The 55,024-nt window shown below is 51.9% G+C and carries 62 protein-coding genes and 4 tRNA genes (1 of these 66 cut by a window edge); 53 read left to right on the top strand and 13 right to left on the bottom strand.

Features of this window, described 5'->3' with window-relative positions:
- From JUE67_RS05070 to JUE67_RS05035, 8 genes are all read left to right on the top strand, one after another.
- A protein-coding gene (locus JUE67_RS05070) for a DUF1642 domain-containing protein (protein ID WP_203637020.1) crosses the window boundary here: on the top strand, positions 1-337 show its 3' portion. The gene continues 62 nt to the left of window position 1, outside the view; only the last 337 of its 399 coding nucleotides appear in the window; the start codon falls outside the window, past its left edge; it ends in the stop codon at positions 335-337.
- On the top strand, positions 324-878 hold the full coding sequence (locus tag JUE67_RS05065; protein WP_203637019.1) for a hypothetical protein: 555 nt from the start codon (positions 324-326) through the stop codon (positions 876-878). The genes JUE67_RS05070 and JUE67_RS05065 overlap by 14 nt, the downstream gene beginning before the upstream one ends.
- Positions 879-984: 106 nt before the next feature.
- Positions 985-1,542, top strand: coding sequence for an ArpU family phage packaging/lysis transcriptional regulator (locus tag JUE67_RS05060; RefSeq protein WP_203628339.1), 558 nt, complete (start codon positions 985-987; stop codon positions 1,540-1,542).
- A gap of 262 nt (positions 1,543-1,804) precedes the next feature.
- Positions 1,805-1,864 (top strand) — tRNA-OTHER (locus JUE67_RS05055).
- 61 nt (positions 1,865-1,925) lie between these two features.
- A tRNA-OTHER gene (locus JUE67_RS05050) sits at positions 1,926-1,998 on the top strand.
- Positions 1,999-2,071 (top strand) — tRNA-Ile (locus JUE67_RS05045).
- A 26-nt stretch (positions 2,072-2,097) separates the two neighbouring features.
- Complete coding sequence (locus JUE67_RS05040; protein ID WP_236002622.1) at positions 2,098-2,499, top strand: hypothetical protein; 402 nt, start codon at positions 2,098-2,100, stop codon at positions 2,497-2,499.
- Positions 2,480-2,797, top strand: a complete 318-nt coding sequence (locus JUE67_RS05035; protein WP_203628338.1) for a hypothetical protein — start codon at positions 2,480-2,482, stop codon at positions 2,795-2,797. Before JUE67_RS05040 ends, JUE67_RS05035 begins: the two co-directional genes overlap by 20 nt.
- Positions 2,798-2,845: 48 nt before the next feature.
- On the opposite strand, the gene JUE67_RS05030 is transcribed toward JUE67_RS05035, so the two are convergent.
- Entirely contained in the window at positions 2,846-3,055 is a 210-nt protein-coding gene (locus tag JUE67_RS05030; RefSeq protein ID WP_203628337.1) for a CsbD family protein, read from the bottom strand.
- An 80-nt stretch (positions 3,056-3,135) separates the two neighbouring features.
- On the opposite strand from JUE67_RS05030, the gene JUE67_RS05025 reads away from it, so the two are divergent.
- The 28 genes from JUE67_RS05025 (at position 3,136) to JUE67_RS04890 (ending at position 24,335) form a co-directional block, all read left to right on the top strand.
- Positions 3,136-4,284, top strand: a complete 1,149-nt coding sequence (locus JUE67_RS05025; RefSeq protein ID WP_203637018.1) for a hypothetical protein — start codon at positions 3,136-3,138, stop codon at positions 4,282-4,284.
- 12 nt (positions 4,285-4,296) lie between these two features.
- Positions 4,297-4,827: an NUMOD4 domain-containing protein gene (locus JUE67_RS05020; RefSeq protein WP_203628335.1), complete on the top strand. Its 531-nt coding sequence runs from the start codon at positions 4,297-4,299 to the stop codon at positions 4,825-4,827.
- A gap of 3 nt (positions 4,828-4,830) precedes the next feature.
- A complete protein-coding gene (locus JUE67_RS05015) occupies positions 4,831-5,154 on the top strand; it encodes a thioredoxin domain-containing protein (RefSeq protein WP_203637017.1) in 324 nt (107 codons plus the stop codon).
- A gap of 1 nt (position 5,155) precedes the next feature.
- Positions 5,156-5,320 carry a hypothetical protein gene (locus JUE67_RS05010; RefSeq protein ID WP_203637016.1) on the top strand — a complete coding sequence of 55 codons (165 nt, stop codon included), beginning with the start codon at positions 5,156-5,158 and terminating at the stop codon, positions 5,318-5,320.
- Positions 5,321-5,329: 9 nt separating this feature from the next.
- Positions 5,330-5,503, top strand: coding sequence for a hypothetical protein (locus JUE67_RS05005; RefSeq protein ID WP_203637015.1), 174 nt, complete (start codon positions 5,330-5,332; stop codon positions 5,501-5,503).
- 3 nt (positions 5,504-5,506) lie between these two features.
- Entirely contained in the window at positions 5,507-6,001 is a 495-nt protein-coding gene (locus tag JUE67_RS12855; protein ID WP_203637014.1) for an HNH endonuclease, read from the top strand.
- Positions 6,002-6,136: 135 nt separating this feature from the next.
- Complete coding sequence (locus JUE67_RS04995) at positions 6,137-6,604, top strand: phage terminase small subunit P27 family (RefSeq protein WP_203637013.1); 468 nt, start codon at positions 6,137-6,139, stop codon at positions 6,602-6,604.
- Positions 6,591-8,480 carry a terminase TerL endonuclease subunit gene (locus JUE67_RS04990; protein WP_203637012.1) on the top strand — a complete coding sequence of 630 codons (1,890 nt, stop codon included), beginning with the start codon at positions 6,591-6,593 and terminating at the stop codon, positions 8,478-8,480. The genes JUE67_RS04995 and JUE67_RS04990 overlap by 14 nt, the downstream gene beginning before the upstream one ends.
- A complete protein-coding gene (locus JUE67_RS04985) occupies positions 8,480-8,653 on the top strand; it encodes a hypothetical protein (protein WP_203637011.1) in 174 nt (57 codons plus the stop codon). Before JUE67_RS04990 ends, JUE67_RS04985 begins: the two co-directional genes overlap by 1 nt.
- Positions 8,654-8,659: 6 nt before the next feature.
- The gene (locus tag JUE67_RS04980; protein ID WP_203637010.1) at positions 8,660-9,811 is read left to right on the top strand and encodes a phage portal protein; all 1,152 of its coding nucleotides are present in this window, start codon (positions 8,660-8,662) and stop codon (positions 9,809-9,811) included.
- Positions 9,808-10,494 (top strand): head maturation protease, ClpP-related, encoded by a 687-nt coding sequence (locus JUE67_RS04975; protein ID WP_203637009.1) that lies wholly within the window; start codon positions 9,808-9,810, stop codon positions 10,492-10,494. The genes JUE67_RS04980 and JUE67_RS04975 overlap by 4 nt, the downstream gene beginning before the upstream one ends.
- Positions 10,494-11,672 (top strand): phage major capsid protein, encoded by a 1,179-nt coding sequence (locus tag JUE67_RS04970; protein ID WP_203637008.1) that lies wholly within the window; start codon positions 10,494-10,496, stop codon positions 11,670-11,672. Before JUE67_RS04975 ends, JUE67_RS04970 begins: the two co-directional genes overlap by 1 nt.
- Before the next feature lie 71 nt (positions 11,673-11,743).
- Positions 11,744-12,082, top strand: a complete 339-nt coding sequence (locus tag JUE67_RS04965) for a head-tail connector protein (RefSeq protein WP_203637007.1) — start codon at positions 11,744-11,746, stop codon at positions 12,080-12,082.
- Complete coding sequence (locus JUE67_RS04960) at positions 12,069-12,410, top strand: phage head closure protein (RefSeq protein ID WP_203637006.1); 342 nt, start codon at positions 12,069-12,071, stop codon at positions 12,408-12,410. The genes JUE67_RS04965 and JUE67_RS04960 overlap by 14 nt, the downstream gene beginning before the upstream one ends.
- A gap of 2 nt (positions 12,411-12,412) precedes the next feature.
- Positions 12,413-12,826: an HK97-gp10 family putative phage morphogenesis protein gene (locus JUE67_RS04955; protein ID WP_203637005.1), complete on the top strand. Its 414-nt coding sequence runs from the start codon at positions 12,413-12,415 to the stop codon at positions 12,824-12,826.
- On the top strand, positions 12,826-13,206 hold the full coding sequence (locus JUE67_RS04950) for a DUF806 family protein (RefSeq protein WP_203637004.1): 381 nt from the start codon (positions 12,826-12,828) through the stop codon (positions 13,204-13,206). The genes JUE67_RS04955 and JUE67_RS04950 overlap by 1 nt, the downstream gene beginning before the upstream one ends.
- Positions 13,207-13,827, top strand: coding sequence for a phage tail protein (locus tag JUE67_RS04945; protein WP_203637003.1), 621 nt, complete (start codon positions 13,207-13,209; stop codon positions 13,825-13,827).
- Between the two features lie 99 nt (positions 13,828-13,926).
- Positions 13,927-14,298, top strand: coding sequence for a phage tail tube assembly chaperone (locus tag JUE67_RS04940; RefSeq protein ID WP_203637002.1), 372 nt, complete (start codon positions 13,927-13,929; stop codon positions 14,296-14,298).
- Positions 14,299-14,302: 4 nt separating this feature from the next.
- Entirely contained in the window at positions 14,303-14,494 is a 192-nt protein-coding gene (locus JUE67_RS04935; protein ID WP_203637001.1) for a hypothetical protein, read from the top strand.
- Between the two features lie 73 nt (positions 14,495-14,567).
- Positions 14,568-17,756, top strand: a complete 3,189-nt coding sequence (locus JUE67_RS04930) for a tape measure protein (RefSeq protein ID WP_203637000.1) — start codon at positions 14,568-14,570, stop codon at positions 17,754-17,756.
- A gap of 24 nt (positions 17,757-17,780) precedes the next feature.
- Positions 17,781-19,271: a distal tail protein Dit gene (locus JUE67_RS04925; RefSeq protein WP_203636999.1), complete on the top strand. Its 1,491-nt coding sequence runs from the start codon at positions 17,781-17,783 to the stop codon at positions 19,269-19,271.
- Positions 19,271-21,565: a phage tail spike protein gene (locus tag JUE67_RS04920; protein ID WP_203636998.1), complete on the top strand. Its 2,295-nt coding sequence runs from the start codon at positions 19,271-19,273 to the stop codon at positions 21,563-21,565. Before JUE67_RS04925 ends, JUE67_RS04920 begins: the two co-directional genes overlap by 1 nt.
- Positions 21,559-21,816, top strand: a complete 258-nt coding sequence (locus tag JUE67_RS04915; RefSeq protein WP_203636997.1) for a hypothetical protein — start codon at positions 21,559-21,561, stop codon at positions 21,814-21,816. The genes JUE67_RS04920 and JUE67_RS04915 overlap by 7 nt, the downstream gene beginning before the upstream one ends.
- Positions 21,813-21,944, top strand: a complete 132-nt coding sequence (locus tag JUE67_RS04910) for an XkdX family protein (protein ID WP_203636996.1) — start codon at positions 21,813-21,815, stop codon at positions 21,942-21,944. Before JUE67_RS04915 ends, JUE67_RS04910 begins: the two co-directional genes overlap by 4 nt.
- Positions 21,945-21,999: 55 nt before the next feature.
- Complete coding sequence (locus tag JUE67_RS04905) at positions 22,000-22,290, top strand: hypothetical protein (RefSeq protein ID WP_025013871.1); 291 nt, start codon at positions 22,000-22,002, stop codon at positions 22,288-22,290.
- Entirely contained in the window at positions 22,283-22,729 is a 447-nt protein-coding gene (locus JUE67_RS04900) for a phage holin (RefSeq protein WP_203636995.1), read from the top strand. The genes JUE67_RS04905 and JUE67_RS04900 overlap by 8 nt, the downstream gene beginning before the upstream one ends.
- Before the next feature lie 14 nt (positions 22,730-22,743).
- On the top strand, positions 22,744-23,016 hold the full coding sequence (locus tag JUE67_RS04895) for a DUF6275 family protein (protein WP_203636994.1): 273 nt from the start codon (positions 22,744-22,746) through the stop codon (positions 23,014-23,016).
- Between the two features lie 11 nt (positions 23,017-23,027).
- Entirely contained in the window at positions 23,028-24,335 is a 1,308-nt protein-coding gene (locus tag JUE67_RS04890; protein WP_203636993.1) for a LysM peptidoglycan-binding domain-containing protein, read from the top strand.
- Positions 24,336-24,758: 423 nt separating this feature from the next.
- Here the strand turns inward: JUE67_RS04890 and JUE67_RS04885 are convergent.
- Positions 24,759-24,830, bottom strand: a tRNA-Arg gene (locus tag JUE67_RS04885).
- Positions 24,831-25,204: 374 nt separating this feature from the next.
- On the opposite strand from JUE67_RS04885, the gene JUE67_RS04880 reads away from it, so the two are divergent.
- The 10 genes from JUE67_RS04880 to smpB all read left to right on the top strand — a co-directional run bounded on the left by JUE67_RS04880 (position 25,205) and on the right by smpB (position 36,409).
- Positions 25,205-26,242, top strand: coding sequence for a sugar-binding transcriptional regulator (locus tag JUE67_RS04880; protein ID WP_203628310.1), 1,038 nt, complete (start codon positions 25,205-25,207; stop codon positions 26,240-26,242).
- 37 nt (positions 26,243-26,279) lie between these two features.
- Positions 26,280-27,302: a type I glyceraldehyde-3-phosphate dehydrogenase gene (gap, locus tag JUE67_RS04875; protein WP_125697041.1), complete on the top strand. Its 1,023-nt coding sequence runs from the start codon at positions 26,280-26,282 to the stop codon at positions 27,300-27,302.
- A gap of 126 nt (positions 27,303-27,428) precedes the next feature.
- The gene (locus tag JUE67_RS04870; RefSeq protein ID WP_125697040.1) at positions 27,429-28,619 is read left to right on the top strand and encodes a phosphoglycerate kinase; all 1,191 of its coding nucleotides are present in this window, start codon (positions 27,429-27,431) and stop codon (positions 28,617-28,619) included.
- A gap of 26 nt (positions 28,620-28,645) precedes the next feature.
- A complete protein-coding gene (gene tpiA / locus JUE67_RS04865; protein ID WP_125697039.1) occupies positions 28,646-29,401 on the top strand; it encodes a triose-phosphate isomerase in 756 nt (251 codons plus the stop codon).
- A 33-nt stretch (positions 29,402-29,434) separates the two neighbouring features.
- Positions 29,435-30,739: a phosphopyruvate hydratase gene (gene eno / locus JUE67_RS04860; RefSeq protein ID WP_203628309.1), complete on the top strand. Its 1,305-nt coding sequence runs from the start codon at positions 29,435-29,437 to the stop codon at positions 30,737-30,739.
- 179 nt (positions 30,740-30,918) lie between these two features.
- Positions 30,919-32,475: a ClC family H(+)/Cl(-) exchange transporter gene (locus JUE67_RS04855; RefSeq protein ID WP_203628308.1), complete on the top strand. Its 1,557-nt coding sequence runs from the start codon at positions 30,919-30,921 to the stop codon at positions 32,473-32,475.
- Between the two features lie 53 nt (positions 32,476-32,528).
- The gene (secG, locus tag JUE67_RS04850) at positions 32,529-32,765 is read left to right on the top strand and encodes a preprotein translocase subunit SecG (RefSeq protein ID WP_125697036.1); all 237 of its coding nucleotides are present in this window, start codon (positions 32,529-32,531) and stop codon (positions 32,763-32,765) included.
- Positions 32,766-32,801: 36 nt separating this feature from the next.
- On the top strand, positions 32,802-33,542 hold the full coding sequence (locus JUE67_RS04845; protein ID WP_203628341.1) for an alpha/beta hydrolase: 741 nt from the start codon (positions 32,802-32,804) through the stop codon (positions 33,540-33,542).
- On the top strand, positions 33,542-35,917 hold the full coding sequence (gene rnr, locus JUE67_RS04840) for a ribonuclease R (protein ID WP_203628307.1): 2,376 nt from the start codon (positions 33,542-33,544) through the stop codon (positions 35,915-35,917). Before JUE67_RS04845 ends, rnr begins: the two co-directional genes overlap by 1 nt.
- Positions 35,918-35,944: 27 nt before the next feature.
- On the top strand, positions 35,945-36,409 hold the full coding sequence (smpB, locus tag JUE67_RS04835) for an SsrA-binding protein SmpB (RefSeq protein ID WP_125697060.1): 465 nt from the start codon (positions 35,945-35,947) through the stop codon (positions 36,407-36,409).
- Between the two features lie 92 nt (positions 36,410-36,501).
- On the opposite strand, the gene JUE67_RS04830 is transcribed toward smpB, so the two are convergent.
- Positions 36,502-36,918: an HIRAN domain-containing protein gene (locus tag JUE67_RS04830; protein ID WP_203628306.1), complete on the bottom strand. Its 417-nt coding sequence runs from the start codon at positions 36,916-36,918 to the stop codon at positions 36,502-36,504.
- On the bottom strand, positions 36,905-37,774 hold the full coding sequence (locus JUE67_RS04825; protein WP_203628305.1) for a hypothetical protein: 870 nt from the start codon (positions 37,772-37,774) through the stop codon (positions 36,905-36,907). Before JUE67_RS04825 ends, JUE67_RS04830 begins: the two co-directional genes overlap by 14 nt.
- A 130-nt stretch (positions 37,775-37,904) precedes the next feature.
- On the opposite strand from JUE67_RS04825, the gene JUE67_RS04820 reads away from it, so the two are divergent.
- The gene (locus tag JUE67_RS04820; protein WP_203628304.1) at positions 37,905-39,266 is read left to right on the top strand and encodes an MATE family efflux transporter; all 1,362 of its coding nucleotides are present in this window, start codon (positions 37,905-37,907) and stop codon (positions 39,264-39,266) included.
- A gap of 136 nt (positions 39,267-39,402) precedes the next feature.
- On the opposite strand, the gene JUE67_RS04815 is transcribed toward JUE67_RS04820, so the two are convergent.
- From JUE67_RS04815 to JUE67_RS04795, 5 genes are all read right to left on the bottom strand, one after another.
- A complete protein-coding gene (locus tag JUE67_RS04815) occupies positions 39,403-40,641 on the bottom strand; it encodes an MBL fold metallo-hydrolase (protein ID WP_203628303.1) in 1,239 nt (412 codons plus the stop codon).
- A 284-nt stretch (positions 40,642-40,925) separates the two neighbouring features.
- Positions 40,926-42,224: an ABC transporter substrate-binding protein gene (locus tag JUE67_RS04810; protein WP_203628302.1), complete on the bottom strand. Its 1,299-nt coding sequence runs from the start codon at positions 42,222-42,224 to the stop codon at positions 40,926-40,928.
- A gap of 9 nt (positions 42,225-42,233) precedes the next feature.
- Positions 42,234-43,055, bottom strand: a complete 822-nt coding sequence (locus tag JUE67_RS04805) for a carbohydrate ABC transporter permease (RefSeq protein ID WP_125697029.1) — start codon at positions 43,053-43,055, stop codon at positions 42,234-42,236.
- A gap of 9 nt (positions 43,056-43,064) precedes the next feature.
- Positions 43,065-43,958: a carbohydrate ABC transporter permease gene (locus JUE67_RS04800; RefSeq protein ID WP_125697028.1), complete on the bottom strand. Its 894-nt coding sequence runs from the start codon at positions 43,956-43,958 to the stop codon at positions 43,065-43,067.
- Positions 43,948-45,009, bottom strand: coding sequence for an ABC transporter ATP-binding protein (locus JUE67_RS04795; protein WP_203628301.1), 1,062 nt, complete (start codon positions 45,007-45,009; stop codon positions 43,948-43,950). Before JUE67_RS04795 ends, JUE67_RS04800 begins: the two co-directional genes overlap by 11 nt.
- Positions 45,010-45,514: 505 nt before the next feature.
- On the opposite strand from JUE67_RS04795, the gene JUE67_RS04790 reads away from it, so the two are divergent.
- A complete protein-coding gene (locus tag JUE67_RS04790) occupies positions 45,515-46,084 on the top strand; it encodes a GNAT family N-acetyltransferase (protein ID WP_203628300.1) in 570 nt (189 codons plus the stop codon).
- A 105-nt stretch (positions 46,085-46,189) separates the two neighbouring features.
- Here the strand turns inward: JUE67_RS04790 and JUE67_RS04785 are convergent, their stop codons facing one another.
- Together JUE67_RS04785 and JUE67_RS04780 are read right to left on the bottom strand one after the other, a co-directional pair.
- A complete protein-coding gene (locus tag JUE67_RS04785) occupies positions 46,190-46,705 on the bottom strand; it encodes an LURP-one-related/scramblase family protein (protein ID WP_203628299.1) in 516 nt (171 codons plus the stop codon).
- Positions 46,706-47,581 (bottom strand): Cof-type HAD-IIB family hydrolase, encoded by an 876-nt coding sequence (locus tag JUE67_RS04780; protein ID WP_203636992.1) that lies wholly within the window; start codon positions 47,579-47,581, stop codon positions 46,706-46,708.
- A gap of 212 nt (positions 47,582-47,793) precedes the next feature.
- Here JUE67_RS04780 and JUE67_RS04775 point away from each other — a divergent pair, with 212 nt between their 5' ends.
- Genes JUE67_RS04775 through tsaE form a run of 3 tightly spaced genes read left to right on the top strand, consistent with a single transcriptional unit; the run spans position 47,794 to position 49,976 of the window.
- The gene (locus JUE67_RS04775) at positions 47,794-48,477 is read left to right on the top strand and encodes a uracil-DNA glycosylase (protein ID WP_203628297.1); all 684 of its coding nucleotides are present in this window, start codon (positions 47,794-47,796) and stop codon (positions 48,475-48,477) included.
- A 60-nt stretch (positions 48,478-48,537) separates the two neighbouring features.
- Positions 48,538-49,515 carry a phosphate acetyltransferase gene (gene pta / locus JUE67_RS04770; protein WP_203628296.1) on the top strand — a complete coding sequence of 326 codons (978 nt, stop codon included), beginning with the start codon at positions 48,538-48,540 and terminating at the stop codon, positions 49,513-49,515.
- Positions 49,512-49,976, top strand: a complete 465-nt coding sequence (tsaE, locus tag JUE67_RS04765) for a tRNA (adenosine(37)-N6)-threonylcarbamoyltransferase complex ATPase subunit type 1 TsaE (RefSeq protein WP_203628295.1) — start codon at positions 49,512-49,514, stop codon at positions 49,974-49,976. The genes pta and tsaE overlap by 4 nt, the downstream gene beginning before the upstream one ends.
- Before the next feature lie 109 nt (positions 49,977-50,085).
- Here the strand turns inward: tsaE and JUE67_RS04760 are convergent, their stop codons facing one another.
- Positions 50,086-50,619 carry a 3'-5' exonuclease gene (locus JUE67_RS04760; protein WP_203628294.1) on the bottom strand — a complete coding sequence of 178 codons (534 nt, stop codon included), beginning with the start codon at positions 50,617-50,619 and terminating at the stop codon, positions 50,086-50,088.
- Positions 50,619-51,392, bottom strand: a complete 774-nt coding sequence (locus JUE67_RS04755; RefSeq protein ID WP_203628293.1) for an exodeoxyribonuclease III — start codon at positions 51,390-51,392, stop codon at positions 50,619-50,621. The genes JUE67_RS04760 and JUE67_RS04755 overlap by 1 nt, the downstream gene beginning before the upstream one ends.
- 113 nt (positions 51,393-51,505) lie before the next feature.
- On the opposite strand from JUE67_RS04755, the gene murB reads away from it, so the two are divergent.
- A complete protein-coding gene (murB, locus tag JUE67_RS04750; RefSeq protein ID WP_203628292.1) occupies positions 51,506-52,408 on the top strand; it encodes a UDP-N-acetylmuramate dehydrogenase in 903 nt (300 codons plus the stop codon).
- Between the two features lie 85 nt (positions 52,409-52,493).
- On the top strand, positions 52,494-54,575 hold the full coding sequence (locus tag JUE67_RS04745; RefSeq protein WP_203628291.1) for a cation:proton antiporter: 2,082 nt from the start codon (positions 52,494-52,496) through the stop codon (positions 54,573-54,575).
- The last annotated feature ends 449 nt before the right edge of the window (positions 54,576-55,024 follow it).

Genomic DNA, 55,024 nt, shown 5'->3' with positions numbered 1-55,024 from the left:
GGAATATGACCCAGTTAACGACGATGAGGCTGGCGACCTACGTAGCTACCTATCTGCCCGTTATGACGCCGCGTTTCCAGATGATCTGCCGGTGATTCCGAAAGAGGTAGGAGAGTATCTAAAGAGATACAAACTGATGTTCACATTATTCGGTTTCCTGAGAGATGCCGTCAGTCGCATTGATACGCCGCTAGATGACCTAAACCAGACGAAGTATCACTGGATCGCTAACAATCAGAACACATTCGCTCGTGCTTGGTTGCTAGGTGTCTGGCGCGTTGATGAAACAGGCGAAATCGTGAAACTGGAGGCGGATGTGCGAGATGAGACAGATTAAGTTTCGAGCGTGGGAGGAAAAGGCAAGGGCGCGGTTTGACAACGCAACCGCCGTGTATAGGCATATGCCCGTTGGAATGTTGACAAACTTGTTCCAAAAGCTGTCTAGCCGAAACAAGCTGAAAGGATACGGAACGCTTCCTTTCACCCTCGGTGAATTTCAGACGTGGGCTATGAGTAGCGATGAGTTTTTGAGACTATTTAACCTTTGGGTGACCGACGATTACTCTAAAAAATCTAAGCCTTCCGTGGATCGGATCAACCCGTACAGAGGATATGAGTTTCGCAATATGCAGTGGCTTTCGTGGAATGAGAACTATCTCAAAGGCATTGCTGAGGTGTGTGAAAAGAAGTACAAGCCAGTTGCTATGTTTAAAGATGGCATTGAGGTCGGAAAGTTTAAATCTGTCAAGGATGCACAATACTTCCTGGGATTGAAGTCAAACGGCGACATTACGATGGCACTTCAAGGTAAACGAAATACCGTGAAAGGCTACACGTTCGTCTACGAAAATCCGGAGCTACTGGAGGCGGAGAAATGAGCTTATATGATTATATCGGAATCAAGTTCTGGTTCGAGGTCGTTGCTACAATCATTGGCCTCACCGCGCTTGCTGTCTTGATAATTTACAACTGGTGGCATGACCGTTGATTGCCGTCATGCTGTTCACAGCCTGGGTGGGCGTGTGGTTCTGGGCAAACTGGGAAAGGAGTGACGCGCTGGTGAGAAAGACAACAGCTAATGCTGTGAGCCCGTGGGACTATGAGGCGTCCGTACTTGCCGCTGACACAGTGCTAGAAGATTATCGCAGACGCAAGCAGCGGGCACGTGTGAAGGCCTCGATCAAGTCGCCATCGCTTGATGGCATGCCAAGGTCGCCATCGATTGGCAACGTCGTTGAGATCAGGATTACGGATCACATTGACGATGAGACGTACATAGAGGCTTGTGACAAGACAATCGGCTGCATTGAGGACGACGCTCACCGCAACATACTGAAGGACTACTACATCAAGCGGCCAATTGCTGTAGAGCTGTTGATTGCGGATTCTGGATATGGGAAAACGGGCTACTATGACGTACTGAAAGATGCACTATATACATTTGCCGGATTGTGGCCAGCTGGCGATCATGGATTGCTGGTCCGAACAAACAGCGAACGAACACCGAACAAAGTGCGAACAAAGAGCGAACATCTACCCTGAAATGGCGTGCTAATATTGTATTGTGCCAAAGGTGAGAGCCGGCGGTGCTTCCTTCTTTCATTTTGTGATGTTCCAACCCGATTCGCGGTGATCATGCCTCCGTGGATAGGTAGCTCCGATGTGGAAGCCACGCATGGCTGCCGGTTCGATTCCGGCACGGAGCAGTTCGGGCCCAAAAGGTTACCCAGAACCTAATGTGCTGTATCGCTTGTTACGGCTAGAAGCCACTCAGTCTGTTGAGGGAGCGATAAACAGGCGCACAGAGGCCGGTAGCTCAGTAGGTAGAGCCGTGAGTCACGGGTTCGAGTCCCGTCTGGCCTCATTGCCCGGTTTAGTGACCGGATATAGCCTGCGACGATCCCGTCTGACGGGGGAGCGAGCGTGTGAGAGTAGCTAAGTGGAAAAGCGCCCCGTCATCAGGCGGGCAATATGCGGGTTCGATTCCCACCTCTCACAGTAGATGTAGCTCAATCGGTAGAGCGCGCAACTTATAATTGCGTGGGTGCAGGTTCAAACCCTGCCGTCTACATTCACCTCAATGTAGTATTCCAGTTCATGCTGGAGTACTATTTTTTTGAGGTGAGTAAAATGGAACCGATTAACTTTAGAAAGAGCAAGCCAACGATCAAAGAACTGTCAGATAGGATTGACGCTTATAACCGGCGTGCGAGTGAATTAATGAAAAGGAATCGACCATTAACGCGGGAAGATATGACAGATGTTCGTGAGCTAAGGAAAAGTCTTGACAGCGAATATCACGAATACAATTTGGCTAGAAACAATTTTCTTCATGCTGGCCCAGGGCCATATCACAGATACTATAAATGGGTTCAGGATACCGTACAGTATACGTCAGGGAGATTGACTAGCGACTCAGCTGTTAGTTTTCTGTCGGATGTAGGGTCAGCCACAATTATGTGGGAGGTGGATAACCGTTTTGAAGAAAGAAAAAAATGACACCATTTTTGATAACCTACTGTTGTGTGCGGATAAGCAACAGGCACAAATATACCAAGAACAGTGCCCAGAAATGCAGTGCCTTTCAATTAACTTAATAGCAAAAATGGATAGCCTAAAGGTCCTGCATTTTGGCGTTTCTCCTGGCTTATACACTCAGTGTCAATATGATGCAGCCCTAATGAAAAAGCTAAAGACCGTAACTCGTATTCTGAACAGTGTCGTGAGAGCCACGAGGAAATCCATAGAAGACGCTTCGGCGTCTGTTTATTTACCCGAGCACTCCGCCAAACGGTGAGGTGCTATTTTTGTGCAAACAAATAGCCGGCAAATGCCGGCCAAGAGATTAATCTTTATTGAACTTTTCTTTTACATCATCAACGGTATCTTTAACGGCATCTTTGGCATCGTCTAATTTTTCTTTTACTTTGCCAATCACGCCTTCAGCCTTGCCTTGTGCTTCACGGGCCTTATCACCAGTAACCTTACCTTCAACTTCTTTAGCTTTACCGGAGATTTTGTCCTTAGTGCTGTCAATTTTACCATCTAAGCTCATAGATATTACCTCCTTTTGGTGTACCGTCATTGTCCTATATTTGAGCTTGTGTTGCAAGCGTTTTTTCGGAGGCGAATTAATTGCAGTGGAAAGATGAACAGATCGGAACGATGCGCAAGCTCGCCTCCGCTGGATATACGCGGCGCGAAGTCGCAGATAAGATGGGACTTAGCTATAACGCTATAAAGGCGAAGTCACACAGGCTCGGAATTGAATTTCAGCCACCCATGACGAACGAGTACGATTCAGACGGTACACAGTCTAGTGAGACAATTCTAAAAGTCGTCAGGGGCCACAAAATGACGCCTAGAGAGGTGCTAGAAGCCCACGGGTATGACTACACCAAGTGGGAACTGGTGCGTGCTACCAGCAATTTCTGGAAGCAGACGCCCGAAGCAACACTGTACCAGAGCAAGATACAAATTAGGCCATTGGTCGAGGCTGAACAATATGAATCCCTGATGAACGATATCATCACACACAAGGAGCCCTACAAATCCAAGGCTCCTATTTTTGTACCATCAGAACGATATCTTGTCGTTCCCGCATTTGACACGCACTTCAACGGGCATACGTTCGACATCTATGCTGAATCTCTTAAGCGGCAGCTGGATATCATTCAACGTGGCCATTATGCAAAGATATTGCTCATTCTGGGTGGTGACTTAGCCCACGTGGACAATATCAACTCGACCACAGCAAAGGGCACACAGCTCGAAACAACCGACCTAGGCGAGACTGTGAATGAAATGGAGCAATATTTCGAGACACTGATTGAGGCGATTATCAAGAACGCCAATGAGTGTGAGGTCATGTATTGCGCCGGGAATCATGATCCGTCAGTTGGTTATATGTTTGCCCGGTTATTGAAACGCGCCTACAGCAACCAAACAAACATAACTTGGGACATATCACTGAAGCATTACAAGGGAGCGATGTTAGGCCACAACTTCATTGGTGCAACACACGGGGATAAAGGCAAGGCAAGCTACCTAGCCAAGTATCTTGATGAGTTCGGCTTCATGTTAGGCACAGCACAGAACCGCGAGCTGTTTTCTGGCCACATGCATAGCGAAATGTCTCGTGACCTTGGTGGGTTCATTCAACGGCAAGTTTCAACGAGGAAACCGACAGACCGCTGGACAGATGACTTGGGCGTTGTTGCTCATAAGACATTTGAATTGGTTGAGTATTCAGACCACGAGACAACTGCAATTTACTACGTTTGAGAGGTAATTATCATGAGCGAAAAGGAAATTTGGAAAGACATTGAAGGATATGAAGGAGCATTTCAGGTAAGCTCTTTTGGAAGAGTTCGGTCATTGCCGCGCATCGATGCACTTGGACATCATAGAAAGGGCATTTTAAGGAAACAAGGAAACGTTCATGATGGATATTTGCAGGTAGCGTTAGAACACAATGGCAATAAGGCTGTATATTTGGTTCACCGTCTTGTAGCTGCTGCGTTCATACCAAACCCAAATGGATATGCGACTGTCAATCACAAAGATGAGAACCCAAGCAATAACCGAGCAGAAAACCTTGAATGGTGCACGATGCTTTACAACAACATGTACAATGGCCGCAACAAGCGTGTAGCAAAAGCGCTTGAACGTCCGATTAATGTAATAACTAGTTCGGGACATCATTATTTCTTTAGCAGCCAAAAGAAGGCCTCAGAAATTCTTGGACTAAACGATGGCCACGTATCTGCGTGCCTTCATGGCAAGCTCAAACATCACCACGGTTTTTCCTTCGAGTTTGCGGTGTAGGTCATGTCTGAAATGAAACGAGTCGGATACGGTTACGTATGCAGTACAGAGCGATCAATAATTGAAGAGTTGTCGAGAGAAGAGAAACACATGCACGCAATCATTTATACCAAACCAAACTGTGCCAAGTGTCGCATGACATCCAACCTGCTGTCTCGTGCCATGCCAGTCCAAACAATCATGGCTGACGAACAAGACTATGCACGTTTCCGAAAGCAAGGCTACAAGTCTATGCCAGTCGTTACCGTGTACAAGCCAGATGGCACGCGCGATCAATGGTGCGACATGAGGACAGACAAGATCAACCAATACAAGGAGGCCGACTAGCATGTACTACTTCGTATTACTGCTTACACTTATCTTCGTGCTGGCCAAACTATTCGGCTTGATTGCATGGAGTTGGTTACTGGTATTCGTGCCGTTGATTGCTTGGATTATCTGGATAGTATTCTGGATCGGACTGGTTGTCGTCATCGGATTGCATGAGGAGTGATTGATTGATATGGGCAAGTTTATTTACATTGAGCGACATGACTTACTGTTGATTATCGTTCCAGGCTTTATTAGTTGCGAGCAAGCAGATAGAGCAGAGGAAGAACTCACTGGCAAAACAGGCATAAAGACGGTGATACTAAGCGGTGAGGACTTCACCTTTGTACCAGAAGGCAAGGAATAGCGCATGCGTGTGAAGGTATGTCGCAAGACTGGATGCAACAACACCATACCTTATGGTCAAGCCAACCCATACTGTGCCATGCACGCCAAGCTGTACAAGCCCATTGACATCAAGCCCATCCAGCGTGCCAGCCGAAGCACGTCCTACTATGACAGATACAAGCGCGACAAAGAGTCAACTGCATTCTATCATTCCAAGATATGGGAACATACAGCACACATGCTAAAGGCTCAGGCCTTCTTCACTTGTGCAGTGTGTGGACGAACCTATGATCGCTCTGGCTATCTGATTGTCGACCACATCGTGCCATTGAGAATAGACAGACGGAAGTGCCTAGACAAGGCCAACCTATGGGTGTTGTGCAAAGGCTGCCACTATTGGAAGACGCAGCTTGAGGAAAAAATATACACATCACAGTCCAGAATTGAAAATCTTGACGTTTCAACCAAGTGGACACGCAGCAAAATCTCTGAATGGGTACTCGCTCATAAAAAATAGGGGGGCCCTATGTTGTTTAAGGGGAACCTCACACACCAGTGTCCAGTCAGCACGAGGCCATTTTTTGAAAATTTCGACTTTTTAGACTTAAATCCCTAAACGATGGCATTTCAGCACAGAAAGGAGGCGCGTTTTTTGCCAGAAAATCATCCAAATTTAACAATTTTACATGCTGGTTCCTCTGATGATCAGCCCAACAGTGACGACGACATGAAGGACATCCAGAACACGCCTCCCGTTCACCTAGATGATGAAGCTAGCCGTTTGTGGAAGACATTAGTTCCGGAAATCAAGAAGCTCGGTTACCTGAAAAAAATTGACCAGCCCAGCCTCGAGCTATACTGCCGTTATTACTCGCTTTACATTAAGTCTGAGCAGCTAATCGAAAAACAAGGGCTGTGGATTTATGACAACGATGATGTTGCGGTGAAGCGTTCCCCTGGAGCTGTGCAAATGGACTCTTGTGTGAAGAATATGAAGTCGTTAGGGCATGATTTAGGACTTACGTTTGACTCTGGATTACGTCAGATAACTGTCGAAGAGCCAGAAAAGCCTAAGCGAAATAGTCCATTGAAGGAGGTTGGGTTTGGTGCGGACGTTTGATTTTACCGGTGTGCAAGATATTCGCGGCTACGTAAAGCCGTACCAATCAGATTACCAAGGACTGTTTGATAAGTACCACGATCCAGGAACAAGATACGCTTATGATGTGATGTTCACCAATAAATACATGACTGGAAGAGATACTCAGCTGGCATGTATTAGGCACTTGAATGATTTACTGCGGATTGGCGAGGATGATTTTCCCTATCAATACAGTCCAGACATGGTGGACGCGATCGAATACTTCTCACGCTTGCTACCCAACCCTGAAGATACCACAAATAATATTCAGCCCTTTAAGTGGCAATCGTTCATTCTGGATAGCTTGATTGGTTGGCGGACGCCTGATAATGGGACCCGATTCACAACGTCTAACATTTCAATCGCGCGTCAGCAGGGCAAAACTTGGCTAGCATCAATTCTAATCAACTTTTATTACTTTGTAGTCTGCTGGAATGCGACATCACAGGACTTGCTAGTGGCCAGTTACGACAGTGAACATGCAACCAAGCTGTTCAATGACGTGTCTTTGCAGGCGAAGACAATTTTATCCCTGCCGGACTTTGCAGATGATGCTAGAGAGCGTGGCGTGGAAGCCCAAACCACGCAAGTTATTGCAAAAAACACTAAGAATACGATCAGAAAAGGCACATCACAAGGCGGCGGCTTTGATAGTTTCCACAATGCAATCGCTGTTTATGATGAAATTGGTAACTTGAGGCCAGCACTGAATGAGACCTTAAAACAGATTACATCCGGACAAAATGGCATTAAGAACCGAATGTTTGTCAAGATTTCAACAGCTTATCCAGATATCAAGGTTAAGTTTAAGAACGACGAAGATGTTACCCGGTCTGCCATTGAGCATGACGCCGTTCGAGACGCTGACAACGTATTCCAAGTAATTTATGCTCAGGACTCGGAGGATGAGGTATTTGAACCCGAAACATGGGCAAAATCTAATCCTAATCTGCTTGAGTTGCAAAATAGTAAACGGGACAACCTTCAAAAGGCTCTTAATCAGGATCGCAACGATAATGAACGTGAGGGAACGCTTGAAACCTTCGTAAATAAGTCACTAAATCTGTGGAGCCGGAGATTTCAGAACAGCTATTTGTCCCTAGACAACATTCAACGCAGTATTATTGACCACTTCGATGTGAACGGGCGTGATGTGTTTATCGGGTTTGACGGGTCACAGACAAATGATAATACGTCTTTTGGCTTCATTTATCCGTACACTGATCATGACAAACACATGTTCCATGTTCAGCAGCACAGCTTTATTCCCTTCGCACAGGCAAAAACCATTGAAGCCAAGTCGAAGCAGGACGGATTAGATTACCTTAAATTGCAAGATGAAGGATTTGTTGACATCACCAATCTTGCATCAGGCGTAATCAACACCGATCAGGTTTACCAGTGGTTGGTTGATTATGTTAATCAACATCGGCTCAAGGTTAAATTCATCATTGCTGATCCAAACCACGGTGAATGGCTCGAAAAGAAACTGGAGAATTATCAACCGCAGTGGCAATGGTTTCCTTTGCCTCCAACCTCGTTCAAGTTGAATGAACCTACGAAGGACTTTCAGAATTTGTTTATTAATGGCAACATTTCGATGCTAAATGATCCGCTACTGATTGATGGGCTAAACAACGCTGTATTGGTAGAAGATCGCGGTGGTTCGGTCAAGATTGACCGTCAAAACCGCACCAACGATCACATCGATACGACTGATGCACTTATTAATGCCCACGCGCAGGCCAAGTTCTATTTTGAAAACTATCATGATGAGGGCTATAACCCGCTGAATGACCTAGACGCACAGGAAAAACGTGACTTCTTCAAGGCGATGTTTGGAGGTGGTAAGTAATGGCGAAAGTAATTAATAATTTTTTCAGCAATTGGGGAACAGTACTGGTGTTTGTTCTCGGATTAGCGTTGATTTCAGTGGCCGCATTCACCTTCAATCTGGTACTTGGCTACTTAGTTTCCGGAATTGAGCTGTGTGTGATTGCCTATATTTTGGACAAAGAAAGGGGGTGAGGCTAAATGGGACTTCTAACCCCTAGAAACTTCAATAAACGTAAAGCCAAAAACATGGTCTATCCGAGCAATCCTGCGTTTTTAACGACCACGGTTGGCGGCATGCAGCTTTCTTATGTTTCGGCGCTGTCTGCTTTGCAGAACACTAATGTTTATAGTGTGATCAACCGTATTGCTAGCGATGTTGCCTCGGCGCACTTCAAGACCGAAAATACTGCAACACTGAACCGACTTGAGAGCCCTAGCGGTTTGATAGGCCGGTTTTCTTTTTGGCAAGGTGCGTTGATGCAGTTGTGCTTGTCGGGCAACGACTATATCCCCTTAGTTGGGCCAAACTTGGAGCATATTCCTAACTCTGATGTCCAGATTAACTACTTGCCAGGCAATACAGGCATCGTATATACGGTTTTAGAGAGCAATGATCGTCCTCAAATGGTGCTTAGACAGAACCAAATGCTTCATTTTAGGCTCATGCCAGATCCACAATATCGGTACTTGATTGGCCGATCACCTTTAGAAAGCCTGCAAAACGCCCTTAATTTGGACGATAAAGCCTCAAAAAGCAACATGAGCGCTATGGAAAATCAGATTAATCCTGCTGGACAGCTCGAAATAAGTAACTATTTAAGCGATGGTAAAGACCTAGAAGCCGCCCGTGAAGAGTTTGAGAAAGCCAATACTGGTGATAACTCTGGTCGCCTGATGGTTTTACCCGATGGGTTCAAATACACCCAGCTTGAAATGAAGACTGATGTATTTAAGGCCTTGGCTGATAATTCAGCATACTCTGCTGACCAAATCTCCAAGGCCTTTGGTGTACCCAGTGACATTTTGGGCGGTGGCACGTCGACTGAAAGCCAGCACTCCAATATTGACCAAATCAAGGCAACATATCTGGCAAACTTAAACTCATACGTTAATCCAATCGTGGACGAGCTGCGCTTGAAGATGAACGCACCGGACCTTGAATTGGATATCAAAGATATGTTGGATGTTGACGACTCAATACTGATTAACCAGATAGCCAATCTTGCCAAGTCCGGGGTGCTAGGCGCTGAGCAGGCACAATTTATCCTTAAAGGATCGGGCTTTTTCCCCAATAATTTGCCTGATTTCAAACCGCTTACCAGCTCAACGAAGGGAGGTGATGACAAGTGATTATTCCGGTTAAAGGCTACATTACAAGCAACGACTATGCGCCAATCTATCGTGATTGGTTCGGAATTACGGTTGTATCGCCGTCAGATATTGTTGATAAGCTGCCCGACGATGGTTCTGATGTCACACTTGAGATTGCCTCCGATGGTGGCGAGGTAGATCCAGCAACGGAAATTTGTAATGCCTTGCGCGCATACTCGGGCAATGTGACAGCGAAGGTTGTGTCTAACGCATACTCAGCTGCGACTATTGTTGCTATGGGTGCTAATACGGTTCAGATGGCGCCGGGTGCGAAGATGATGATCCACCGAGCATCAAGCGACGCTAGTGGAAACGTCAACGATATCAATAAGGCTTCTGGCATGCTGCAAACAACAGACAATGCGATTGCTGACTTGTACGCAACCAAGACAGGTAAGCCTGCCGATAATTTTATTGAGCTAATGGATTCTGAAACATGGCTTACTGCCGATCAGGCAATTGAGCTCGGTCTTGCAGATGAAAAACTAGACTTCGATGCGCCGATTGTAAATGCGGTAGGTCCGATTATTCCACATCAAGCGGTTCAACGCATCAAGAATTTGAAGGACGAAAACGACAAGTTACGTGGTCAACTTCCTAAGCAGAACGATCTGCTAAACAAGAAGCTGGCTATTTTTTATGACAAAAAGGAGGTCCAATAATGGACAAGTTACAAACACTTTTTAACGATGTCAGTGCCAAGTGTGCTGATTTGAACGCTCAATTGAACGTAAAACTGCAAGATGAGAATGCCTCTGTCGATGATTTTCAAAAGATCAAGGACGACCTTACCGCTGCAAAGGCACGTCGGGACGCTATCAACGACCAGATTAAAGCACTTGAAGATGAAAATAAGGCCAATTCTGATCCTGACAAGCCAGTGGATAATGAACAACAGGAGGGCACCGACCTGTCCAAGAAGCCAATCGATGCGAAGAAGAAGGCTATCAACGACTTCATCCATAGCCATGGCAAGGTGGTTGATGCTGCAGCTGGTCACGTCACTTCGACAGAAGCAGGCGTGCTAATTCCGGAAGAAATCATCTATGACCCTACCGCAGAAGTAAATTCAGTTGTGGATTTGTCCACCTTGGTTACCAAGACGCCGGTTACTACTCCTAAGGGTACATACCCGATTTTGAAACGGGCAACCGATCGCTTTTCTAGTGTGGCAGAATTGGCCGAAAATCCCACACTTGCTGAGCCTGAATTTGAACAGGTGGACTGGTCTGTTGGCACGTACCGTGGCGCAATTCCTCTGTCCGAAGAAGCTATTGCTGATTCTGAAGTGGACTTGACCGCACTGGTTGGCCAGTCCATTAACGAGAAGTCTGTCAACACCTACAACGCGTTGATTGCGCCTGTGTTGCAGTCGTTCACTGCTAAGGCTACAACCACTGACACTTTGGTTGATAATCTTAAGCACATCCTGAACGTTGATCTTGACCCGGCATATAGTCGGGCGCTTGTGGTTACTCAGTCCTTGTTCAACACACTCGACACTTTGAAGGATAAGAACGGTCGATACTTGCTTCACGACGCGTCCGATTCCATTACTAGCGGTGCTGCAAAGGGTACTGTTCTGGGCGTCCCTGTTTATGTTGTTGGCGATATGCTTCTAGGTTCTGCCGCCGGCGATCAGAAGGCATTTGTTGGTGATCTGAAACGTGGTGTGCTGTTTGCGGATCGTCAACAGGTTACGTTGGCATGGGAAGACAGCAAGATTTATGGCCGTTATCTCGGTGCCGCGTTCAGATTTGGCGTCGAAAAGGCCGATAGCAATGCCGGCTATTTTGTAACCAACACAGATTCTGCATCTGGTTCCGGTACTGGTAAGTAATACGATCGTTAGTCGCCTAAGAAATAAACAATTCGTCGATATGACGGGCGGCTATTAAGGGAGGGCTGAATATGGCAGATGGTCAAGGGGTTACCCCGGAAGACATGCAAAAATATCTTAATCTTGACGCCGATGGCGATGCTTCAATTCTTGCCGATATGATCAGTACGGCAGAGGACGCAGTTACCGGGGCCATTGATGACACGATTGGGATTGATGTTTATAGGGCATATCCGTTGTTTAATCAAGCGGTTCGGGTACTTGTTGACTACATGTATTACTCACGCGGTGCCCTATCCGATCAAAACAAAGCCTATCCGCCCAGCTACGCATACATGATCAACAGTATTCGTTGGAAAATCCAGCGTGACCAAGCGGCAAAGGCTGGTGATACTGATGGCAAAATTTAAGGCAGCCGATTTCAGCCGAACGGTTGAGCTAGGTTCTCCACAGTCACATAAAACTGGTGCTGGTGTTAACGTCACCAGCTTCGTGCCAGCTTATAGCTTGCATTTCAAGCAGCAGAAACGAACACTCACGCAGCAGTACACGCTTGTGGGAACACGCTTGGATAATTCAATCACCATCATAGTCCGTCATGATGCTAGAAACATTAATCAGAAACAGGCACGCCTTGATGGTGTTGTGTATGACATTTCAGACATTAGCCCGGACGACAGTAACGATGCTCTCCGCTATGACTACCTGACCCTTACCAAAGTAACTAAGGGGGCGTAGTAATGGACCTCAACGAAGCATTAGATCAATGGCAAAAGCAGGTTACCCAAGCGGCTAAGTTGACTAGCAAGCAACAAGAAAAGATAACCAAAGCCGGAGCCGACGTTCTGGCTGATAAGCTAACAGAAGCCACCAAGGCAAATCACCCAAACACAAAGGGGTCAGGCGGCGAATATGGGCACTTAACCGATGACATTGCGTCGGCAACTGGTGACGTTGACGGTAGGCATAATGGCAAGTCCATGGCTGGGTTCACCAAGAAAGAGTTCGTTGCCCGGTTCCTTAATGATGGCACAAAGTACATTCGTGGTGACCATTTCGTGGACAATGCACGTGACGATGATAAAGATGAAGTACTTGCGGCTGAATTCGAGGAATATCAGAAGGTAATCAAGAAGATAGGCGGTGGCGAATAATGAGCGCAGTAGATGATGCGGTTGCTTTGATTAGCGCCGCTTCTTTAGTTGGCATAGATGAAGTTTATGGCAACAACTTACCTCAGGAAGCCATCGACAGCCTAGACAAGACGGTGGTGTTGGTGACTGATGCAGCCAATAATCCTTCCGGATATGGCAACGGTGACTTCTGGCGGCTTTACCAAGAGGTTGAGGTACAAGTCTGGTACTCGCAAGAGTTCGACGGCGACCCAGAGACGCTTGAAGTAGCACTAATGAAGGCGTTTGTTCACGCGGGTTGGCAAGTCGTGGCAGTACGTCAGCGCACATTAGACCAAGACACACAGCAACTGATGAACACATTTTATTTTTCACGCGAAAAGAATATTGGAGGTAATTAAATGGCTATTGTAGGTTTAAAAATGGTCACGTTTGCGCTGGTCGATCCAGTCACTCAGCAGCTTTTGAAGGGTGAAGACGGGCTTTCAGCAGACGGGCTTTATCAAGTAGATACAAAGGACATGGGGTCAAAAACGGCCAACATCACGGGTCTGGTTGGTAGCTCCACCAAGCGGTACGGCAACAATGTAAGTCAGCAGGTTACTTATGGCGCCGCGGCACCGTCTATTGCCTATGACTCGCTTAATCTTGATTTTGACATCAAGCAGAAAATCAAGGGTTTTGTTAGCGATGGTAAGGGCGGTTGGACGCCAAGCGACCCTGCACATATCGCCATGTTGATTGAAACGCAGTCGCTCAGTGGCAGCAGCATTTACTTCGGGTTCGGTAACGCCACAGCCGTTGAAAGTGAAGCCAACGTCCAGACTAATGATGATAATAAGCAGATTGTCGATGATGCGCTTACCATTTCCGCCTTGGATACAATCGCGTTCGGTCACAAGCCATTTAAGCTGTATAACTCTGCCGATACTGGCTTCGATCAACCAACGATGCTCAAAGAAGTATTCGGTGGTTATGTAGCGGCAACTGGCACGGGTACTAGCACGGGTACTGGCAATTAAGCGAACACCCGCATGGGCTTATTGAGGATACGAGCCGGCACTAGCGGCAAGCACGTGCAAGCCGTGCTGTCGGCGTTAATCTTTTAAGGAGAATTCATAATGAAAATTAAAGAAGCTAAGCTAAGCAACCGTGAGCATATCGTCAAGGTGACCAACAGGGTCATGAAGGCCACGTTATCTTTACAGCTGATGATGGCGCAGGTTGATGACGTTGAAGACGCGGACCTAACGCCGGTGGAACAGCTTAAGCAACAGCAGAAGCTGATTGATGACGTGATGAATTACATCACGGACACGCTCAAGTTAAACCAAAAAGAACAAGAAAAGCTAGACGACTTAGAGTTTAGTGAGACCGTTGAAATTGCTAACAACGTTATTTTACGCGTTCAGGGTTTAAGTGATGAAGATATTGCAAAGTTGACCAAAGAGGCATCACAGGCGGACGACAAAAGCGAAGCCGAACAAGCGTAAAACGGTGTTTGAGCTGAAAAACAAGCTGGAAGATTTGAAGCTGTCGGGGCAAGACACGCTGGTGTATCTGCATTGGACGCCTGAGCAATGGCTGGATAGTGACTTCTATGACCTGCTGGAGCTTCAAACGGCAAAAAAGCCAGAGGATCGCCAGCAAGACCCCGAACAAATGCTCAAGGGTCTGGGCTTGATGTAACGCAGAATGACACATGGGATAGTCGGTATACCAAAGCCGTCTGTCCCTTTTTGTATATAAAGGAAGTGTAAGCATGCAAAAAGTTCAGGCTGAAATGGGCACAGAAGTCGCTCTGAACACGCTCAAAGCCGAAACGTCACTCAAGAGCTTAAATGCTGTTATCAGTTCAACCAAGAATGCGTGGAAGTCGCAGGAAGCAGCGCTAAAGTCCACCGGCGAGTACCTGAAAGCAGCAGAGACGCGCTACAAGGGTTTGGGCGATAGCATAAAGGCTCAAGAAAGCAAAATTGAAAGCCTGCGGGACAAGCAAAAGGGCCTAGATGTCACGACCAAAGACGGCGCTGAGTCCTATCTCAAGTACCAGAAGGACATTGACAGTGCCACCACACAGTTGAAGTCGTTGGAGGCACAACAGACACGGGCGAAGTCTTCCCTTGAATACCAGAAGTCAGGCTTGGCAGGCTTACAAACTGAATACAAGCAAATTACCACAGTCTCTAACAGCTATGTTGAGCGGCTGAAGGCTGAGGGCAAGCAGCAAGAAGCCAACAAAGCGCAGATGACGGGTTACAAGGACATCATCAGTAACCTGAACAAGCAGCTGTCAGCACAAGAAAAAGAGCTATCACGGATCGCTACTGCCAGTGGTAAAGATTCCGATGCATGGCGTACGCAAAAGGTACGTGTTGATGAGACGGCTACTGCTTTGGCCAAGACTAAAACCAGCATGACTGAATTAGATTCTGCCATGAAGAAGGCTAATCCGTCTGTATTCAGCAGGATTAAGACTGCAATCGAGGGCACAAACAAACAGGCGGAGAAGACACCAAGCCTATTTAAGAAGATTGTGGCTGGTGGTCTGGTCACCAATGCAATTAGCAATGGCTTTAGTACGCTCACCAGCAGTATCAAGTCAACAATCACAAGCGGCCTTGAGCTAGATGAGGCCGGCGAGAAGATTAATGACACCTGGAAGAACATGGGTAAGAATGCCAATGACATTCAGATCCTTGGCGATCAGATGGGCTATCTCCGTGCACAAACCGGGGCTTCTGGAACAGAAATAAACACAATGCAGAAGTCCGTTGACAGCTTCACCCACGGTGTGACGGAAAAAACGACCGTTATTTCCGCTGGTATCGCTGGCATTGCCACGGCGTCTCACATTGGCGGTTCAGGCATGGACACACTGGCAAAATCCATGCAAAAAGTGGTCGCCAGCGGTGACTTAACTTCTGGTGGATTAGCGAGGCTTGAAAAGCAGGCGCCGACACTAGGCGCACAGCTTGCTAAGGCGGCTGGGGTGTCTCAAGGCGCTTTTGCCACTATGGTTGCCAAGGGTAAAATATCCAGCGCTGACTTCCAAAATTTGCTATACAAAATAGGAACAACATCGGGTACCACCTTTAAAACCTACGGCAAAACGGCCGAGGGTGCGATGGCGCAAATTAGGGGTGGTTGGACGAGCTTAAAGGCGAAGCTGGCGGCACCACTGCTTGAGGTTAAAAACTCAGGCATGGCAAGTCTATCATCTTTGATAACTAGCCCGGTTGTGCAAAACGCGGCTACTAGCCTTGGCAATGGTCTGGCATACGTGGCGAACATGGCCAAAAAGGGCCTAGACTACATCTCTGCTCACAAAAAAGACGTAACTGGGATTGCTAGCGACATGTGGGACATCGCAAAGGTTGCCGGTGCTGAAGTCTGGTCAATCGCCAAGACGACGATCAAAGACATTGCAGGCTGGCTAGGTGTTGGCGGCAAGAACGCTAAAACGATGAAGGACCCGCTGGGCACTGTTCATGACATTCTCGATAAGATTGCTAAGAACAAGGACGGCATCAAGGGGACAGTGAAAGTACTGGCCGCACTGTGGGTGACAAAAAAGGTGCTCACCTTTGCCGGCAGTTTGCTACGTGTCTATGACAACTTGAAAAAGCTAAGTGAGACCGAACTATTCTCAAAAATAGCTGCCAACTTTTCTAAATTTGCTAATAGTAAGCTCGGCACGGCAACCGCGGTAGTCACCATCGCTTATGACGCCGTTTCAGACATAAAGGACCTGACCAAGGCCTTCAGCAAGGGTGGTACAGTCGGCCAGAAGTTTCACGCCAGTGGTGAGACCGCGGGTACGCTTATCGGTGGCGGTATTGGCTTTGTTCTCGGTGGCCCCGTAGGAGCTGCTATTGGCGCAACAGTCGGTAAAGTTGCTGGCGGATGGGCTGGAGATGCAGCCAAGAAGTTCACGGACGGTTGGAACGCTAAGGCTAAGCCTAAGGACTGGCTAGGCAAGCTGGGTTTTAATGCTCACAAGGGCGCAACCGGCATTGCAAAGTGGTGGAAAGGCATTCAAACACAAAATGACAAGTCGAATGCTCAAATGGAAAAGCAACAAGCCGCAGCCAACAAAAAGATGAAAAAGGATTGGGATAGCTTCTGGGGCAAAGTCGGCGACAAGACGCGTAGCACATGGTCAGATGTCAAGAAGTCTGTTAGCGATGGCTTAAGCAAAATTAAGTCTAATTCTAAGAGCGGTATGGCTGGCGTAAAATCTCACATTTCTGACGCATGGACAGCCGTTAAGTCCAAAACCAGCAGCACATGGTCCAGTATCAAATCAAAGGTCGGTGGGGTTGTTGACTGGGTATCAAGTCACGTTAAGGGTGGCTGGAGCGGTCTAGGCGGAGTCGTTGGTCGCATCTTTGGGTCGGTAGGTAACGCTATTGTCCACCCAATCCAGACTGCTAAGTCTCTGCTTGGTGGCCTAGTGAATGGCATCAAGGGACTATTTAACTTCCACATCAGATTGCCGCACATTCCGCTTCCGCATTTTGACATTTCCGGCAGCATGAACCCGCTTGACTGGATCAAGCATCACACGCTGCCTCACATTAGCGTGGACTGGTATGCCAATGGCGGCCTTATCAACACGCCAACGCTGTTGTCTGCTGGTAACCGTATGGCAATCGGTGGCGAAGCAGGCCCTGAAATGGTTGTACCGTTATCAGCGTCAAAGGCTAGTCGCGCATGGCAACTGCTGGGACAGGCGGTACAGCAGATTAACGCCAGTCAATCCTCGGCGCAGACGCAGGTAGCACCAGCGAGTGATAACAGCGACCTTATCGCCGCTATTAATGCCCTAGGCTTGCTGATGACCAAGCTCAGCTTCAACGTACAAATCGGCGACGACCAGTTCTATCCGAAGGTAGCACCAAAGGTCAAGGCCTATAATGACCGCCAGAATAGCTTTCGGACGGCTTGACAGGATTAGAATTAGGGGGTAACTATGGCAGGAATAAGTTTAATCTATAACGACGTCGAGTTGAGCCAATGGCTCGATGTCACGAACGTGCAGCGCAACGTAGGGACCGCTCACACTAATACCATGGTCAAGGTCGGGAAGAGCGACGGTCAGCTGTGGCAGTATATGTCACGTGACGCCAAGACTATTACGGTGACCGGCATTATCACAAATGCGAACTTGGCTAATTTACGCCGCGAGTTAGGCGCCGCGATCGACACGGACGAACCCCAAAAGCTAATTATTGGCGATGATACTGGCGTCTACTACAACGCAATCTACTACGGTCAACCCACGCTAGCTGAGGAATGGCGTGCGGGTACCGTCAGCTTGTCATTTATCGTCCCGGACGGCGTCGCCCATAGCATTGCTACGACCACAGCCACAAACACTGCTGGCACGGACACTATCAGCTTTAATAACGCTGGCAGCTATAAGTCTTACCCCGTCATTACGGCCACGATGCACGGCGACAATGGATTTTTGGGCCTTGCAAGCTCAAGCGGCGGATACCTTGAGTTTGGTGATGCTGAATCGCCCGACAAAATCTACGGCACTAAGTCTGACCGGGCGCTTTGGTGGAGCTACAAGAGTTCGCCGGCTGGCTCAAACATTAACACAAGCTGTGTTACTGCATATCCATACCGGTTAGGCGACAGCAGGTATCCAAATGCGTTTGATGGGTACCTCAAGTTTGGTCAAGGGTCAAGCAAAGAAGTGGCTACACCAGCTTGGGCGTCAAACTCGGCCAATGTTTGGCATGGCCCAGCTATCCACGGGGATATTGCGGCTAATATCAATGGCATTAGAACCGGGTACTTTACCTTTGCTAACCGCGTTGACTTTCAGCCAACGACAAGGGGCTTCGGCCGCGTCGAGTTTAATCTTGAAAATAACGGTCAAAGCGGTATCGCCGCGATCTTGCGCGATTCTGGTGACAAGTCAGCAAATCGTAATTTTGACTGCGTAGTCGGGACGCTTAGCGATACTGTAAACTCGCTTAAGTCTTATGTGATTCCATCCAGCTGGAAGACATTTCTGGAGGCTAAAATAACACGCAGGGGTAACACCATAACTTGGCAGTTGAGTGAGGTAGACGGCAAACACAGCTGGCGCTGGTCAACCACGATGGCAGAACTGGGCGCCATGGAAATTACTGGTGCAACAATCTGGCCACAGAAGTATTCAAACAATGCCGACCTTGACATTGAGCTGACCGACACTAAGTTCACATGGGAAAATGAGACGACAGTCACTGACATACCAAATTTGTTTGCGAATGGCGATGTGGTCACGATTGATACACAAAACAAAAAGATTCTAGTGAACGGCGTCGAGGACAGGGGTCTGCAAGAGATTGGCAATCATTGGGACGACTTCTATCTGACGCCGGGTGCTAACACCATTACAGTCGATGGTAGCAGCTGGGCGACCCAGCCGCGGGTAGACATTTACTATCAGGAGGCGTACGTATAATGGACTTTTATTTTACCGATCGCCAGTATAACTTGTTGGGGATAGCAAGTACTGAACGCGGACGTTTCCGCATAGCCGGCGAGATTGAAGCGCAAAGCACCACAGCAAGTACTGTCGCTTTGACCGGCAATATCTACTTTGCCAAGGGCGACCTGAACGATGCTATTGCCATGGTTGTGGGCGAGGGTGGCAACTATATACTTTATGAAGACGACCGTGGCATTGGTCATTTTATGACAGTCCAAGACACTCAAGTTGACAACACTGGGTGCTTAATAAACTTTCAAGCCGATGACGCTGGCAATGACCTAAAGAATGAAGTCATTGGTGAATACGCGGCGACTAAACCGATGACCTTTGCGCAATACTTTTCTATGTTCTGCGCAGATTCCGGATGGGAAATTGGTCTCAACGAAATCCCTGCCAGTGTACGCACGCTTGAGTTTAGCAGTGAACAGACGTCGTATGACCGCATGCTTGAAGCCGCAAATGACTTCGGTGTAAGCCTCTATTATACATTTACGATTGAGGGCATGGCAGTTACACACCGCTATCTAAATGTGGTGAACAAGCTGGGTAGTACCACCAATATCACTTTGCGTCAAGGCGCTGACATTAGCCAGATTGTGAGTGAGACCAGTACAGCTGACTTACACACAAGCATTAAAGCCTATGGTGCAACGCCAGACGGCAAGACTGCACCGCTTAACCTCGTGGGATATAAGTGGACAGATAGCACAGGCCAGTTTGCGCTCGGCAGCGACGGCGTGCTTCGCGACACTATCGCAATTCGCACATGGTCTCGCCTGCGGAGTAACACCAATCCAACGCCAGAATCTAGCCATCTACAAATGGTGAAGACTTATGAAGCTACGACGCAAGCTACCCTATTGCAGTCTGCACTGGCTGACTTAAAGCAGTATAACCATCCGGCTGTAAACTACACCGTCACGATGGCAAGGGTGCCATCTGAGCTAAGCAAGGGCGATACCGTGAGCGTTGAAGACGAAGCACAGAACCTGTACCTTTCGGCGACCGTGCTTGAGGTTGACAAGTGCTACAGTCTGCCCAACAGCAGCAAGCTGACACTAGGCGACTTTAAAATTGAGCATGACCAGACCTCCGAACAGATTAAGCAAGCTGCTAAATCTGCTGAAGATGCAGCTAGTAAAGCGCAGGCGGCAAACACTGTTGCGTACACTGCGCAAACAACAGCTATTAACGCAGCCACTACTGCAAGCACTGCTCAGACGACAGCTGACAGTGCACAAACGACAGCTAACACTGCTCAAGACACAGCAACGACCGCCGCTCAAGTTGCCGAAAAAGCGCAAGCAACGGCCAATACTGCACGAACCTTCATCAAGTCGGCTACTGCGCCTGACACAACTAATCTGCCAGCTAACGCCGTGTGGTTGCAACCGGCTGATGGTGCGACTCCAGCATCTGCTAAGACTTGGAGCGGGACGACTTGGCAGGACACGCCAATTGAGTCTAGCCTGATCGCGCAGAATATTATCGGCAAGAACATCACTGGGTCAACCTTTGGCAATGCCAATGGCACATTCAGCATTGATGAGAACGGGAACATTAACGGCGGGAATATTACCGGCAGTACATTCAACACGGCGACCACTGATGACGCCTACAGGACTCAGCAAGGGAAAATGACGCCGAATGGGTTAATCTTTACAACAACATACAAAAATGTGACAGGAAGCAGTGCTCAGCTCGAGGAAGCCAGCGTGGATTGGGCGGGACCAAGGCTTAAGACTACCTATGCCGATGGCACTAGCGAAACGGCTGGCTTAGGCACGATTGGGCTGGACGGCGCCAATGTTTACGCATGGTCACAAGGCGCAAATGGTGACATTACCGGAGAGATATACCTGAGCGGAAACGGCCTAACAATTCTTTACAATTCCCAATTTGTCACGCTGACAAATGACCAGTTAGCTCAGTTGATCAACACCGGAAAAGTCCTCTGGAGCGGGGGGCAGTACCCCATTGCCTCGCAGACAATTACGCCAAGTATGCCGCTGTCCGATTGCTTAAATGGCTGGGTGCTTGTCTGGTCAGGTTTTACAAGCGGATCCGCCCAGGATTACAACTTCAACTTTACTTTCATTCCGAAAGCGTATGTTAACGCCTTTTCGGGGAAAGGTGTTTCTGCGGTTCTGACTAATCAGACGGCGCTTATAGCGTCGAAATACGTGTATGTCACCAGCACGTCTATCACGGGTAATGACAACAACCGTAACGCTTATGTATTAAGGCAGGTGCTCGCATGGTAAAGGTAGAATTGAATTACAACAGCGACGGCTATATCGATGGCTGGACGGACGAAGCCTATGCTGCGCCTAGCGCAACGATTGTCGATGTTGACACGTCTAGAATTGTGATTGGTGCAACGAAACTTGTTGATGGCGAGCCGGTGGTTGATGAGGCTAAGAAAGCTGAGTTATACGCGCCAAAGCCAACTGCTGAGCAGCAATTGATTGCCTCATTAAGTTTGCGTCTAGCGCAATTGGAGGCGAAGTCATGAGCAACTATGACCAGTGCGTACTGTTTTACAGCTGGGGGATTGACCTGGCACCATACGTACCAGTAGTGATAACGGCTGATGAGTACAAGCAGATAACCGGTAATGACTACGCCGCTGGCAAGAGCTAGCGGCTATTTCTAGCCGCTATTTTTAGCAGCTATTTTTGTGGAAGGAAGTGAGAAAGTGACATTTTTTGGATACACGATTGGTGACTGGGCGGAGTTCATATCAATCATAGGGGTGGGCGTGAGCGCGGGCAGCTGGCTGTTCAAAAAGATTGCCTTAGATCCATTGCGTTCTGATATTCAAGTACTTTCAGAGACGATTAATCGTCAGCTCAAGCTACACGAACAATCGCTGGCAGACTTGAATACTCATCTGAAAACACATGATGAAGAGCTTGGCAGTCACTCGGTTAGAATTACTAGATTGGAAGACCATGTAGGCATCAAAGGAGATAATGATGATGAATAATTGGACAGAACTATTAGTATCACTTGCAGTAGCAGCAGTCCCAATCATTGGGGCTTGGATTTCAAAACAGTTGCTGGCTAACAAACAGGCATTAACTTTGGTAAAGGTATTAGGCCCGTTGGCAAATGCTGCGGTAACAGCAGCAGAACAACTCGGTGTGACACAGGTGATTGACGGTGCGGTCAAGAAATCGGCTGCCATTCAGGCTGTGAAAGATGGTTTGAAGTCGCTTGGCTTCACCAGCACAGACGAGCAGACAATTGCCAACGCGGTTGAGAAAGCTTATGCGGATTTGAAGGATAGCCTGGCAGAAACCTATCCGCAAAAGACAGTTGATCAGGAAGCATCTAATCAAGACAAAGTGGCTGCCGCAGCTCAAGCAGCCGCAGACGCAGTTAAGGCTCAGCTGGCACCATCATCTGTTGCTCCACAGCAATAAGGAGGGGAAAATAAATGAACGATTTAGATTTTAGAAACACGTGTCAGCATTTAGTTGCTGATTATACAAATGACCACATGGATAATACCGATGGAAACTCAATCACTCCGGATGATGTGTATATCGTTTGGTCGTGCAAAGCCCTTCAGAACTCAAAGGCACTGGCTAGTACAAACGTCAGCGACGGCATGTACTACGAGATAACGTACAATGGTGATAAACACGAGTTGTACCTTGATGCTTACAAAAAATTTGAAAATCGTGCAATCCAAATTGATAAAGAATAAAGGAGGGCACCATGAAATTTAAAACTAAACTCATCACCTTGGTAGTCGCCTTTTTGGCGGCTATTTCTTTTGCCCTGCCATCGCAGGTAAACGCGGCCAAGGGTGATATCGGTGTGGACTGGGCAGTTTATCAGGGAGCCAACGGGAAATATGGCACGAATAACAAGTTCGCGATCATTCAGGCTGGCGGTACACAAGGCGGTACGCTGTATGATCAATGGACGTATGCAAGCCAAGTCAAGGCAGCACAGGCGAATGGACTCAAAACCCATACTTATCTGTGGTACGGGGTCGGTGGCAGTGCTGATATTGGTCGACAGGCACTTGACTACTTCCTTCCCAAGATTCTAACGCCGAAAGGTTCTATTGTTGCTCTTGATTATGAGGACGGTGCCTCATCAAGTATGGCTGCCAATACCGATGCCATTCTATATGGTATGCGGCGCATTGCGCAGGCGGGATATACGCCAATGTATTACAGCTACAAGCCGTATACACTGGCACACGTTGACTATCAGCGCATTCTAGCGGAGTTTCCCAATTCACTGTGGATCGCGGCCTATCCGGACTATCAGATTCGGGCATTGCCAGATTATGGTGTATTCCCGTCAATGCCCGGCATTGCGCTCTACCAATTTACTTCTATGCATGCGGCAGGCGGTCTTGATGGCAACGTTGATCTAACCGGCATCACTGATTCAGGCTACAACGGTAGCACGACAACTGACAGCGGTAAAACTTACGTCAAGCCATCAACCAACACACCAGCAACCAACGCAGGCCAACAAGCTAACAACACCACGCTTAGCCAGATCAAAGTTGGCGATAGCGTTAAAGTCAACTTTGGCACAACCCGTTGGGCTAACGGTGTTGCAATGCCTAGCTGGGTTCAGGGCAAGACGTACACTGTGCAACAAGTATCTGGATCTAACGTATTGCTTGGTGGCATCATGAGTTGGATCAACCGAAGCAATGTTGAGTTGCTGACAACGACCAGCGTGCCATCAGTAAGCTCTGGCTCGACCTACACGGTTCAGTCGGGTGACAGTTGGTGGTCGATTGCTTACAAGTATGGCATGAGCATGTACACGCTGGCTGCTAACAACGGCAAGACCATCAGCAGTGTCATTTACCCCGGAGACGTTCTCCGAGTATCTGGTGCAAGCTATTCAAGCCACACGTACTACACAGCCCGCTCTGGTGATAGCTTCTGGAGCATTGCCAACAAGTACGGCATTAGCATGTACACACTCGCTGCTAACAACGGCAAGTCAATTTACAGCCTGATCTATCCGGGCGAAGACCTGTATATCCGATAGCAAAAATGCCTCCTACCAGCAATGGCGGGAGGCTTATTTTTGTGCGGTCCAAATTGGCATATTGATACGATGTGCCAAAACGGCATTGCATATCATCGAATGATTTTTTAAAATGCCCCAGTTTAAAATGGAGCATCGTTTCTCACGGCCTCACCCTTTGCGGGGTGGGGCTATTTTTGTGCCCTTGAAAGGTCAAAAAATCCCTGTAATCAAAATTCTGCGAATCCGCTATCCCACACGGCCCAAAGGGTACAGCGTTTCAATTGGCATTTTTATGGCATTCAAACGGCAAAAAATGGGCCAAAAATGGGAAAAATGCCAGTCGACTGCCAATGGAATTTGTTTTCGCTCCTTTTCGGGCAAACAAAAACGCCTATTTCTAGGCGTTTTGTTTTCGCACAGTTGCGTGCTTTCTATTGATTATGCGCAGCCAGGGAGTCGAACCCTGATTTCGAGAACCGGAATCTCACGTGCGATCCATTACACTAACCGCGCAAGTACCTAATAATGATACGGGAAGGCCTCAGAAAAAGCAAGGGCGAACATCCAGAAAATGCCAGGCGCAAACATGAAATTGTCCTGAGAAAAGAGCCGAATGGTTGAACCGGTCAAGCAGGGGAAAAGGCTTACAGTGCGAATGCCTGATGCGACGCGGTTGGCAATATTCTACTATTGAAAAGATGTTCCCGGAACCCGTGCTTGAGGAGGCAAAAACCTTGCAGGCATTTTCATCCATTGCTATAATGAATGCGTTGGTAAGGAAAGCAGTAGACGATGAGTGTGACTGGATTTCCTAATTTTTTTGGCACTGCTGGGTCGTTGAACGACACGGTTGGACGCTAAGCGACCCACTGAGAGGGATTTGGCTGATGCATTCTGACTTCGCCTGGATCGAAGCGATGGCGCCGGATGTAGTCGACGTCATCACCAAACGTTATCAGGTCCTGCAGTTTGTCAACTGGCTTGCCCCTGTTGGCCGCCGCACCCTGGCTGAACAAATGAAGACATCAGAACGCGCGTTGCGGACTGAGACCGATTTTCTTCGCAAGCAAGGGATGCTTGGCTCGTCCAAATCCGGCATGGTGTTGACCAGCAAAGGCCGCGAGTGCTTCCAAGGACTTCAGCAATTGATGAACCAGTTGCTGGGCTTTAAGGAAGATGAAAAAAAGCTCGCGTCCCAACTCGGCATTGCGCACTGCATGATCGTCAATGGTGATTGTGATCAGAGCAGCCGGGTGCTCGACGAAATGGGCAAGACACTTGCTCAGACGCTTTCGACGGTGTTGCCGGAGGGTCAGCTGACCATCGCGGTGATGGGTGGCACGACAATGGCGCGCATGGCCGATCAGATGTCCTACAAGGTGTCTGCCGGCCGTGAGCTCACCTTCGTGCCAGCGCGCGGCGGGGTCGGTGAGGCGGTGGCGATTCAGGCAAATTCTGTGGCTGCGGCCATGGCTGAAGCCACGGATAGCCGCTACCGAGTCCTCTATGTTCCAGAAAACGTCAGCGCCGAATCTTACCAACCATTGTTGAAGGAACCAGCCGTTCAGCAAGTGTTGCAAATGATTGACAATGCCCAGGTTGTGATTCATAGTATAGGGGATGCGTTGGTCATGGCAAAGCGCCGTTCAATGGCGCCGGAAGCGATCAGCCGCCTCACCGCACAACAGGCTGTTTCAGAAACGTTTGGCACATTCTTCGATGCAGAAGGACGCGTCATTTACAAGATTCCAAGGATCGGTCTTCAGATTCCGGATCTTGATCACATACCGTATGTTTTCGCCGTCGCCGGTGGCCGTTCGAAGGCAAAAGCGATCGAGGCATACATGCACAACGCGCCGAAGCACACGTGGTTGATCACGGACATCGGCGCTGCAAACTCGATTTTAACTGGGGAGACCCGTTAGAATAAAACTCTTATTTCCTAAAGGAGGAAATTTTAGCATGACTGTTAAAATTGGTATCAATGGTTTCGGCCGTATCGGTCGTTTGGCCTTCCGCCGCATCTTCGAACTTGGCGCAAAGAGCTCTGACATCGAAGTTGTTGCGATCAACGATCTGACGAGCCCGGCTATGCTGGCACACCTGCTCAAGTATGATTCCACTCACGGCACCTTCCCTGGTGAAGTTAGTGCAACCGACAACGGCATCGTTGTGAACGGCAAGGAATACCGTGTTTATGCTGAACCTCAGGCACAAAACATTCCTTGGGTCAAGAACGACGGCGTTCAGTATGTTCTCGAATGCACAGGCTTCTATACCTCTGCTGAAAAGGCTCAGGCTCACTTGGATGCCGGTGCAGAGCGTGTTCTGATCTCTGCTCCTGCTGGCAAGATCAAGACCATCGTTTACAATGTTAACGATGACACCTTGACTGCTGACGACAAGATCGTTTCTGCTGGTTCTTGCACGACCAACTGCTTGGCACCGATGGCTTACTTCCTGAACAAGGACTTCGGCATCGAAGTTGGTACCATGACGACGGTTCATGCTTACACCTCCACTCAGATGCTGCTTGACGGCCCTGTTCGTGGTGGCAACCTGCGTGCTGCACGTTCTGCTGCTGTTAACACGATTCCTCACAGCACTGGTGCTGCTAAGGCTATCGGTCTGGTTATCCCAGAACTTGTTGGCAAGCTGCAGGGCCACGCACAGCGTGTTTCCGTTGTTGACGGCTCCCTGACCGAATTGGTTTCCATCCTGAAGACCAAGAACGTCACTGCTGATCAGATCAACGAAGCCATCAAGAAGCACACCGACGGCAACGAAAGCTTCGGCTGGAACGAAGACCAAGTTGTATCTTCCGATATCATCGGCACAACTTACGGCTCTGTCTTCGACCCGACCCAGACTGAAGTTACCACCGCGGGTGACTATCAGCTGGTTAAGACGGTTGCTTGGTACGATAACGAATATGGCTTCACTTGCCAGATGGTTCGTACCTTGCTGAAGTTTGCTACTCTCTAATCTGGAGTAACACTCTTTATTACCGCATCAAGAAGGCGGAGGGAGAGACTCCCTCCGCCTTTTTTTCAGGAGATGTCAGGCATCTCCTGTGAACATAGCTTTTCTATTTTAGGAGGGTTTTATTCAATGGCAAAACTGATTGTGTCTGACCTTGACGTCAAAGACAAAAAAGTGTTGATCCGCGTTGATTTCAACGTGCCGATCAAAGATGGTGTCATCGGTGATGACAACCGTATCGTTGCAGCCCTGCCGACCATCCAATACGTGATCGACAACGGTGGCAAGGCGATCTTGCTTTCTCACCTTGGCCGTATCAAGACCGAAGAAGACAAGGCAAAATTGTCCCTGCGTCCTGTTGCAGAGCGTCTTTCTGAATTGCTGAAGAAGCCGGTCACCTTTGTTCCGGCAACGCGCGGCAAAGAGCTTGAAGATGCGATCGCCAAGATGAACGACGGCGATGTTCTCGTCATGGAGAACACCCGGTTCGAAGACCTTGACGGCAAAAAGGAATCTGGCAATGACCCTGAACTTGGCAAGTACTGGGCGTCTTTGGGCGACCTGTACGTCAACGATGCATTTGGGACGGCGCACCGTGCCCATGCTTCGAACGTTGGCATTGCCTCCAACATGCCACAGGCAGCTGCTGGCTTCCTGATGGAAAAAGAGATCAAGTTCTTGGGTGAAGCGGTCGAGAACCCGAAGCGCCCATTCATCGCCATTCTTGGTGGTGCAAAAGTTTCCGACAAGATCGGCGTGATCCGCAACCTTGTTCCTAAGGCTGACAAGATCATCGTTGGCGGCGGCATGACCTATACCTTCTGGGCAGCGAAGGGTCTTTCGATCGGCAACTCCCTTGTTGAAGCTGACAAGATCGAATTGGCGAAGCAGATCATGGAAGAAGCTGGCGACAAGCTGCTTTTGCCAGTCGACAACGTGGTCGCAACTGAATTCAACAACGATGCGCCTCACAAAGTTGTTGAAGGCGACATTCCTGATGGCTACATGGCCTTGGATATCGGCCCGAAGTCTGTTGAAGACATCAAGGCTGCTTTGAAGGGTGCCAAGACGGTCGTTTGGAACGGCCCAATGGGTGTCTTTGAAATGCCTAACTATGCCAAGGGGACGCTTGAAGTTGGTCAGGCACTCGGCGATCTGACCGACGCAACGACCATCATCGGCGGCGGCGATTCCACTGCGGCTGCAAAGCAGCTCGGCATCGCACCAAAGATCACGCATATCTCCACTGGCGGTGGCGCAAGTCTCGAATACCTCGAAGGCAAGACCTTGCCAGGTATCGCTGCGATCTCTGACAAGTAATTACCAGAAGCGAAAGGGAGTTTACAATGCGTACACCAATTATTGCCGGCAACTGGAAAATGAACAAGAACCCGGAAGAGACCCAAGCCTTTTTGGATGGGGTCAAGGGCAAACTGCCTGATTCTTCCAAGGTTCAGACCGTCATCGCTGCACCTGCGATCGATCTGTTCACCCTGGTTGAAGGCGCAAAAGATCAGCCGCTTCAGACGGCCGCTGAGAACTGCTACTTCGAAGACGAAGGCGCGTTCACTGGCGAGACCAGCCCGAAAGCACTCAAGGAAATGGGTCTTGACTATGTTGTGATCGGCCACAGCGAACGTCGCGGCTATTTCCACGAAACTGATCAGGATATCAACAAGAAAGCCAAAGCAATTTTCAAAAATGGCTTGCTTCCGATCATCTGCTGTGGCGAAAGCCTCGAGCAGCGTGAAGCTGGTCAGACCAACGACTGGGTGGCTTCCCAAGTCGATGCTGCCCTGGCCGGTTTGACGGCGGAGCAGGTCAAGGTCAGCGTCATCGCCTACGAACCGATCTGGGCGATCGGCACCGGCAAGACGGCGACTGCGGATCAGGCACAAGAAGTTGTTGCTCATATCCGTAAGACCGTTGCCAAGCTTTACGACGAAGCAACTGCGGATGCCGTTCGCATTCTTTACGGCGGTTCCGTTAAGCCTTCTAATGTGAAGGAACTGATGGGCAAGGAAGACATCGATGGCGGTCTCGTCGGCGGTGCTTCCATGGACCCAGAAAGCTTCATCGCATTGGCAAATTATCAAGACTAACTATTAGCCCATAAGGCAAAAAGGAGATCTCGTATGTCTATTATCACAGATGTTCTTGCCCGCGAAGTCCTCGATTCTCGCGGCAATCCGACTGTTGAAGTTGAACTTTACACGGAAGATGGCGGCTTTGGTCGTGCTCTCGTTCCGTCAGGCGCTTCCACCGGCGAACATGAAGCCGTTGAATTGCGTGACGGCGACAAGTCCCGTTTTGGCGGCAAAGGCGTTTTGAAGGCCGTTGCCAACGTCAATGACGTGATCGCAAAAGCGGTCATCGGCCTTGATGCCACCGAGCAGCGTCTGATCGACCAGACCATGATCGATCTTGATGGCACCCCGAACAAGGGCAAGCTTGGTGCGAACGCGATCTTGGGCGTTTCCCTGGCTGCAGCCCGTGCTGCGGCTTCCGAAGTTGGTCTGCCTCTGTATCAATACCTTGGCGGCCCGAACGCGCATGTGCTCCCGACCCCAATGATGAACGTTATCAACGGCGGCGCACATTCCACCAACACCATCGACTTCCAGGAATTCATGATCATGCCTGTTGGTGCTAAGACTGTCCGCGAAGCAATTCGTATGGGCGCTGAAACCTTCCACGCGCTTCAGGCACTCCTGAAGGAAAAGGGCGACATTACTTCCGTCGGCGACGAAGGCGGTTTTGCCCCGAACTTGAAGGATAACGAAGAGGCTTTCGAATTCCTCGTTCAGGCGATCACCAAAGCTGGCTACAAGCCTGGCGATGATGTTGCGATCGCGTTTGACGTTGCTTCCTCTGAGTTCTACGATCCAGAGACCAAGAAGTATACCCTCAAGTGGTCCGATCCTGAAACCAGCTACACGACTGATGAATTCATCGACCTGCTTGCGACCTACATCGACAAGTATCCGATCGTTTCTGTCGAAGATCCTATCGACGAAAACGACTGGGAAGGCTGGCAGAAATTCACCGCGAAGATGGGCGACAAAGTCCAGATCGTCGGTGATGACCTGTTCGTGACCAACACCGATTACCTGAAGAAGGGGATCGATATGGGCGTTGCGAACTCCATCCTGATCAAGTTGAACCAGATCGGGACTTTGACCGAGACCTTCGAAGCGATCGAAATGGCGAAGGAAGCCGGCTACACGGCCGTTGTTTCCCATCGTTCCGGTGAAACCGAAGACACGACCATCGCGGACCTCGTTGTTGCAACGAACGCCGGCGAGATCAAGACTGGTTCCATGAGCCGTACCGACCGTATCGCGAAGTACAACCAGCTCATGCGGATCGAAGACGAACTCGGCACCTCTGCTTTGTACAAGGGCCGCAAGTCTTTCTACAACGTTAAGGCGATCGACTAGTCGACTAGCTTTTGAAAAGCGTCTCTCCAGGTGGAGGGGCGCTTTTTGTGCCTGCGGAAAAATCGGTGGCGTGAGGCCATTTTTTCCGCCGCCTGGCTGTGAACCATGCGCCAGCGGGCTACAAGCAGGCGAGTGCCGGTGTATAATGGAAGCATTGGACTAAACGAGGAGGCGCGGCGATGAACGCTGGGCAAAAAAAGCGGCAGTGGGATCTCACGCGCCTGCGATTGGTATTACAAGGGGTTGTCGTCGGCTTGCTGACCGGCGGCGTGATCAGCTTGTTTCGGCTAGGCATCGAAAAATTTCTGGAATTTATGCAGGGGTTGTATCGCCACCCCAGCGCCGGACTTCTGATCTTGATCGCGCTGGGCAGCGTGGTCTTGGCGATCGTGGTGGGCCTGCTGCTGAAAAGTGAGCCGAACATCTCAGGCTCCGGGATTCCGCAGGTCGAGGGCCAACTGAAAGGTGAGCTCGAATTCAACTGGTGGTCGATTCTCTGGAAAAAATTCACCGCTGGGATCCTAGCGATCGGCCCTGGCCTGTTTCTTGGCCGAGAAGGGCCCTCGATTCAGCTTGGGGCTGCGGTTGGTCAAGGGGTCGCGGCTGGCTGGAAGCGGCAAGGCAGCGAGCGCCGCATCATGATCGCGGCCGGCGCCGCAGCGGGGCTGTCTGCGGCCTTTGATGCGCCGATCGCCGGCACCCTGTTTGTGCTGGAGGAGGTCTACCATAACTTTTCCCCGCTGGTCTGGGTCACGAGCCTGGCCAGCGCGTTGGCGGCGGACTTCATCTCGCTGAATGTGTTCGGCGAGGTGCCGGTGCTTCATCTGACCTATTCACGCCCGATGCCGGTCGAATTGTACTGGCATTTGCTTCTGCTCGGAATCTTGCTGGGGTTACTGGGCTTTTTGTATCAAAAAGCGCTTCTCGCGATGCCGCGTCTGTATGCGTTGACCCATATTCCGCGGGCGTTTCAGGGGATCATCCCATTTCTCCTCGTGATTCCCATCGGCGTGTGGCTGCCGATGATCTTGGGCGGCGGCAATCAGATGATCATCGGGTTTGGGAAAAATGTGCCCGGGTTATCGCTCCTGCTAATTCTGTTTGCGCTTCGCTTCGTCTTTTCCGTGGTGTCGTACGGCTCCGGACTACCGGGTGGCATCTTTTTACCCATTTTGTCACTGGGTGCCGTGATCGGGGCGATCTACGGGACCTTCATGCATCAGATGGGCTTGCTCCCAGAAAATTATGTGATGAACCTGATCATTTTCTCGATGGCGGCTTATTTTGCCTGCATCGGCAAGGCGCCGTTTACCGCCATTCTGTTGATCACGGAAATGGTCGGGAACCTGACGCTGTTGATGCCCATGGCGCTTTTGGCGCTGGTCGCGTATCTGGTGGTCGATCTGCTGGGCGGCGCGCCAATCTATGAATCGCTGCTGGAGCGGCTGACGGTGGGCAAAAAAGTCTCCGGCATCACCCACATGGACCGGCTGGAGCTGCCTGTGTTTGCAGGAAGCCCGCTGGAGGATCGGCTCGTCCGAGATTTTCAGTGGCCAGAACAGACGCTGCTTTCCGGCATTCAGCGCGGGGAAAAAACGATCCTGCCGCATGGCGACACGGTGATTCGCGCCGGAGACACCCTGGTCCTGCTGACCGATAGCTCGCAGCGGGCGGCCGTGGCGGCTGCGATTCATCAAACAGCCGAGGCGATCAAAGATGAACATACTAGTCAATGAGCGCTGGTTGTGGTAGTCTACTATTAGCGACTTTATGCAAGGGAGGCAGCAGCTTGCAAGCCATTTTACTCAATCTATTGATCATCGATTCGATCGTGATCGTGATCGCAACATTGCTTCAGCCAAGTAAACAACAGGACGCCTTGAGTGCGTTGTCCGGCGGCGCGACGGATCTGTTCGGCAAATCCAAATCACGCGGTTATGAAGCCTTCATGGAGAAAGTGACCGTCGTTTTGGGCGTCATCTTCTTCGGACTTTCGCTTGTTCTGGTGTATCTTGCATCTCACTAGTATGGTCTCCTGGAAGACAGGGGGCTTTTTTTGAAGATGCAAGTCACCGTGCGCGCGCCACAGCCACTGGCTCTGCCGGGCGACCGGCCGACTGGGGTGTTGTTGTTGCACGCCTATACCGGCAGTCCAAATGATGTGAATTCACTGGCGCATGCGCTAGCGCGTGAGGGGTTTGCGGTGCAGGCGCCATTGTTTGCGGGCCATGGCACCCCAGATCCCATGGCGGTGTTGGCGGCTCGGCCAACACAATGGTGGGCGCAGGTGCAAGCGGCCGTTGAGACGCTTGCGGCGACCCATTTGCGGGTGGCTGTGTTTGGCCTGTCGCTGGGCGGTATTTTTGCCATGCAGGCACTTGAACAGCTGGCGGTCGATTGCGGCGGCGTGTTTGCGTCACCGGTCATGCCAGGGGCTCAGCAGATCGCCCCGAATTTCATGAAATATGCGACTTATCTGGACCGGCTGGCCGAGCGACCGGACCGGACAACGGCGCTTGAAACGGCGCTCAAGCCTGCGCTGGCGGCTAATCAGGCCGCGGCTGCGACGGTGGCGACAGGGCTTGGCCAGATCCGGCAACCGGTCTTCATTGCTCAAGGCGGGCGCGACGAGATGATCGATCCTGCGCGCAGTCGGGCGTTGGCCCAGGCGTTGCCCCATGCTGCGGTGACGTTTCGGTGGTACGCTGAAGCGGGACATGTGCTGACGGTGAATTCGGCCCGCCAGCGGTTAACACAAGATGTGATTCAATTTTTAAATGAGAAAGAAAACGAGGAACAATAATGACGACAGTCGGACATATGCGCAATGAACTGCTGGCCCTTTTCCGCCGTAACCCCCAGATCAATTACTCGATGCAGTCGCTGCAGCGTGCGCTCAAACTGAGCGATGCGGCGGATTTTAAGGTGCTTGTTCAGGCGTTGACCGGCCTTGAAAATGACAACCTGATTCACCCGACAGATGGGGAAAAGTATCAATTTGGCCCCAAGCCAGTTGCACTGGTCGGTATTTTCCATGGCAACGAAAAGGGCTTCGGCTTCGTCGCAGTGGAAGGCCAGGACAATGACATGTTCATCGCCCCGCCGAGCACCGCGTTTGCATTGGATGGCGACACGGTTGAAGTCAAGATCCTGCGGGCGGCTCGCCCCGGCGATACCCGCGGGCCGGAGGGGGAAGTCGTTAAGATCGTCGAGCGCAAAGTCACCCGACTAGTCGGCGAATACGCCCCACTTTCTGACGGCGAGGCGCAACGCACCGGCTTTATCGGCACGGTGACCAGCCACGAGAAGAAGATGAAGAACTACCCTGTTTTTGTGAAAAACACGGGGCGCCTGCCGCAACTCGGCGATATGATGATGGTCGAGATCACGGATTACCCGGACGCGACTCATCCCAAAGCGATGCGCGGCATTATTTCGCAAGACCTCGGGAATAAAAATGATCCCGGTGTCGATATCATGTCACTGGTCCTGGCCAATGATATCCGCGTTGACTACCCGCAAGAGGCGCTCGACCAGGCCAACGCGATTCCAGATCATGTCACGGATGAGGATCGCATCGGTCGCCGCGACATCACGGATCAGCCGGTTGTGACCATCGATGGGGATGACTCCAAAGACTTTGATGATGCAGTCGTCGCATGGCAGCTGCCAAATGGCAATTACCATTTGGGCGTGCACATCGCGGATGTTTCCTATTATGTGACGGAAGGCTCGCCGCTGGATCAGGAGACTTACGCACGCGGGACCAGTACCTATTTGGTCGACCGCGTGGTGCCGATGTTGCCGTTCCGCTTGTCCAACGGAATCTGCTCGATCAATCCGGATGTGGATCGCCTGGCGATGTCCTGCGACATGGAGATCGATCACGAGGGCCATGTCGTCAATCACGAGATCTATCAAAGCGTGATTCGCTCCCATGGTCGGTTGACCTACAATAACGTCAACAAGATCTTGACGGACAAGGATCCAGTCCTGCGCGAGCAGTACAAGGACCTTGTGCCGATGCTCGATCTGATGGGCGAGATGCACACCATTTTGTACAACATGCGGCATGGCCGTGGCGCGATCGATTTTGAAGAAAACGAAGCGCAGATCATTGTCGATGAAAATGGGCACCCGACGGATATCGTTTTGCGGGATCGTGGCCTGTCCGAGCGCATGATCGAAAGCTTCATGCTGGCGGCCAACGAAACAGTCGCGGAGCACTTCAACAAGTTGCATCTGCCATTCCTGTATCGGGTCCACGAAACGCCAGACGATGATCGTATCTCCGATTTCATCGACTTCCTTTCCAGTTTTGGTATTCACGTGCCGATCAAAAAGGGCCAGCCGGTGACACCAAAGATGCTTCAGGATGTTGTGACTGAGGTGGCAGGCACGCCTGAGGAAATGATGGTCAATGTCAAATTGCTCCGCAGTTTGAAGCAGGCGCATTACTCCGATGATCCACTGGGCCATTTTGGCATCGCAGCGAAATACTACTGCCATTTCACGAGTCCGATTCGCCGCTATCCGGATCTGACGGTGCATCGCCTGATCCGCACCTATGCGACACAAGGCACCGGCGAGACTGTGCAGGACAAGTGGCACGCAAAATTGCCAGAGATCGCCGTTCAGTGTTCGACGATGGAGCGTCATTCGATCGATGCCGAACGCGCTGTCGATGACCTGAAGAAGGCCGAATTCATGGCCGATAAAGTCGGGGATGAATTCGATGCCGTGGTCAGTGGCGTGGCCAGCTTCGGGATGTTCGTGGCGCTGCCCAACACGGTGGAAGGCCTCGTTCACATTTCCCGCATGAAGGATGATTATTATTCCTTTATCGACAGTCAAATGGCGCTGGTCGGCTCAAACAGCCACCGCACCTTCCGCATTGGCCAGCCTTGCAAGGTCAAGCTGGATAACGTGGATGTCGAGCAACGCCAGGTCGATTTTTCCCTGATTCCAACGGATGATATTCCGCTCTCAGATATCGAGATTCCGCGCGGCAATCCGCGGGGCGCACGGCCAAGCAACGGGCCACGGCGCGGACACAGTCAACCGGACCGCGAACGCGGCAACCGTAAGACTGGCGAAAGTCGCGGATTCCATCCGACGATCGCCAATCGTGTGAACAAGCCGAACCAACGCGGACAGCGCGGCGGCAACCAGCACTAACAGAAAGGAGGCCCTCTTGTGGCCAAGATGAAGCCCAAGGCGGATAACTTGTTGGCCCAAAACAAGAAGGCCCGCCATGATTACACGATCGTCGACACGTATGAGGCCGGCATCGCGCTGACCGGCACCGAGATCAAATCGGTCCGCGACGGCAAGATCAACTTGCGCGATGGGTACGCCCGCATTCAAAATGGCGAGGCGTGGCTGGAAAATGTCCACATCAGTCCTTACAAAGAGGGCAACCAGTTCAATGCCGATCCACTGCGGCGGCGCAAGCTCTTGTTGCACAAAAAAGAGATCGCCAAGCTCCAGCAGGCACTTGAGCAGCAAGGATTTACCTTGGTGCCGCTGAAGATGTACCTCAAGCATGGCTATGCAAAACTCCTGATCGGCATCGCCCAAGGGAAGCATAACTATGACAAGCGCGAAAGTTTGAAGAAAAAGGACCAACAGCGCGAAGTCGCACGGGCTCTGCGCGCCGGCCAAAGGTAAAAACAAAAGCACGTCGCTGCATGCTGTCATTGCCTGCAAAGACGTGCTTTTTTGATTCTTCCGGTGCTGTCATTTGTACCGTCTGTCATGCCCTAGGCCCGCAGGTAAAAATCGGCGCGAATATAGGGCCACTTGCCCCGGGTCTCCCAGTAAGTCACTTTGGCGTAGACAAGGAGGCCCGCATCCAGCAACCGGGCAAAAATGGTGTTGTCGCCTTTTGGCACATAGCCGATCTTTTTGCCGTCTGCGCTGTCGATGCGCGTGGCGAAGGCGTCGTGACTGTTGTGCTCCCGCACCAACGTCAGCTGCTGACCAAGTGTCAGCGCGTCCAGCAGGTGCTCGGGGTCATCGACATGCATCGTGCCTGCAATGTGGTGATTGGTCAGCAAGATATCCTGTTGGCCAGGCCGCGGAAAAAGTGTGGGTGCCGGCGTCGGGTTGGTCGGGTCAAAATGAAACGGCACAGCCGGTGGGTCAATTGGTTTGGGTGTCCAATCACTGTTTGTCATTTATGCCTCCCAGATCGCCGATCAGCACGCCATAGCGCACATTATCGGCGGCCACTTGCCAGGACCACTGCTGCAACAGTTGTTCATAATGGCCATGCTGGCGCGCCAGCCACCGAGGCACGCCAAGCAGGCCCGCTACGTTCAGCGGCCATTCTTCATACAGGGCCAATGTCTGCGCTTTTTCGTGCAGGTACCGATGCGCGAGGTAAAAGAGGTCGCGTTTGGCAAAGCGAAACGGATCTTCGCCTGTTGCGGTCATGGTGGCCGGCTCGGTCGATGGGGCTGGGTCGGTGCCACTGCCTGCGACGGCGAGGGTCTCGACTAAAGTGGCCATTAGCTCGAGGTCGCCATCCGCCAATGCAACCTGGGCGAGGGCGAACATGTTGGCATCGCGCGGGGATTGGTCGGGGTGCAGATCCGGGTGGAGGGCCTTGACCAGCGTCTTGAAATCCGTGTGCAATTTCTCACTGTCTTCTGGGCTCAACGGCGTGGTGTTCTCGAGGTGATCCGTTGCCCATGTTACGAGATCGCTGGCTTGCTGAATCGCGGCTTGTTTGTCGTGAAACGCGACATCAAGCTGGTCGGCCAGCGTCACGGCGTCGATCGGCTTGTCTTGATTTTTCAATGCTTGGGCGAGGCAGACGCGTGCGCTGGCTCGGGCCGCTTGGTAATCGAGGATGGCGAGCTGCAGTTCTTCGTCGCCGAATTCATGCGTATAGCGCGCCTTCTCATAAGGAATGCGCTGATGCACCAGCATGTTTCGCTCGGTCAAGGTGTCCACGAGCCTGTTGCGCAGGACCGCGAAGCGCAGATCCAGCAGTGTTTGTTCTGGTGACAAGATCATGTCGTATGCCATTTGCAGCCCTCCCTTGGCTTTTATTTTAGCATAGCGGCGGGCAGACCTGGTCAAAATGTGGAAGCGCTGTCGAATGCTGGCCCGGAAACGGCTATAATAGGAGCTATTATTGACTTGATGAGGTGGCGTTTTGCGTAATTTGTTACACCGCTGGTACGCCGGCGAGACGTTTGACGAGCGGTATGTCTTCAGCCTGCTTGGGCCGGTCGTGTTTGACCAGTTTTTCTTGATCAGTTTCAATTTCCTCAACACGGCGCTGATCAGCTCAAGCGGCGCGGCGGCGATCAGTGCCGTCAACATGGTCGGCAGCGTCAACGTGTTTTTGATTCAGATCTTCGTGGCTGTTGGACTGGGCGGGACGGTGCTGACGGCGCAGTATTTTGGCCGCGGCGAGCGCCAGATGCTCAGCAAAGTCGTCAACGGCACCATTTTCGGCGCCGTCTTGGTGGCGGCGGTGATCGCGCTGTTTTTCGGGTCGCTCCATAATGGCATCTTGGACTTGCTGTTTGGCAGTGCGTCGCCTGCCGTGATGGCCAACGCGCGGCTGTACATGGTCGGGGTGATGCTGAGTTATCCATTTGAGGCCACGGTTGAAGGCACGAATGGCTGTCTGCGCGGCATCGGCAAAACGAAGAATTCGCTGCAGCTGTCCTTGGCGATGAACCTGTCGTATCTGGTGTTCAACGTGATCTTCATTTACGGCCTGCATCTGGGCGTGCTGGGGATGCTGTTTGCGCTGAATCTGTCGCGCTGGCTGGCCGCGGGGCTGGCGGTGTGGATGCTGCGGAGCCACCGCGACCTCTTTGCCTTGAAAATGGTCACGATGCTGCACCCCAACTGGGCGATGATCAAAAAGGTCTTGATCGTGTGCATCCCATTTGCGGCGGAAGGCGTCTTCTTCAACGGCGGGAAAATTCTCATTCAGATGATGGTGGTGTCACTGGGCACCAGTTCGATCGTGGTGTATGCGATCGCCACGTCCTGGACGCAAATGAGTGAGATCATTCCGTCGGCGCTTGGCACGGCACTGGTGCCAATCGTGGGCCAGTGTGTTGGGCGCGGCAACATCGCCGATGCGCGCAAGATCACACGTGCGTTCATCCTCACAGGCATCGCCGCCTTTGTAGTGGTGGACGGGGTGATGCTCCTGTCATTTGATCATGCGATTCTGCTGTTTTCGCCGGCACCGGCTTTGGTATCGCGCATCTTCAACATGTATCTGATCTTTGTGGGCGGGCACCTATTGGCCTGGACAATCAGCTTCGTCACGCCGAATGCCCTGCGCGCCGCGGGGGATGGTAATTTCACTACTGTCGTCTCGCTGACGACGATGTGGCTGTTTCGGGTGGCCGGCGCCTATTTCCTGTGCATCAAGTTGGGCTGGGGGCTCAATGGCATCGCGGCGATCATGGGCTTTGAATGGGCCGTCCGTGGCGTGATCTTCCTTTGGCGCTTCCACGGGCAAAAATGGGTCGCAAAGAAATTGATCTGAGACGAAAAAACAGGAATCGCATGTGCGCAGCCTTTGTGGCACGCGCATGCGGTTCCTGTTTTGCTGTTGGTGGACCTCATATGCGTGAACGCGAGAGCTCCTGGTGCGAAGGCCTCACCTCAACGCGTGGCGCGGATCAGTCTTGGTCCGGTTCATCGAGATCATAGTACAAGTCTTTTTCCGGCAGTAGGCCCTGCGCCTTGGTCTGTTCATCCAGCGCCTGGGCCTCACGTTCTGGGTGAAAACTGTGCCACGGCACGACGATCTGCGGGGCGATCCAGCGCACCAAGGTGACGAGATCCTGGCGCAGGGCGTGGCCTGAGCAAGACAGGAAGACCAGCGGAATCTCGTGGTCTGAAAGCCAGTCTTGCAGCTGCTTGAACCGCGGATCATAGTCGCCCAGGGGTTCGCCATTACTGTGCAGATAGACACTGATCGGCAAGTCGGCCAGTTGTGCGAGTTGGTCAAAATCGTTTTGCAACAGGTAGTGGTTGGGGTCGGCCTGAATGGTGCGCAGGTGGATGTCCTCATCGAGCACAAAATCGGGTTCGACGCCGCACATCGTTTTGAGCACGGCGGCGTCATTTTTTCCCCAGACCATTTGGCGGCCGGCGCGATGGGCGGTCGCCTGAATGTTTTGCAGGCGGGCATAGTTGCGGATGTAGGGGTTGATGACGACCAGTTGCGGGGCGGCCTTGAGCTGTTCTTCAAGCCGCTCCTGCAAGGTGTCCTCTGTCAGCGGCACACTTGGATGGGCGCTGTCCTCCACCGGCGCGGGGCTGTCGAAGGAAAAGGTGGTCCCTTCCACCATGAACATGGCGAGTTTCTTGTCACGGAAGGCCGCCGCCCATTTTTTTACGCGATCCAGGTGCGGGCCGTTGAGCCGGACGTCGCCGGAATGGCCGAACCACCGCGTGCCATCGCTGACCAGCAGCGCCATGACGCCTGGTTCGTCATGGTCGCTGGCAAAGCCTTCCACGGAAAACGCGCCGATCTGGATCGGCGTCTCAAACGGCAGGGGATGGAGGTTTGCGACCGGTTTTTCAACGCCCAGTGCGATCAGCGTTTGATACAGTTGGTAGCTGGGCGCCGAGAGGTAGATCGGAATGTCGCGCTTGAGGTATTGCAGCGCGCCCATGTGATCGATGTGCAGATGCGAGATGAAGATGGCCTCATGCGCGAATGTGTCCGGGCCTTCGCCAAACAGCTCCGGCACCTGCGGCAACTTGCCCGCCGCCATCGCCGACTCGATCGTTTCATTGGTCAGATCAGCGGCCACCCCAAAGTCCATGATCACGCGACTGTCCCCGTTGGAAAATTCGACGATGTTGCCGCCGATCGTGGTCAGTCCATTCAAAAATCGTATCTGTGTCATTTGCGCAGCTCCTCCTTCTGTTGTAACACTCCATCATAAGCCATTGGCCGGGTCATTGGAAAGGGAAGTGAGCCAAATATTGGGCTTGGGGCCGACAGGTAAGTGTGCCAAGCGCCGGGTCCAAACGCTGGACCAGGTGATTGGCGCCTTAGTTGCTCGGACCCGGACATTTGGCCCACGACACTGCTGTCAGGGTGGCGCGTTTGATAGGCATTGGGTGGCCCACTGCCGTCAAAAAAAGCCCTGCCGCATTTTCTGCTGCAAGGCTTTTCGTACATTATCGCTTAGTTATTATCCTTGATGATCTTTTCCGCCTTGGTCTTCAAGTCGGCCAGCGCCTTTTCAGGTTGGGTCTTCTTGGAGATCATGGAATCAACGGCATCAAGCAGATCGTTGCGGTATTCGGTGAAGCCGACAAACGCGGTCGACTGGAAGCCGAAGTCCAGCGAGTTGACAGCAGCCGCATTCGCAGGGTTCTTCTTCAGCCAATCCTGGAAGGAAGGATCTTCAACGGCGGACTTACGCAGCGGCACATAGCCGGTGCCTTCAGCCCACTTGATCGTTTCCTTCTTGGACAGCAGGAACTTCATGAAGGCCCATGCGCCCTTCTTTTGGGCATCGTTACCAGAGTTGAACATCACAAGGTCATTGCCGGCCAGTTCGGTCGCCTTTTGGCCATTGTAAGTTGGAAGTGGGGCGGTGTGCCAATCAAGCGACTTTGGCGCGGTCTGATTCATGTTGGTGACACCAGCAGAGGAGCCGACGTAGAACAAGGTCTTGCCGGTCTGGAACGCCTTGTCGCCGTAGAAATCTTCGCCGGCGGTCTTGGCGTAACCCTTTTGCAGCATGTCCCAGATGAAGTGGGCCGCAGTCAGCGTTTCTTTGGAATCCACGTTGACCTTCAGTGAGTCTGGTTCAACCAGCGCGTTGCCGGCTTGGCGAGCGAGACCCTCGAACTCCATGTCGAAGGACTTATCAAAGCCGATCGCCATGATGCCCTTTTTCTTGAGCTGCGGGCCAAGGGCTGCGATCTCTTCCCAGCTGGTTGGCATCTTGACGCCAAGTTGATCCATCAGCTTCTTGTTGTAGAAGAGGACACGGACGGACTTGGAAAATGGCACCGAATAGTACTTGCCTTGATACTTGGAACTGGACAAGAAGGCCGGATAGATATCATCCATCGATGCGGTGGAGAGTTTGTCGGAACCCTTCAGCATGTATGGATCCAGTGGTGCAAGGAAGTTGTTCTTAACATAGTCCGGAACGGTCGTGTAAGTTGTCTGTGCGATCGTTGGAAGCTTCTTGGACTTGGCAGCGGCCATGATCTTTTGCTGCAAGGTCGCGTAGTTGCCTTGGGCAGTGCCTTTGACGACGTACTTGTCTTGGGAGTTGTTGAAGTCCTTGATGATACCGTTCAAAGCCTTACCATAAGGGCCCGTCATACCGTGCCAGAAGGTGATCGTGACTTTGCCGCCGTTGCTACTCTTATCCGAGCTGTTGTTACTACCACAAGCGGTTAGGACCAGGCCCAATGCGAGCGCGGAGATCCCCAGTAGTGCTTTACCCCAAAAACTCTTTTTCATGAGAAAGACTCATCCTTTCAAACCAGCTTTGGAAATACCAGCAATAATGTATTTTTGCAAGAACATGTACAAAATGACCATTGGGATGATCACAAAGGTGGAAGCGGCCATCAGCAGTTCGTAGGTGGTCCCAGAGTCAGTCGTGAAGGCTTGCAACCCAACTGGCAGGGTCCGCATGTTTTCGCTGTTCGTTGCGATCAGCGGCCACATGAACGAGTTCCACGAACCGATAACGGCTAAAACGGTGACGGCAGTGATCGTCGACTTGCTCATCGGCACCAGGACGGTCCACAGGTATTTCCAGTCAGAGGCGCCGTCGATCTTGGCGGCGTAGTAGATCTGGTCCGGGGTGGCCTGGAAGGTCTGTCTGAGCGTGAAGACGGTGAAGAAGCTTGCGAGCCACGGCACGATCAAGGCCGCATAATGGTCGATCATACCGAGCTTAGACAAGGTGACAAAATTAGGAATGATCAGCATTTCGCCTGGAATCATCATCGTGCCAAGGAAGATCATGAAAAGCAGGTTCTTGCCGTAGAACTGAAGCCGGGAAAATGCGAACGCAGCTAAGATGCTGGTGAACAATTGCCCGACCGTGGTGACCACAGTGACGACCACACTATTGATGAAATACTGCGCGAATGGCGCGGCGTTCCAAGCCTTGATGTAGTTACCCCATTGAAGCACCTTCGGAATCCAGATCGGTGGGACCTTGATCGTTTCAGGGCCGGTCTTCAAAGAAGTCGACACCATCCAGATAAACGGCACGAGCATCGTGATGGCCCCGACCGAAAGCAACACGTAAATAATGACTTTACTGAGTTTTTTCGCCATGGGGTCCTCCTAATAATGCACGTGCTTGCGGGAATACCACATCTGCACAAGCGTGACCAGCAAGATCAGGAAGAACAAGAAGACACCACTAGCGGCAGCCAGCGTGTACTTGTTTTCCGTGTAAAACTTCTCAAAGAGGTAATACACAATGGTCAAGTCCGCTTTGGCGGGGCCTGGCTGGCCGCCGAACAACGCGTAGACCTGGTCGAAGACTTTGAAGCTGCCGATGACGCCATTGACCGAGACCAAGAAGGTGATTGGCGACAACAGCGGGATGGTGACGTTCCAGAAACGTTGCCAGGAATTGGCACCATCGATCTCGGCGGCTTGATAGTAGTGCTTGTCGATGTTGTTAAGTCCAACAAGGAACAAGATGATGTTGAAACCGAGGTTCTTCCAGATACTCATGATGATGAGCGCCAGAAGCGAGTAATTCGGGTCCGTCAGCCAATTGATCGGATGGATCCCAACGAGCCCCAGAAAATAATTCATCAGCCCGTAATCAGAATGGTAGATCCAGTTCCAGACCATCGCGATGGCAACGGTACTGGTGACGAACGGCAGGAAGTACACCGTGCGGAAGAAGCCGGACAGCCATTTGATCTGGTTCAAAAGAAGCGCGATGATCAGCGACAAAATGACGGTGATAGGCACCACGCCGACCACGAAGATCAGGGTGTTGCGCACAGCCAAATGGAACTCAGGGTCCTGCCAAAGCGTGACAAAGTTATCAAACCCGATCGCGCTGACCTTGTCGTTATAATAATCGTACTTCGTGTAGAAACTCATCATGAAGGAGCTGATGATCGGCCAGATGCTGAAGGTGATCGTCACCACCAGCATCGGCAGGAGATATAGCAGCGCCTTCAGCGTGGATTTAATGGTAGGTTTTTCATTGATCATGAGCTTCACCGCCAAAAATCAACGCACCAGCCTCGTCGAACAGGAAGAAGCCTGCTTTCGTGATGAAGAAGTCGCCTTCCTTTTGATCGGCTGGTAGGCCCGCCATTTCGGTGGACAGCAGCGTTTGGCCGTTATAGTTCAAAGCTGCCGTCGCTTCACGGCCGTATTTTTGCTTGTAGGCCAGCGTCGCATGGAACGTGGTCAAGATGCCCTGACCGTTGTCAAATGGCACCAGTGCTTCCGACCGCAGACCAGCAGTGACGGCCTTGGCGAAAATCTCATCAGGCACATGGCCTTGAAGATCTGCCTTGAGTGTTTCGGCTGGCAGGGTGTTGATCACGGGTTCCCCAATAAACTTGGCGACAAACAGATTGCTTGGGCGTTCATACAGGTCGTCTGGGGCAGAAAACTGCTGAATTTTCCCAAACGACAGGACCATGATGTTGTCCGAGATGTGCAAGGCTTCATCCTGGTCATGGGTCACGAAGATCGTCGTGACGCCTGTCTCGCGCTGAATGCGGCGAATCTCCTGCCGCATCTCGATACGCAGGCGCGCATCGAGGTTTGACAGGGGTTCATCGAGAAGCAGCAGCGAAGGGGACTTGGCCAGCGCGCGCGCAATGGCGACACGCTGCTGCTGCCCGCCGGAAAGTTCGCCGGGTTTCTTGTCCAGCTGGTCATCAACATGCACCAGCTTGGCCAATTCCTCCGCCTTGGCGTAGCGTTCTTTGCGGCTGACATGCTGCATCTTGAGCGGAAACGCGATGTTGTCGCGCACCGACAGATGGGGATACAGCGAATAGTTCTGGAATACCATCCCTACTTTACGGGCCAATGCATCCTTTTTGGTGACATCTTCGTCTCCAAAATAGATGTGGCCGCTGGTCGCCGGCAAGAGCCCAGAGATCAGGTTCAATGTGGTCGTCTTGCCACCGCCACTCGGCCCTAGCAAAGAGACCAGCGAGCCGTCAGGAATCTCAAAGTTGAGATGCTTGAGGGTGTCGATCTTTCCGTCGTAGGAGAGGGTGACGTCTTTAAACGTAACTTTCAACCCAGTTCGCTCCTTCAAAATAGTCTGGTGACCCTCATTGCCGTCGAAAAAGTCACCATCATCATGGTAGCAAATGCGCACGCGACTAACAAGATATTGTGTGATATGATTGCTTCTCATCAATATGTCGGTCAATTCTCACCTTTGTTCATTATATTAATTTCTTTTACTGAAAAGGAGACCATCAATCGCACTTTAGCGTACTCAAATAACGGCGATATCCCCGTTTATCCTCGTTATAATTTATAAACATTTTTCCTGATCAGCACTTTGAAGCGGGGTCCGGCCATGCGCAGCGGCGAAAACGACGCGTTGTTAAAGACGAACGATGTTGAATAACGATAATATACTGTTCGCACCTATTGTTTGAGCCGGCCGTGGCCTTGTACATTGTTCGGCTTTTGGTATACTTGACCATAGATGCGCGCATGGCGCGCCCCGCGACTGGTTCAATTGGAGGCGATCACCGCACCGCCAGCCGCGGGCCAAGATGGTGCGGTGTTGTATGATACGAGCAAGTCACCCTGATGACGCGGCGCAGGTCGTGCCGTTGATCGATATTGTTTTTGAAGAGATGGAGATTCCGGCGCTTCAGAAAATGGCGAAAAAGGATCTGTATCCTGTGTTTGAGCAAGCCTTCTTGATGAAGGATTATCGCTATGGCTATCCGCAAACGCATGTCCATGTGAATGCGGCCGGTGCGATCGACGGAATCTTGGTCGGCTATCCGCATGTGAAGGAAGCCCACATCGATGACGCGTTTCAGCCGCTGCTGCCAAAGGTCGGGCTACCCGAAGACAAAGAGCTATTTCCCGACACGGAAACATATGAAGGCGAATGGTACATCGACACGTTGGCAGTTGCGGAAAACACGCAAGGACATGGCGTCGGCACCGCACTGCTTCAGGGTATCGAGCCGTTGCTTGCGGCGCAGGGCCAGCGCTGCTTGAGTTTGAATGTTGATCAGACGAACCCACGGGCTGAAAAGTTGTATACGAAGATGGGCTACCAGAAGACCGGTGAGCTGATGATCGGGTCGCATCGATACAATCATATGATCAAAGACTTGGCATAACCTGTGATCAAGTAATGTGATCACGCAGGTAGCGAGCGCAGTTTTGGCGCGACGCAAATACACAAAAACGGAGCTGGAAAAAATTCCAACTCCGTTTTTGTCTGGCTATAGGCCGTAGCTGATACCCACGTCATGACGGACGAGCGGGTTAGCCAAGTTTGCCTGGCGCCAGCGGTCCAATAAGGCGGCAACGAGCAGGCCAGGCACGACATCGCGCGGATTGGCGATGTCGAGTTTCAAGATCGTCTCACTGGCGGTGCCAACCGAGGCGATCGTGGTGACCGTTTTCATGCCATGATAGATGTGATATTGGTTGGCGAGCATGTTGCCGATGACCATCCAGTTGAGGTCGGAGACGAAAATGAACTCGCGCCAGACGCCGAACATCTTCTTGATCGAGGCGACTTTTTCCCCGCCGATGAGCAGGTCGAAACGCGGGTTGACGCTGACGGTGCGCTGCCGGATCTCACCGAGTTCGTTGCCGCTGATCGTGTGGAGAAAAAAACCATCATTTGCGATGCCGCGGCGGCCGGTGAGAATGTAGACCGGTTGATTTTTCTCATCCTTGATGACGGTCATGTTGGTGTCATGTAATGTCTGGACATCCACATAAAATTCCATTTAGTGGCCTCGATTCTCATCAAGTGCGTGTTGAATCGCGACGGCGACACCGTTTTCACGGTTCGTTGCCGTGGTCCACCAGGCGATCTTCTTGATCTCTGGGATGGCATTGCCCATCGCGACGCCGTATTTTGCCATTTTGATCATGGAGGCGTCGTTGAGGTTGTCGCCGATCGCCATCACTTCGTCCATGCGAATCCCTTTTTGGCTGGCATAGGCCTCAAGCGCGGTGCCTTTTTGCGCGGCGATGCTGTTGATCTCGAGATTGTTTGCCGCACTTGAGGTGACCGCCAGCTCGCCGGTCGCGTCGGACACTTTTTTCACGCCGGCAAGCTTGGCCTGGCCTTCGCGGGAAAAAGCGACGACCTTGTAGATCTTCACGGCGGGATCCGTTAACAGCTCGGCGTAATCGTCGACGTAGGTGATATGAATCAGCTCAAGGCGGGCGGCCGACAGTGCGACCGCGATCTTATACGGCGTGTCTGGATTGAGTTTCACGAGGACATCCGCCACGTTTTGAATCCGCCGGGCGCGGTCATCGGAGGCAATGCCGCGACTGGTGAAAAGCTCGTAGTAAATGTTAGCCTCACTCAGCGTTTGCGTGATCGATAACGCAAGTGGGTGGGGAATCGCGGCTTCTACTTTCAGTGCCTCTTGTTCGTCGTAGACATTGGCGCCGTTGATGGTGATGAAGGCAGGATGCAAGTCATGATCGGCAAAAAGGGGCTTGGCCTCGCTCAGGCCGCGGCCCGTTGCCACCATGAATTCGATGCCGGCTGCCTGGGCAGCTTTGATCGCGTCTGCGTTTTCCTGTGAGACCTCGTTTTTGTCGTTGAGCAGGGTGCCGTCCATGTCAGATGCGATGATGCGTATCATTCAATTGCCACCTTTCGTTGAAACGTTACGCGCTAAGTGTAGCATACCCGGCCGTTTCTGGCGTCGGCCGGGTTCGAAGGGTGAGGGGCTCCCTTTTTCCGCATGGCATCACGGCAAAGCGAGTCTGGCGCTTGACGTTTGATTCAGAAACTTTCCCCAGCGGCTGGTCGAATGCTGGCTTCCCTTGTAAAATGAGGGGCGGAGGCTACGTGATGAAAACTTTGATACATAATGACTGGCAGACAGTTTTGGCGCCTGTGTTTGACGGGCCGGTGTACGGCAAGCTGCATACCTTTTTAAAAGAAGAATATCGCACGCAGACGATCTATCCGGAGATGCACCATATTTTTCAAGCGTTCGAATGGACGCCGTTTGCGCAGGTCAAGGTGGTGATCCTCGGCCAGGATCCGTATCATGGGCCAAATCAGGCGGTCGGGGCGAGCTTTGCTGTGGCGCCGGGGATCCCGCTGCCGCCGTCGCTGAAGAATATCTATAAGGAGCTGCAAAGTGACCTCGGCATCGCGCCGGTGACTCACGGGTATTTGAAGGCCTGGGCAAAACAGGGCGTGTTGCTGCTCAATGCGGTGTTGACGGTTCGCGACGGTCAGGCGTATTCCCATCAGCATCAAGGCTGGGAAGAGCTGACGGATGCGGCGATCGCGGCGCTGTCCGATCGTGGCGGGGTCGTCTTTATCTTGTGGGGCAATGCGGCGCGGGCAAAAACTGCGCTGATCGATTCGACGAAAAATGCGATCATTGCTTCCCCACATCCCAGTCCGCTGTCAGCCTCCCGTGGTTTTTTCGGGAGCAAGCCTTTTTCGCGCACCAACGCGGCGCTTGCCCAAATGGGGGAAAGCCCGATCGATTGGCAACTGCCAAGTTCACCGCAGGACTAGCGCTCGGCTTTCAAGTCGGCTATGATAGAAAACGAAAACGCTTTTATGGAGGGACCCATCTTGGATTTATTTGACAGCTTAAAGCAAAAGATCAGTGGTAAGAACCTACGCATTGTTTTTCCTGAAGGCACCGACGCGCGCATCATTGGCGCGGCTGTGCGCCTGGCCGCAGACGGTCTGATCGCCCCGACGCTGCTTGGCAACGCCGAAGAGATCAGCAAGGTCGCTGGCGAAAAAGGCTTTGATGTTTCCAAAGTCACCATTCGCGATCCCCAAACGGATGCCTTTCACGCCGAAATGGCTAAGGCGTTCTTTGATCGCCGCAATGGGAAGGCCACTGAGGAACAAGCGGATCAGATCGTTCGCGATCCCAATTATTTTGGCACCATGCTCGTCTTTTTAGGCGAGGCAGATGGTATGGTCTCTGGGGCGGTGCACTCCACGGCTGACACGGTTCGCCCGGCGCTTCAGATCATCAAGACCCGGCCGGATGCGTCTCGCATTTCCGGGGCCTTCATCATGCAGCGCGGCCGCGACGAACGCTATCTGTTTGCCGACAACGCGATCAACATCGACCCGAACAGCCAAGAGCTGGCCGAGATCGCCGTTGAATCCGCAAAGACTGCCAAGCTGTTTGACATCGATCCAAAAGTCGCGCTGCTCAGCTTTTCCACCAAGGGCTCTGCAAAGGCACCGCAAGTGGACAAAGTCGTTGAAGCGACAAAGATCGCTCATGAATTGGCGCCAGAGCTCGCGCTTGATGGTGAATTGCAGTTCGACGCTGCGTTTGTGCCGACCGTTGCGAAGCTCAAGGCCCCAGATTCTGAGGTGGCCGGCAATGCCAACGTCTTTATCTTCCCAGATCTGCAGGCAGGGAACATCGGCTACAAGATCGCGCAGCGCTTTGGCAACTTCGAAGCGATCGGCCCGATCTTGCAGGGGCTGAACAAGCCGGTCTCCGATCTGTCGCGTGGCGCCAACGAAGAGGCTGTCTACAAGCTGGCGATCATCACCGCTGCCCAGAATCTGATCGCATGAGGACCACCTTTGCCAATGAGGCCGCCCTTCAGACATTCGCGGCCAAGATCGCACCGTTTTTACAGGCGGGGGATGTGTTGCTCCTTGAAGGCGACTTGGGGGCTGGCAAGACCAGTTTCACCAAGGGCCTCGCGAAGGGCTTGGGCATTTCCCAAAATGTAAAGAGTCCGACCTTCACCATTATCCGCGAGTATCCAGACGGCCGGTTGCCCCTGTATCACATGGACATCTACCGCTTGGAAGATGGCGGGGTGGAAGACCTCGGGCTTGAAGAATATTTTGACGGCGATGGCGTCAGTGTGGTGGAGTGGCCGCAATTTCTGGGCGTGGTTGCCCCAAGCGACGCATTGACGATTCGCCTTGATAAAGATCCACTTGTTGACGAGCAGCGCCAGCTGACCATCAGCGCGACCGGACCGCGGGCGACCGCGCTGGCTGCGCAGATCAAGGCGCTGAAGTAAACAAATAGCGGGGCACATGCCGAAAATGGCATGCGCCCCGCTATTTGTTTGCGTTTCTTCTATATAAAGTCTGCGCCAAGGCGCGGCAAAAAGTGCTTGGCCCACGCGACTAGGCTTCCTTGAGCATCGCAGACAAGGTGTCCTGGCCAAACGTGGCGGCTTGCGCCAGGAGAATGCGGGCGCAGGCATAACTGTCGGCCAGCGCATTGTGGTGGTCATATAGCGGCACCGCCAGCGCGGCGCTGACCGTTTCCAACTTGTGATCGCGCAGCTCCGGCATCAATTTCCGCGCGGTGCGGGCCGTGTCCAGCACTTGGTAATGCACCGGCGGCAAGTCATAGCGGACCAGCTCCTGGCGCAAGACGGACACATCAAACGGGGCATTATGCGCGGCGATCAGCCCACTTTCCGCAAAAAGTGGGGCAATGTGCGGCCAGAGTTGCGGAAACGTCGGCTGGCCTTGCACGGCGCGACTGGTGATGCCGTGGACGCGGATGTTTTGGGGCTCGAATGCTTCCTCGGGATCGATCAGCGTGTAAAAACTGTCGACGATGCGGCTTGCCCGAACCACCACCAGCGCCAGCGAGCACGCTGAAGCTCGGGTGCGGTTGGCCGTTTCAAAATCCATCGCGACGAAATCCATCACTTAGCCTCCAGCAACGTTGGGTCGACTGTCAATTCGACCGGGCAGTGGTCGCTGCCGAGGACTTCATTGTGAATCGCCGCGTCTGTCATGAATGGCACAAAATCGCTGCTGGCCACAAAGTAGTCGATGCGCCACCCGGCATTGCGACTGCGCGCGGAGAAGCGATAGCTCCACCACGAAAAGATGTCTGTTTGATCAGGGTAGAAATGGCGAAACGAATCGACGTAGCCCGCATCAAGTTGCGTGGTGAAATCCTGCCGCTCCTCATCAGTAAAGCCGGCGTTGTGATGGTTGCTGGCCGGATTTTTCAGATCGATCTCGTGATGGGCGACATTCAGATCGCCGCAATAGACCAGCGGTTTTTTTTCAGCTAAAGCGTTGGTGTAGGCCAGGAAGGCTTGATCCCATGTTTGGCGAAAAGCCAGCCGCTTCAGGTCGCTGCCGGAATTCGGGGTGTACACGGTGATCAGGTAAAAATTCGGGTATTCCAGGGTGATCACGCGGCCCTCGGTGTCCAGCTCAGGCACCCCGATGCCATAGGTCACGGCCAACGGTTCATGCTTGGTGAAGATCGCCGTGCCGGAATAGCCTTTGCGCTCGGCATAATTGAAGTATTGATGATAGCCGGGCAGGTCGAGGCTTGCCTGGCCTTCTTGCATCTTTGTTTCCTGGACGCAGAACCAATCGGCATCCAGCTGGTTGAACGTGGTCATAAAGTCGTGCGTCAACACGGCGCGCAGCCCGTTGACATTCCATGAGATCAGTTTCATTATTGCCGCCTCGCTTCTTGTTTGCCTCCATTGTACCCGATGGAAGGCGGGGTCGCTAGGGGCCGGGTTTATGTTAAAATTGAACCAGTTATCCGCGGAAGGGACCTGATCAAATGACAGAAACAGGCAGTTTTGGTGGGCTCAGCGTGCATCTCAATGAGCCGCTCAGCCATTTTACCTTCACCCAAACAGGCGGGCCAGCCGATCTGTTGGCCTTGCCGACCAGTGTGGGTGAGGTCCAGCAATTGTTGGCCGAAGCACGTGCCCAGGCGCTACCCGTGACGGTGATCGGCAATGCCAGCAATTTGATCGTCAAAGACGGCGGCATTCGCGGGCTGGTGATCTTGCTGACAAAAATGACCGGGGTGACTTGCGACGGCACGCAATTGATCGCCGAAGCCGGCGCGCGCTTGATCGATGTCACCGAGGTCGCCTATCAGGCTGGCTTAGGTGGGCTGGCGTTTGCGGCGGGGATTCCAGGCAGTATTGGCGGGGCCGTGTTCATGAACGCTGGTGCTTATGGCGGGGAGATCTGCGATGTGCTGGCCAGTGCTGAGGTGTTGACACGCGATGGCCAATTGAAAACCTACTCAAATGAAGACATGCAGTTTGCGTATCGCCATTCATTGGTTCAAGACACCGGCGATATCGTGCTGCGGGCCACTTTTGCGCTCACCCGGCAGCCGCGGCCACAGATTCGCGCGGCGATGGATCATTTCAACAGTCTGCGCGCGTCCAAGCAGCCGCTTGATTATCCCTCCTGCGGTTCCGTGTTTAAACGGCCGGCGGGGCATTTTGTCGGCCCGATGATTCAGCAAAGTGGCCTGCAGGGGCATATCATCGGCGGGGCGCAGATCTCGGAAAAGCATGCGGGGTTCATCGTCAACCTCGGTGGCGCCACGGCCAGCGATTATCTGGCGATGATTCATTATGTCCAGGAACATGTTGCCGCCAAATTTGGCGTGGCCCTGCATCCGGAAGTGCGAATCATTGGCAGTGACGTGGCCAAGGGGTAAGTCCTGTGTTCTCGCCTGCCACAATGGCCGGCCGGACGCAGTTAGTGTTGGCAAAATCGTGTGACTCTGGAAAGGGGGCCTGTGGATGCAACTTGTTGAAGCGGTCTTATTGCTGATCGTGTTGGTGATCATTTCCAATATTATCAGCCATTATCTGGTGGCGGTGCCTGTGGCGTTGATTCAGGCGGCGCTGGGGCTAGGCGCCGCGCTTGTTTTCAACTTGAAACTGGACATTGCAACGGACTGGTTCATGTTGCTGTTCACTGCGCCGCTTTTGTTCAATGATGGGCGGCGATTTCCCAAGCGTGAGTTATGGGCGCTGCGCTGGCCAATCTTTGGCAACGCGATTTTGCTGGTGTTTGCGACGATGTTCATCGGCGGCTATTTCATTCACTGGTTAGTGCCGGCGATGCCACTTGCCGCAAGCTTTGCGCTGGCTGCGATTCTGTCGCCGACCGATCCGATCGCGGTGCAGTCAGTCGCAAACCGCGTCAAGCTGCCAAGCAAAATGCTGCACCTAGTGTCCGGCGAAAGCTTGATCAATGATGCCAGCGGGCTGATCGGGTTCAAATACGGCATCGCCGCCGCGGTGTCGGGGAGCTTTTTCCTCGGCCAAGCGATCGGCGACTTTGCCTATGTGGCGGTGATCGGGGCGCTCGCCGGGGCGTTTTTGATGCTGCTGATCAATGCGCTGCGCGTTTGGTTGCTGCAGCAAGGCATCAACGATGTCATCTTGCACACTGTGATGCAGTTGGTGACGCCGTTTTTGATCTATCTGGTGGTCGATGAGGGGCTGCACGCATCCGGCGTCATTGCCGTGGTGGTGGCCGGCGTTTTGGCCACAGGCAGCTCCGAGCAGCGCTACATTTCGGCACTACCCGAATTGCGCATCGTCTCCGAGCGAACTTGGGACATCATTGTCTATTCGCTGAACGGAATCATTTTTCTTATCTTAGGCATTGAGTTGCCCGTGGCGATGCGCACGACGATCGAAAGTCGCGCTGTTTCGACGGGCCGCGCCCTGCTGGATGTACTACTGGTGTATTTGGCGGTGCTCGCGATTCGCACGCTGTGGTCGTTTGCCAATCTCTGGTTTGAAAAACGCGCCGGGGAGCATGTTCATTTCAGCACTGCGCTTTTATCCGGGTTGTCGGGCGTCCGCGGTGCGATCACGTTGGTCGGGGTGCTGGCCGTGCCGATGACCGTCGCCAATGGCCAGCCGTTTCCCGAGCGCAGTCTGATGCTGTTCATCGCGGCCGGCTTTGTGGTACTCAGCTTGGTTGTTGCGGTGGTCGGCTTGCCGCTGGTCACAAAAATGCGGACGCCGCTTGAGACTCGAGGCTCCAGTGTCGTCAGCGATGAACCCGAGGCAGAAGACACGGCCGATGTGCGCGTGATCACGCTGGAGCAGGCCAAACGCTTCCTTTATCAAATGGCTGTGCGCCGGCTGGAAAGTGAGCGTCGGGAAACCAACCAGAAGCCTGTCCTCGATCTGATCGCGGAATATCAGGATCTGATTCGGCGGCTGGCGAAGGCCGAGGAGACCGAGGCACTGCCTAAGCGCGTGCAGGACGAGTTGGAGCTGCGCCAGATCGGCATCGAAGGCGAACTGATGACACTCGATCAGCTGGCACAGGAGGGTCAAGTCGAGCCGCGGCAATACCGCCGGCTGAAAAAGCATTTGACCCACAAACATGACGCCTTGGCGACGACGCTGAGGCGCAGCGGCCATCCGCCAGTGTATGCGGTGCTCGAGCGACTTTTTGCCCCAGTGTTCAAGATTCGCCAGACACTTTTGCATCAGCGTGGGCAAACGGCACAACTGCAGGTTGAAAAAGCGCTGGCCAAGGGTGGCCTGAAGTACCTGTCCAGTTTTTTGAAGCAACCGGAACACCGCGCCCATAACTATGATCGTCAGGTCATCTATGCGCTGATCGTCACGTATCGCAACCGCATCGCCAGCATCAAGGCGTTGGGCAAGCAAAAGGCGACCCAGTACGATCGAGAAAGTGATCGACTGCGGGCTGGTGCGCTGGCGGCCGAACGAGCGGCGGTTCATGATCTGCTCGAGCAGGGCTACATCACGACCCCGATGGCGCAGAAGCTGAACCAGGAATTGAACTACACGGAAAATGCGGCTGCGATGACACGGCTGGATGAAGCTTAATGGCAAACGAATGGCGCTGAGAGTGCGAGCTCTCAGCGCCATTTTTCCCCAGTTTGGCATTGTGCCCAAAATTCGGGCGAATTTTTTGTGCATGTTTAGATTTTTCGTCGATTCTCACTTTTTTGAAAAAAGGTCAGAATCGAAAAAAAAGATTCTGGCCCTTATGTACAACAAACACACCGGTCGAGGTGTCGTTTTAAGCATTGCCAGTGTGTTTGCGTGATTTTAGATTAGGATACTGCGGGCGCCTTGCTTGTGGGGCATGGCGCGATCAGATTTCAACGGCGACAGCGTGATCAAAGGTCGATGCTTACTGCCGGACAACGAGGCTACTGAGGAACCGTAGCGCTGGTAATACTGGTAGAACGATGAATCTGTGAAACACCCACTCGCCTAATTTATGACACCACTGACTCGGATGCCCTTCATAGCAGCCACTCTAGGTTTGC

This window comes from Lacticaseibacillus mingshuiensis, from assembly GCF_016861785.1.
GTDB lineage: Bacteria > Bacillota > Bacilli > Lactobacillales > Lactobacillaceae > Lacticaseibacillus > Lacticaseibacillus mingshuiensis.
Note: the sequence above shows the minus strand (reverse complement) of the source record. Positions and strands in the feature narration are given on the sequence as shown.

Bases quoted from the DNA above. Each gene is read 5' to 3' on its own strand.
- JUE67_RS04805 (WP_125697029.1), bottom strand. From the start codon at position 43,055: ATGGCGAAAAAACTCAGTAAAGTCATTATTTACGTGTTGCTTTCGGTC.
- gap (WP_125697041.1), top strand. From the start codon at position 26,280: ATGACTGTTAAAATTGGTATCAATGGTTTCGGCCGTATCGGTCGTTTG.
- JUE67_RS05010 (WP_203637016.1), top strand. From the start codon at position 5,156: ATGTACTACTTCGTATTACTGCTTACACTTATCTTCGTGCTGGCCAAA.
- JUE67_RS04890 (WP_203636993.1), top strand. From the start codon at position 23,028: ATGAAATTTAAAACTAAACTCATCACCTTGGTAGTCGCCTTTTTGGCG.
- JUE67_RS04965 (WP_203637007.1), top strand. From the start codon at position 11,744: ATGGCAGATGGTCAAGGGGTTACCCCGGAAGACATGCAAAAATATCTT.
- JUE67_RS04785 (WP_203628299.1), bottom strand. From the start codon at position 46,705: ATGGAATTTTATGTGGATGTCCAGACATTACATGACACCAACATGACC.
- JUE67_RS04950 (WP_203637004.1), top strand. From the start codon at position 12,826: ATGAGCGCAGTAGATGATGCGGTTGCTTTGATTAGCGCCGCTTCTTTA.
- JUE67_RS04925 (WP_203636999.1), top strand. From the start codon at position 17,781: ATGGCAGGAATAAGTTTAATCTATAACGACGTCGAGTTGAGCCAATGG.
- JUE67_RS05065 (WP_203637019.1), top strand. From the start codon at position 324: ATGAGACAGATTAAGTTTCGAGCGTGGGAGGAAAAGGCAAGGGCGCGG.
- JUE67_RS05020 (WP_203628335.1), top strand. From the start codon at position 4,297: ATGAGCGAAAAGGAAATTTGGAAAGACATTGAAGGATATGAAGGAGCA.
- JUE67_RS04920 (WP_203636998.1), top strand. From the start codon at position 19,271: ATGGACTTTTATTTTACCGATCGCCAGTATAACTTGTTGGGGATAGCA.
- JUE67_RS04780 (WP_203636992.1), bottom strand. From the start codon at position 47,581: ATGATACGCATCATCGCATCTGACATGGACGGCACCCTGCTCAACGAC.
- JUE67_RS05005 (WP_203637015.1), top strand. From the start codon at position 5,330: ATGGGCAAGTTTATTTACATTGAGCGACATGACTTACTGTTGATTATC.
- rnr (WP_203628307.1), top strand. From the start codon at position 33,542: ATGACGACAGTCGGACATATGCGCAATGAACTGCTGGCCCTTTTCCGC.
- JUE67_RS04845 (WP_203628341.1), top strand. From the start codon at position 32,802: ATGCAAGTCACCGTGCGCGCGCCACAGCCACTGGCTCTGCCGGGCGAC.
- JUE67_RS04870 (WP_125697040.1), top strand. From the start codon at position 27,429: ATGGCAAAACTGATTGTGTCTGACCTTGACGTCAAAGACAAAAAAGTG.
- JUE67_RS04760 (WP_203628294.1), bottom strand. From the start codon at position 50,619: ATGGATTTCGTCGCGATGGATTTTGAAACGGCCAACCGCACCCGAGCT.
- JUE67_RS04955 (WP_203637005.1), top strand. From the start codon at position 12,413: ATGGACCTCAACGAAGCATTAGATCAATGGCAAAAGCAGGTTACCCAA.
- tpiA (WP_125697039.1), top strand. From the start codon at position 28,646: ATGCGTACACCAATTATTGCCGGCAACTGGAAAATGAACAAGAACCCG.
- JUE67_RS04940 (WP_203637002.1), top strand. From the start codon at position 13,927: ATGAAAATTAAAGAAGCTAAGCTAAGCAACCGTGAGCATATCGTCAAG.
- JUE67_RS05040 (WP_236002622.1), top strand. From the start codon at position 2,098: ATGCTGGAGTACTATTTTTTTGAGGTGAGTAAAATGGAACCGATTAAC.
- JUE67_RS04900 (WP_203636995.1), top strand. From the start codon at position 22,283: ATGAATAATTGGACAGAACTATTAGTATCACTTGCAGTAGCAGCAGTC.
- JUE67_RS04800 (WP_125697028.1), bottom strand. From the start codon at position 43,958: ATGATCAATGAAAAACCTACCATTAAATCCACGCTGAAGGCGCTGCTA.
- smpB (WP_125697060.1), top strand. From the start codon at position 35,945: ATGAAGCCCAAGGCGGATAACTTGTTGGCCCAAAACAAGAAGGCCCGC.
- JUE67_RS04970 (WP_203637008.1), top strand. From the start codon at position 10,494: ATGGACAAGTTACAAACACTTTTTAACGATGTCAGTGCCAAGTGTGCT.
- JUE67_RS04810 (WP_203628302.1), bottom strand. From the start codon at position 42,224: ATGAAAAAGAGTTTTTGGGGTAAAGCACTACTGGGGATCTCCGCGCTC.
- JUE67_RS04745 (WP_203628291.1), top strand. From the start codon at position 52,494: ATGCAACTTGTTGAAGCGGTCTTATTGCTGATCGTGTTGGTGATCATT.
- JUE67_RS04985 (WP_203637011.1), top strand. From the start codon at position 8,480: ATGGCGAAAGTAATTAATAATTTTTTCAGCAATTGGGGAACAGTACTG.
- JUE67_RS04915 (WP_203636997.1), top strand. From the start codon at position 21,559: ATGGTAAAGGTAGAATTGAATTACAACAGCGACGGCTATATCGATGGC.
- JUE67_RS04980 (WP_203637010.1), top strand. From the start codon at position 8,660: ATGGGACTTCTAACCCCTAGAAACTTCAATAAACGTAAAGCCAAAAAC.
- JUE67_RS04790 (WP_203628300.1), top strand. From the start codon at position 45,515: ATGATACGAGCAAGTCACCCTGATGACGCGGCGCAGGTCGTGCCGTTG.
- JUE67_RS04910 (WP_203636996.1), top strand. From the start codon at position 21,813: ATGAGCAACTATGACCAGTGCGTACTGTTTTACAGCTGGGGGATTGAC.
- tsaE (WP_203628295.1), top strand. From the start codon at position 49,512: ATGAGGACCACCTTTGCCAATGAGGCCGCCCTTCAGACATTCGCGGCC.
- JUE67_RS04945 (WP_203637003.1), top strand. From the start codon at position 13,207: ATGGCTATTGTAGGTTTAAAAATGGTCACGTTTGCGCTGGTCGATCCA.
- eno (WP_203628309.1), top strand. From the start codon at position 29,435: ATGTCTATTATCACAGATGTTCTTGCCCGCGAAGTCCTCGATTCTCGC.
- JUE67_RS04960 (WP_203637006.1), top strand. From the start codon at position 12,069: ATGGCAAAATTTAAGGCAGCCGATTTCAGCCGAACGGTTGAGCTAGGT.
- JUE67_RS04825 (WP_203628305.1), bottom strand. From the start codon at position 37,774: ATGGCATACGACATGATCTTGTCACCAGAACAAACACTGCTGGATCTG.
- murB (WP_203628292.1), top strand. From the start codon at position 51,506: ATGACAGAAACAGGCAGTTTTGGTGGGCTCAGCGTGCATCTCAATGAG.
- JUE67_RS04755 (WP_203628293.1), bottom strand. From the start codon at position 51,392: ATGAAACTGATCTCATGGAATGTCAACGGGCTGCGCGCCGTGTTGACG.
- JUE67_RS04830 (WP_203628306.1), bottom strand. From the start codon at position 36,918: ATGACAAACAGTGATTGGACACCCAAACCAATTGACCCACCGGCTGTG.
- JUE67_RS04930 (WP_203637000.1), top strand. From the start codon at position 14,568: ATGCAAAAAGTTCAGGCTGAAATGGGCACAGAAGTCGCTCTGAACACG.
- JUE67_RS04855 (WP_203628308.1), top strand. From the start codon at position 30,919: ATGAACGCTGGGCAAAAAAAGCGGCAGTGGGATCTCACGCGCCTGCGA.
- JUE67_RS04815 (WP_203628303.1), bottom strand. From the start codon at position 40,641: ATGACACAGATACGATTTTTGAATGGACTGACCACGATCGGCGGCAAC.
- JUE67_RS04895 (WP_203636994.1), top strand. From the start codon at position 22,744: ATGAACGATTTAGATTTTAGAAACACGTGTCAGCATTTAGTTGCTGAT.
- JUE67_RS04880 (WP_203628310.1), top strand. From the start codon at position 25,205: ATGCATTCTGACTTCGCCTGGATCGAAGCGATGGCGCCGGATGTAGTC.
- JUE67_RS05030 (WP_203628337.1), bottom strand. From the start codon at position 3,055: ATGAGCTTAGATGGTAAAATTGACAGCACTAAGGACAAAATCTCCGGT.
- JUE67_RS05015 (WP_203637017.1), top strand. From the start codon at position 4,831: ATGTCTGAAATGAAACGAGTCGGATACGGTTACGTATGCAGTACAGAG.
- JUE67_RS04775 (WP_203628297.1), top strand. From the start codon at position 47,794: ATGAAAACTTTGATACATAATGACTGGCAGACAGTTTTGGCGCCTGTG.
- JUE67_RS12855 (WP_203637014.1), top strand. From the start codon at position 5,507: ATGCGTGTGAAGGTATGTCGCAAGACTGGATGCAACAACACCATACCT.